The sequence below is a fragment of the Micromonospora sp. NPDC049257 genome, from assembly GCF_040678915.1.
GTDB classification, from domain to species: domain Bacteria; phylum Actinomycetota; class Actinomycetes; order Mycobacteriales; family Micromonosporaceae; genus Micromonospora; species Micromonospora antibiotica.
Genome location: NZ_JBFAQU010000002.1, coordinates 180,010 through 237,290, shown reverse-complemented (window position 1 = coordinate 237,290; position 57,281 = coordinate 180,010). Strand labels below are relative to the sequence as shown.

Sequence of the window (57,281 nt, the reverse complement as noted above, 5' to 3'; positions counted from 1 at the left end):
TCGGGGGTGAACTGGATGCGCCGCACCGAGCAGTCGATGGACCGGGCGAGCGCCTTGGCCAGTTTGGTCTTGCCGACTCCTGGGACGTCCTCGATCAGCAGGTGACCCTCGGCGAGTAGGACGGCCAGGGCGAGCCGCACGGTGGCTGTCTTGCCCTCGATGACCTGCTCGATGTTGGCCACCACGGCCTCGCTGGCGGCGCGGAACTCGTCGTGCGGCAGTACGCCGCCCACCTCGTCCCAGGTCTGTTGTGTCACGGGCCTTCTCCTCGTCGCGACGGCAGCTCGGTAAAGAGCACCTGGACCCGTCGTTCGGTTCGCAACGGGAAGCCTCGTCTGCCGCAGGAATCGCACTGGTCTCTCAGGCTAACCATGTTTACGGTGAACGCCGAACCCTGCCGGAAGTCGGCCGGTCACACAGCGGATATTCGTCAGGTCGGGGGACCCGACGCGGCCGGGTGCTCACGGAAGGTGACCGTCGGGGCGGGTGCGGTCCCCGGCCTGCGGCTGCCAGGGGGTAGACTGCGGGACATGAGCGCAGTCTCCCTGCTTCTTACCGGGCCGTGCTGATGCGCTGACGCGCGACAGCACGGCGGCCCCTCCTGTGCGAGGGGCTTTTTCGTGCCCGCGGCAGGGTCCTGCGGGCCCGACGCTCCCCAGATCCGACACGACCGCGCCGGTCCCGCCCGAGGGCACCGGTCCCCGATGATCGCGTCAGTGCGACACGACCGCGATGACCGCGCCAAGGAGTAGGTATGAGTGAGGCAGCCGCACCTGCGGGCGACATCCCCCCGTTCCGGTACACCGCGGCCATGGCCGACGAGATCGAGCGTCGGTGGCAGGACACCTGGGAGCGGGAGGGGACCTTCCACGCACCGAACCCGACCGGTCCGCTGGCCGACCCCGGGCACCCGCGGGCGGGCGCGGAGAAGCTGTACGTGCTGGACATGTTCCCGTACCCGTCCGGGGCGGGGCTGCACGTCGGCCACCCGCTGGGCTACATCGGCACCGACTGCTTCGCCCGCTACCAGCGGATGGCCGGGCGCAACGTGCTGCACGCGATGGGCTTCGACGCGTTCGGCCTGCCCGCCGAGCAGTACGCGGTGCAGACCGGCACCCACCCCCGCACGACCACCGTGGCCAACATCGAGCGGTACAAGGCGCAGCTGCGCCGGCTGGGGCTGGCCCACGACGACCGGCGCTCGGTGGCCACCATCGACACCGACTTCTACCGGTGGACCCAGTGGATCTTCCTGCAGGTCTTCAACTCCTGGTACGACGCCGACGCCCGCAGGGCCCGGCCGATCGCCGAGCTGACCGCCGCGTTCGCCGCCGGTGACCGGCCCACCCCCGACGGTCGGGCCTGGGCCGAGCTGAGCCCGGCCGAGCAGCGGCGGATCGTCGACGACCACCGGCTGGCGTACGTCTCGCAGGCGCCGGTGAACTGGTGCCCGGGGCTGGGCACCGTGCTGGCCAACGAGGAGGTCACCGCCGACGGCCGTTCCGACCGGGGCAACTTCCCCGTCTTCAAGCGCAACCTGAAGCAGTGGATGATGCGGATCACCGCGTACGGTGACCGGCTGCTGGACGACCTGGACACCCTGGACTGGCCCGAGTCGATCAAGCTGCAGCAGCGCAACTGGATCGGCCGTTCCACCGGCGCGCACATCGACTTCGCCACCGGGACCACCGATTCCGGCGAAGCCCGCATCAGAGTGTTCACCACCCGGCCGGACACCATCTTCGGGGCCACCTACCTGGTGCTGGCCCCCGAGCACGAGCTGGTCGACGCGCTGACGCCGGCCGCCTGGCCGGCCGGGACCCGGGACGCCTGGACCGGTGGGCACGCCGGCCCCCGGGAGGCCGTCGAGGCGTACCGGAAGGCGGCGGCGGCCAAGACCGACGTGGAGCGGCAGGCCGACACCAAGGAGAAGACCGGCGTCTTCGTCGGCGCGTACGCCACCCACCCGGTCACCGGTGGGCAGATCCCGATCTTCATCGCCGACTACGTGCTGGCCGGCTACGGCACCGGCGCGATCATGGCGGTACCCGCCCAGGACGAGCGGGACTGGGCCTTCGCCGAGGTGTTCGAGCTGCCGATCGTGCGGACCGTGCAGCCGGTCGACGGGTTCGACGGGAAGGCGTACACCGGGGACGGGCCGGCGATCAACAGCGCCGCGCCCGAGCGCGGCCTGGACCTGAACGGGCTGGGGGTGGCCGACGCCAAGGCGGCGACCATCGCCTGGCTGGAGGCCAACGGCCACGGTGTCGGCGCGGTCACCTGGCGGCTGCGGGACTGGCTGTTCTCCCGGCAGCGCTACTGGGGCGAGCCGTTCCCGATCGTCTACGACGCCACCGGCGCGGCGATCGCGCTGCCCGAGGAGATGCTGCCGGTCGAGCTGCCCGAGGTGGACGACTTCTCCCCGAAGACGTTCGACCCGGATGACGCCGACAGCAACCCGGAGACCCCGCTGTCGCGGCGGCGCGACTGGGTCGAGGTGGAGCTGGACCTGGGCGATGGGCCCCAGCGGTACACCCGGGAGACCAACGTGATGCCGCAGTGGGCCGGCTCCTGCTGGTACGAGCTGCGCTACCTGGACCCGACCAACTCCGGGCGGTTCGTCGACCCGGAGAACGAGGCGTACTGGATGGGCCCGCGCGCCGAGGGTGACTGCGGGGGCACCGACCTGTACGTCGGGGGTGCCGAGCACGCCGTGCTGCACCTGCTGTACGCCCGGTTCTGGCACAAGGTGCTGTACGACCTGGGGCACGTGTCGTCGTTCGAGCCGTTCCGCAAGCTGTTCAACCAGGGCATGATCCAGGCGTACGCCTTCCGCGACTCCCGGGGCACCCCGGTGCCGGCCGAGGAGGTCGTCGAGGTCGACGGCCGCTGGATGCACGGCGAGCAGGAGGTGACCCGCGAGTACGGCAAGATGGGCAAGTCGCTGCGCAACGTGGTCACCCCGGACGACATGTGCGCGGCCTACGGCGCGGACACCTTCCGGGTGTACGAGATGTCGATGGGCCCGCTGGAGGTGTCCCGCCCGTGGGAGACCCGGGCGGTGGTCGGGTCGTACCGGTTCCTGCAACGGGTGTGGCGGGCCGTGGTCGACGAGCAGACCGGCACGCTGCGGGTCACCGACGCGCCCGCCGACACCGAGACCCGCCGGCTGCTGCACCGGGTGATCGACGGGGTCCGGACCGACATGGAGGGCATCCGGTTCAACACCGCGATCGCCAAGCTGATCGAGCTGACCAACGCGGTGACCCGGCTGGAACAGACCCCCCGTGAGGTGGCCGAGCCGCTGGTGCTGATGCTGGCCCCGTTCGCCCCGCACGTCGCCGAGGAGCTGTGGCGGATGCTGGGCCACGACACCTCCCTGGCGTACGCGGACTTCCCGACCGCCGACCCGGCGCTGCTGGTCGCCGAGACGGTCACCTACCCGGTGCAGGTCAACGGCAAGGTCCGGGGCCGGGTCGAGGTGCCCGCCGACGCGCCGCAGGAGGTCGTCCGGGCGGCGGCCCTGGAGGCGGTCGCGTCCGCGCTGGCCGGCAAGGAACCCCGCAAGGTCATCGTGGTGCCGGGCCGGCTGGTCTCGGTCGTCGCCTGAGCTGTCGGGAAGGGCCCCTCGTCGACGCTTCACGCGGCGCGAGGGGCCCGTCCCACCGGCCCGCCCCCGTGCTGCTGCCGGACCGGGGCGGGTCAGGGTTCGCGGCGGTGGACGACCAGCGCGGCCACCAGGGTGGCGACGACCGGCCAGACGGCGAGGGCCACCCAGGAACCCGGGATCGTGGCGAGATGCTCGTTGAACTGGATGTAGGGGTTCGCGACGAGCCGTTCCCAGGCCGGCACCGGCAGGGCGTTGTGGATCGCGGCCGTCCACCGGTTCTCCAGGTCGAAGGCCAGCGGCAGCAGGAGCAGCAGCCCCGTGGTCGCGACGATCGCCGGGGCGGTGTGCCGCAGCAACGCGCCGAAGCCCAGGCCGATGAGCGCGCAGACCGGCAGCAGCAGCGCCGAGGCGACGACCGCCCGCAACGCCCCGGGGTCGCCGAGCGACGCGCCGGCCCCCCGGTCGGCGAGGATGGCCTGCGACAGCCCGAACGACACAGCTGCGGTCAGCACCCCGACGGCCAGCATGACCGTCGCCAACACCAGCACCTTGGCGGCGGCCACGGCGGATCGGGCCGGTACGGCGGCGAACGTCGTACGGATCTGGCCGCTGGCGTACTCACCGGCGATCGCCACCGCGCCGACCGCCCCGGCGGCGAGGATGACGAACAGCCAACCCTCCTCGGGGAAGGCGTCGTGGATCGGGTCGAACGCGGCCTGCCGCTCCGCCGAGTAGCCCGGCCAGTTGTGGTGGTCGGCCAGCGCCGCCCGCACGCTGAACAGCACGGCCGACACCGCGATCAGCGCCAGCGACCCGTAGGTGGACCGCAGCGAGAACAGCTTGAGCCACTCGGCGGCGAGCAGGTCACGGAAGCGGGCGGCGGGCTCGACGGCCCGGCGCCCGGCGCCCCGGGTGGCCTCGGTCGGGGCGGTCACCGGTGTTCTCCCGCCCGGTAGTCGACGCGGTCGGCGGTGAGGTTCATGAACGCTTCCTCCAACGAGGTGGACCGGGTGATCAACTCGTGCACCGGGATGCCCCGGCTGAAGGCCAGGTCGCCGAGCGCCGTCGGGCTCAGGCCGGTCACCGTGAGCGCCCCGTCCGGGGCCGTCCCGACGTCCGCGCCCGCCTCGCGCACCGCGACGGTCAGCGCCGTCGGGTCCGGCGTACGGACCACGACCTGCGCCCGGACGCTGCGGGCGGCGAACTCGGCCAGGCTCTCGTCGGCGATCAACTCGCCCCGGCCGATCACCACCAGGTGCTGGGCGGTCTGTTCCATCTCGCTCATCAGATGGCTGGAGACGAGGACGGTCCGGCCCTCGGCGGCGAGCCGCCGGAACAGTTCGCGCACCCAGCGCACCCCTGCCGGGTCGAGCCCGTTGAACGGCTCGTCGAACAGCAGCGTCGGCGGATCGCCGAGCAGCGCGGCGGCGATACCGAGTCGTTGCTTCATGCCGAGCGAGAAGCCACCGATCCGGCGTCCGGCGACGCCGCTCAGGCCCACCTCGCCCAGCACCTCGTCGACCCGCGACCGGCCGATGGCGTTGCTGGCGGCGAGCGCCCGCAGGTGCGACCGGGCACTCCGCCCGCCGTGCACGTCGCCCGCGTCGAGCAGCGCGCCGACGTGCCGTAACCCGCGCCGACGCGCGGCGAACGGCTGCCCGTCCACCAGGGCACTGCCGCTGGTCGGGCGGTGCAGGCCGAGCAGCAACCGGAGGGTGGTGGACTTGCCGGCGCCGTTGGGCCCGAGGAATCCGGTCACGTGTCCGGGTCGGACGGTGAGGGTGAGCCGGTCGACGGCCGTGGTCCGGCCGTACCGCTTGGTGAGGTCACGTATCTCGATCACGGCTTCGACGTTGCCGGACGGTGGCCGAGCGGGCGTCGTACCGCCGGCCACTTCGGGCACTGTGGGACGGGCCCGGGGGCGTACGCCCGCCGGCTGATGACCACCCGGCCGCCCGCTGGCTACGGTGTGCCCATGCGTGCCGTCGCCGCCCGTCCGTACCCTGTCGCCCACCGGGTGCGGACGGTCCTCATCTGGGCCGGGGTGGGCCTGTTCCCGGTCGTGGTGCTGTTCGCGTCGACCGTCGGCACGGGTGGTCCACTCCTGCCGGTCCCCACCCCCGACGGGAGCGTGCCGGGGATTCCGCTGCGCTACCTCGCGCCGGCGCTGGTGGTGCTGCTGCCCGCCGCGCTGCTGGGACGTCGTCCGCTGCTCGCGTTGGGGCTGGCCCTCGTCGGGGCCTGCACGGTGACCGTGGCGACGAACGCCTGGGAGAACGGCTACCTGTCCGCCGTCTGGTACCTGCAGTTCCTCGTCATCGATGCGATGGTGGGGCTGGTCGCGGCACGCTTCCCGGGCCGGATCGCGGTCCCCGCCGCCGCCGTGGTGCTCGTGCTGCAGGTCACGGCGGGTTTCGTCAACTCGGCCACCGGCCCGGTCGACCGGGCGGCCAGTTCGGTGCTGCTGGTGGTCGCCGCCGTGGTGGCCGGCGGCGCGGCGCGGGCCCGCCGCCGGCACGCCGAGGAGTCACGTGCGCACGCCGCCGTCGAGGCGGTCACCGCGGAGCGGCTGCGGATCGCCCGGGAAGTGCACGACATGGTGGCGCACAGCATCGGCGTCATCGCCATCCAGGCGGGTGTCGGAGCCCGGGTCATCGACACCCAGCCGGGGGAGGCCCGGGCCGCACTCGCCGCCATCGAGCAGACCAGCCGGGACACGCTGGCCGGGCTGCGGCGTACCGTCGGCGCGCTGCGTCACCCGCAGCAGGCGGCGGCGTCGCTGGACCCGCCGCCCGGTCTGGCGGACCTGGACCGGCTGGTCGACGTCGCCGCCGACGCGGGGGTCCGGGTGGCGGTACGCCGGGAGGGCCCGCCCCGACAGCTGCCCGGGGAGGTCGACCTCGCCGCCTACCGGATCGTGCAGGAGGCGCTGACGAACGTCGTCCGGCACGCCGACGTCGACCGGTGTCAGGTCACCCTCGGCTACCTGCCGGACGGGCTCCGCGTCGAGGTGGTCGACGCGGGCCGGGGCGCTCCGCCCGGCGGTGCGGGTGCGGGGCACGGGATCGTCGGCATGCGGGAACGGGTGACGCTGCTCGGGGGCCGGTTCGCCGCCGGGTCGCGCCCGGAGGGCGGCTTCCGGGTCGCCGCCCGCCTGCCGGCCGACGGCGGACGGGCCAGCGTCGAGATGCCCGCCGGGGCCGACGGGTGAGCATCCGGGTCCTGCTCGTCGACGACCAGCCGCTGGTCCGCGCCGGTCTGCGGGTGCTGATCGCCGACGCACCCGACATCGAGGTGGTCGGTGAGGCCGGCACCGGCACGGAGGCGGTCCGGCTGGCCCGGGACGTGGTGCCCGACGTGGTGCTGATGGACCTGCGGATGCCCGGGACCGACGGCATCACCGCCACCCGGGCGATCACCGCGGCCGGCGGCCCGCCCCGGGTGCTGGTGCTGACCACGTTCGACGACGACGCGCACGTGCACGGCGCACTGCGTGCCGGGGCGAGCGGATTCCTGGTCAAGGACATGGCCCTGGACGACATCCTCGGCGCGGTCCGGGTGGTCGCCGCCGGTGACGCCCTCATCGCACCGGCGGTGACCCGCCGGCTGATCGCCGAATTCGCCCGCCGCCCCGACCGGGCCGCCCACCCGCGCCCCCTGCCCGGGGTGACCGAGCGGGAACGCGAGGTGCTGACCCTGGTCGGTCGAGGGCTGTCCAACACGGAGATCGCCGCGCACCTGTTCATCAGCGCGGCCACCGCCAAGGCCCACGTGGCCCGGCTGTTCACCAAGCTCGGCGCACGGGACCGGGTGCACCTGGTCATCGCCGCCTACGAGGCCGGGCTGGTCAACCCCGCGCACCCGGACGACCGTGACGCGTAACGGGGTCCCTGACCCACCGGGGCGACGGCACGCCACCGGCCGGCCCGTTCGGCGTCAGCGCCGGTCCCCGACTCCGGTCGGGGGTCAGCCCGGGTCGAGCCGGCGGCGGCGCTCCGCCCGCCACCACTGGTACGCCAGCACCGCGCTGGCGATCAGCCCGAGGCTGGCCGGGGCGGCGGCGTACCAGTTGATGCTGCCGGGGGAGCTGGCCGCCGCGCCGATGGCGGCGTAGCCGAAGGCGGTCGGGGCGGAGGCCAGCACGCTGCCGACCAGGAACGGCAGCACCCGCGCCCCGGTGGTGCCGTAGCCGTAGCTGACCAGGCCGAACCCGGCGATCGGCAGCATCCGTACGGTGATCACGCCCAGCACGCTCTGCCGGGCGAACCAGCCGTCGAGCCGGGCCAGCCGGCCGCGTACCCGCTCGGCGACGAACTCCCGCCCCAGCACCCGGCCGACGGCGAAGCCGAGCGCGGCGGCCAGCAGCGCCGCGCCGAGCGCGTACGCCGCCCCCTCCACGGCACCGAAGACGGCCCCCGCCACGAGCGTGACGAAGGTCCGGGGGACGAGCGCCACCAGCAGCAACGCCCCGACGACGATCCCGACGACCGGGGCGTACCCGCCGAGGGTGTCGGCCAGCCGGGGCAGCTCGCCGACGTCCGGCCGGGGTGCCACCAGCAGCACCGCCGCGAACCCGACGAGCATGACCAGCAGCAGGGCGAACCGCCGGGCGGACGGCTGACCGAGCGACCGCCGGGCGGCGGCGACCGCGGCCGCCCGACGGTGGGTCATGTCCGGGCGGCGGAGGCCACCGCGGCGCGGCGTTCGGAGCGGAGCCGGTCGGCCCAGGTGTCGTCCAGCGGGGGGAGCTGGTGCGCGCCGGTGGCCCAGCGCAGCAGCAGGTCGGCCAGGGCCGGGTTACGGGCCAGTGCCGGCCCGTGCGAGTAGGTGCCCAGCAGGCTGCCCCGCCAGGCCCCCTCGGTGACGCCGTCGTTGCCGACCCCGGCGCTGACCCGGGCCAGTGGCGACACACCGGGGCCGAGGTGGGTCCGGCCGCCGTGGTTCTCGAACCCGGACAGCGCCGGCACCCCCAGCCTCGGGTCGATCTCGCCGGCCAGCTCGCCGACCGCCCGGGTGGGACCCCGGTCGGAGGAGAGGTCGAGCAGCTCCAGCCCGGCGCACTTGGTGCCCTTGGCGAAGAAGGAGGTGCCGAGCAGTTGGTAGCCGGCGCAGACGCCGAAGACCACCGACCCCTGGGCGACGGCCCGGTGCAGGCCACCGTCGGCGAGCAGGCGCTGCGCGCCGAGTGCCTGCGGGCCGTCCTCGCCGCCGCCGATCAGGTAGATGTCGGCGGTGGCGGGCAGCCGCTGGTCGGAGCGGACCTCCAGCACCTCGACCGGCATCCCGCGCTGCTGCGCCCGGCGGGCCAGGATCAGCAGGTTGCCCCGGTCGCCGTAGGTGGAGAGCAGGTCGGGGTAGATCCAGACGATACGCAGGCTCTCAGTTGACACGGTCCAACTCCGCTCGGATGTCCTGGAAGGCGGTGTAGTTCGCGATGACCTCCAGCCGGCCCGGCGGCACCGCCCGGACCGCCTCGCCGAACGCCCGGACGTGCTGGAACGGCACCCCGTTGACGTCGAGCCGGACCGCCAGGTCGTACGCCCGGTCGCCGGTGATGAGCACCTGCCGGCCGCGCAGCGGGGCGAAGTCGACGTCGAACAGCCAGGAGGTGTCCAGCCCGTCGGGGTCGCGGGCGTTGATGGACAGCAGGGTCGGCGCCTCGTCGGCCATGTCGAACGCCTCCAGCCAGCTGGCCGGGTTCTTCGCCAGCAGCAGCCGGATGTTGCGGCCGTCCCGGTCGACCTGGGCGTACCGGCCGGCGACCGAGCTGACCGTGTGCAGCCGGGAGACCGCGTCGACGGGGCGTACCCCGAACTCGGCGGCGACGGCGAGGGCGGTGGCCGCGTTGCCGAGGTTGACCTTGCCGGGGAGCTGGAGGGTCACCTTGTGCCAGGCCCCGGTGGGGTCGAGCACACCGTCGTCCTCCACCGTCCACTGGGCGTCCGGGCGGCGCAGCGGGCAGCCGGTGCACCACCACTGCTCGCCGGAGCGCTGGATGGTGGAGCCGCACTCCGGGCAGACCCAGGAGTCGTCGTGCCAGCGCTGGCCGGCGCTGAACCAGGTGACGTGCGGCGGGCGGACGCCCCGGGCGGGGTCGGCCGGCGGGGTCGCCGCCCAGACCACCATCGGGTCGTCGGCGTTGGCCACCACCCGCACGTCGGTGTGCCGGATCAGGGCGGCCCGCCAGAGCTGCGCCATCATGGCCACCTCCTTGGCCCGGTCGAGCTGGTCGCGGGAGAGGTTGAGCAGGGCCACCACGTGCGGTTCGGTGGCCTCCAGCACCTGCGCGAGGTAGTGCTCGTCGACCTCCAGCACCGCGTACGGGGTGCTGCCGGCCTTGGCCAGCGCCGAGGTGTGCCCGGTGGGCATGTTGGCGCCGAAGGAGTTGGTGGCGACCCGGCCGAGCACGCCGACGGCGGCGGCGCTGAGCCGGGTGGTGGTGGTCTTGCCGTTGGTGCCGGAGATCAGCGCGATGGCGCGACCGGCCGAGAGGTGGGCCAGCAGGTCCGGGTCGATCTTCAGCCCGATCCACCCGCCGATCACCGAGCCGTCGCCCCGGCCGGCGGCGCGCGACAGCGCCGCGGCGGTCCTCGACACGGAGCTGGCCACCTTCGCCCGCAGGGGCATCTTCGCGTCTGTCACGCGAGCGAGGTTACCGGACCTCCGCGCCCGCCAGATCGCCGCCGACGGCGAACCGTTCGGTCGGGGTGGGCCGGGCGTCCGGTCGGTGAGCGCTCCACCGGACGGAGTCGATCAATGTCGGGTAGCGGACGCGGCGCGGGGGCGGCTCGGCCCTCCACTTCGCTCCACCGGCTCTGACGTGCGGTTTTATCCCCGTCGGCGACGCGCCGGGCGGGCGATTCTGGTTGCAGGTGGAGGGAAGTGGAGTAGAGTGGGGCGCATTGGTGAGGCCGGGAGGGCCCACCGGCCCAGGGGGTCAGCGGCGCCGCGAACGCCGCTCAGGGCGAGGGGGTTGGGCCGATGTTCCTCGGCACCCACACTCCGCGCCTGGACGAAAAGGGTCGGTTGATCCTTCCGGCCAAGTTCCGGGACGAACTGGCGGGGGGTGTCGTGATCACCAAAGGACAGGATCGCTGTCTCTACGTCTTCCCCACGCCCGAGTTCCAGCGGATCGCCGAGCAGTTGCGCGCGCAGCCGATGACGAACAAGGCGGCCCGGGCCTACAGCCGGGTCTTCTTCGCCAGCGCGCACGACGAGGTCCCCGACAAGCAGGGCCGGGTCACCATCCCGGCCCACCTACGGTCCTATGCCGCGCTCGACCGGGATCTGGTGGTGATCGGGGCGTCCACCCGGGTGGAGATCTGGGACCGGGCGGCCTGGGAGAGCTACCTCGCCGACAGCGAAGACGACTTCGCCGACATCGAGGAGGGGGTGCTGCCCGGCGGTCTGTAGGGCGTGGCGACGCCCGACGTACTGCGAGATCTCCAGCCGCTTTCGAGTTCCTGGCGCCCCTTCCCCGGTGCCAGGGGCACGATCTCCACCCCGGGTCGGTGACCCGGAGCCGGAGCGGGAGCGGATGGGGATCTGGCGGTACGACGGTACGGCGTCGTCCGACGAGCAGAGCGCGACACGACGAGACTTATTCCACAGTGGGGGTCGACATGGGGGAGCTGCGCGGCACGCACGTGCCGGTGCTGCTCGAGCGGTGCCTCGAGCTGCTGGCCCCCGCGCTGGACCGGGGCGGCCGTACGGTCCACGTCGATGCCACGCTGGGTCTGGCCGGGCACGCCGAGGCGGTGCTGCAACGGCACCCGCACACGGTGCTGATCGGTCTGGACCGGGACACCGAGGCCCTGGCGCACGCCCGGGTCCGGCTGGCCCGGTTCGCCGACCGGATCCACCTGGAGCACGCCGTCTACGACGAGCTGCCCGAGGTGGTGGCGCGGTTGGGCTATCCGGGCATCGACTCGGTGCTGTTCGACCTGGGCGTCTCCTCACTGCAACTCGACGCGCCCGACCGCGGGTTCGCCTACGCCCAGGACGCGCCCCTGGACATGCGGATGGACCAGACCGGGGGGGTGACCGCCGAGGAGGTGGTCAACAGCTACTCCCACCCGGACTTGGCCCGGGTGTTGCGGGTCTACGGCGAGGAGAAGTTCGCCGGCCGGATCGCCTCGGCGATCCTGCGGGAGCGGGAGCGGGGCCGGATCACCTCGTCGGCCCGGTTGGCCGAGCTGGTCAGGGAGAGCATTCCGGCACCAGCGCGACGAACCGGGGGACACCCGGCCAAGAGAACGTTTCAGGCTTTACGGATCGAGGTAAACAGGGAACTGGTGGTGCTGGAGACGGCGCTGCCGGCTGCCCTCGACACGCTCAACGTGGGCGGTCGCATGGTGGTCCTGTCCTACCACTCGTTGGAGGACCGGCTCACCAAGCAGGCGCTCGCCGACCGGGTCCGCAGTAAGGGCCCGGTCGACCTCCCGGTGGAACTACCCGGGTCGGGTCCGACGTTCCGGCTGCTCAGCCGGGGTGCCGAACTCGCCGGGGAGGCCGAGGTCACCGCGAACCCGCGGGCCGCATCCGTGCGGTTGCGGGCGGCGGAGCGACTCGACCCGACCACCGGGCAGCAGGGGCGGACCGACCGCGAACGGTCCCGCCGACGGGTCAGGGCGATGCACCAACCGGGCACGGGGTCGACGCCGGGTTCCACAGTGGACGACGGGGCGACGTCGGGGGACGGCAGGACGGACGAACAGGGGGAGGGGACATGAACGTCAACAAGCGTGACGACCGCGACGCGGTCGTCGGGCAGCGCGCACCGCGGTCGGGGGGCCGGACCACGGCGCAGCGCACGACCCGTACCACGATGCCGGCGGACCTCGCCGGTCGAGCGGGGGAGGCTCGCCGGGGGGCGCGCGAGTTCCCCACCCAGGGCAGCGCCGCGCTGCGGCCGGCCGAGCAGCCGGCCACCCGGACCACCGGCACCGGTTCACCCCGGCTGCGGGTGGCGCCGCCGCCGCCGGTCCGGGTGCCCCGGGCGCCGTTCGCGGCACTGATCGTGGTGCTGGTGGTCGGTGGGGTGCTGGGCATCCTCGCCGTCAACACCAAGATCAACGAGAACGCGTTCCGGCTCCAGCAGCTCCAGCAGCAGCAGGCCCGCCTCGACGTCGACCAGCAGCAGCTGGAGAAGCAGATCGAGGAGGCCAAGGAGCCGGGCAACCTGACCGCCGAGGCCCGCAAGCTGGGCCTGGTGGAGGCCGGCGAACCGGCGTACATCCGGCTGCCGGACGGTCGGCTGATCGGCGTGCCGCAGCCGGCCGACGGACAGCCGGCGATCACCAGCCAGCAGGGCAACGGGGGGTAACACCCGTGCCACCCAGATCCGACGAACCGCGCCGGGACGCCACGGGCTCCCGGCGCGGATCGGTTCGTGGTGGGACCGCCCGGGGCGGCGAGCCACGCCCGCCGGAGCCCCGCACACCAGAACCACGGACCCCGCAGTCGCGCACCGGCGAACCCCCGGCCGCCGGACCCCGGGCCGGTGAGTCCCGGGGACAGGGCCGGGCCGGGGACGCCCGCACCGGGCAGCCCCGCGCCGGGGACGGCGGGGGGATCTCCGACGCGCGGGCGTACACCCCCCGGGGGCGGACCATCCGGGAGAGCAGCGACGAACGGGGCGGGCAACGGCGTACCCCCCGGGCCGGACGCTCCGGCGACCCGTTCCGGCCCGCCCTCCAGGTGCTCGACGGCGGCCGGGCCGCCGCCAACCGGGCCGGCCGCCGGGAGGCCGCCCCGACCGGGCGCACCGGCGTCATCCGGACCGTGCCGGCCACGGCCGCCCCCGACGACGACGAGTTCGCCGATCCGCCCGCGCCGCGCCGCCGCCCCGGCCGCACCACCCCGCGCCGCACCGACGCACCCGGCCGGGGTGCCCCCCGCCGGACCGAGGCACCCCGGCGCACCGACCGGCCCGCCGGCCGGCGACCGGTCCGCAAGCCGCGTCGCCCGCCGAAGCTGGCCGAACCGCGACGCCGGCTGCGGCTGGGCACCGCGCTCGTGCTGGCGGTCTTCGCCGTGATCGGTATCCGGCTGGTCGTCCTGCAGGCCGTGGACACCCCGGCGTACGCCGGCGGTGGCGTCGGCAACCGGCTCAGCCGGGTCGAACTGCCGGCCCCGCGCGGGTCGATCGAGGACCGCAACGGCGCCCCGCTGGCCCGCAGCGTCGAGGCGCGGTACGTCTTCGTCGACCCCACCCTGGTCAAGGACCGGACGGAGACCGCGAAGCTGCTCTCCCCGCTGCTCGGCATTCCCGTCTCCGAGCTGGCCGAGAAGATGAAGCGCCAGGGCGGGCTCCAGTTCCGTTATCTGGCCCGGGGCGTCGACATCGCCCAGGCCAAGCAGATCGAGGCGCTCGAACTGGCCGGCATCGGCACCCACCGTGACGAGCGTCGCGAGGTGCCCGGCGGTGACCTGGCCGCCAACCTGGTCGGCTTCACCAGCCCGGACATGGACGGCCTGGAGGGGCTGGAGGCCCGCTACGACGACGTGCTGCGCGGGCAGGACGGCCGGTGGGTCTACGAGGCCGGCGCGGGCGACCTGGACGCGCCCATCCCCGGCGGCTACAGCCAGACCACCGCCCCCAGGCCGGGCAGCTCGCTGGTGCTCACCACCGACCGGGACCTCCAGTTCCAGGTGCAGCAGATCCTCAGCCGGCAGATGGCGCAGACCCGGGGCGCGATCGGCGCGGCCGTGGTGCTCGACGTCAAGACCGGTGAGGTGCTGGCCCAGGCGAGCAACCCGACCTACAACGCGGCGTCACCGGATCAGAGCCGGCCCACCGACCGGGAGGACGCGGCCACCAGTTTCGTGGTCGACCCGGGTTCGGTGCACAAGGCGATCACCTACGGCGCGGCGTTGCAGGAGGGCGTCATCACCCCCGACAGCGCCTGGCCGGTCGCCAACACCATCACCCGGGGCGGGGTGACCTTCCGCGACACCCACCCGGCCGAGGGCAAGAAGTTGAGCGTGGCCGGGATGCTCGCCTACTCGTCCAACGTCGGCACCATCGAGATCGGCGACCGGCTCGGCCCGGACCGGCTGATCGACTACCAGAAGCGGTTCGGGTTGGGGCAGCCCACCGGCGAGGGGATGCCCGGCGAGGCGTCCGGGCGGCTGCTCCCGGCCGACCAGTGGAGCGGCTCGTCCTACGGCTCGGTGCCGATCGGGCACAGCGTCGACGCGACCCCGCTGCAGATGGCCGCCGCGTACGCCACGATCGCCAACGACGGCACCTACGTCCAGCCGCACCTGATCAAGGAGGTGGTCGGGGCGGACGGCAAACGCACCCCGGCCGCCGCCCCGGTCACCCGTTCGGTGCTGAGCCCGAGCAACGCCGCCGCGCTGCGTACCCTGCTGGAGGCGGTCACCACCGTCGACGGCGCGACCGGCCTGGCCGCCGCGGTGCCCGGCTACCGGATCGCCGGCAAGACCGGCACCGGGCTGCGCTACATCAACGGCAAGCAGCAACCCGGCGAGGTCGGCTCGTTCATCGGGATGGCCCCCGCCGAAGCACCCCGGTACGTGGTGGCGGTCTTCGTGTGGAACCCCGAGGGCGGTGGCGGCGCGGTCGTCGCCCCGGCGTTCCGCGAGATGATGGGCTTCACGCTGCGTCACTACCGGGTCCCGCCGTCGCGCGGGAAGTCTCCCAACTTCGAGGTCTTTCCGCGCTGACCGGGAACGGCGGGACATCATCGGTGAGTGCCGACGAACCACCGGGGCGGCTGTGCGGCCGGAACCGGACGACCGGGTAGGGTCTGACGCCGTGCCCGGCAATCCACGCCCCCGTACCGTGCCCGGAGTCCGGCTCGGCGACCTCGCCGACCGGCTCGCCGTGACGCCGCCGGCCGACGCCGCCGCGCTGGTCGTGACCGGGGTGACCCACGCCAGCCAGGAGGTCCGCCCCGGCGACCTGTACGCCGCGCTGCCCGGTGCCCGTCGGCACGGCGCGGAGTTCGCCGCCGCCGCCGCCACGGCCGGCGCGGTGGCCGTGCTGACCGACCCGTCCGGTGCGGCGGCGGCCGGCGCGACCGGGCTGCCCGTGCTGGTGACGCCCGACCCCCGGGCGGTGCTGGGTGAGCTGGCCGCCGCGGTCTACGGCGACCCGACCGACGGGCTGACCGTGATCGGGGTGACCGGCACCGCCGGCAAGACCTCCACCGCCTACCTGATCGAGTCGGGGCTGCGCGCCGCCGGTCACGTCACCGGCCTGATCGGCACGGTGGAGACCCGGTTGGGTGACCTGGTGATCGACAGCGTCCGGACCACCCCGGAAGCCACCGACCTGCACGCGCTGCTCGCCGCCGCGCGGGAGCGCGGGGTGACCGCGGTGGTCATGGAGGTGTCCAGTCACGCGCTGGCGATGGGCCGGGTCGGCGGGGTCCGGTTCACCGTCGGCGGCTACACCAACTTCGGCTCCGACCACCTCGACTTCCACGCCGACTCGGCCGACTACTTCGCCGCCAAGGCGAAACTGTTCGACGGGCGCTGCCGGGTCGAGGTGCTCAACCACGACGACCCGGCCCTGCGTCCGCTGTTCCGCCCGGCCACGGTCAGCTACTCGGCGGCCGGCGACCCGACCGCCACCTGGTGGGCCGACCGGGTCGGCGGCGAGGGCTACGCCCAGCGGTTCACCGCCCACGGCCCGGACGACCTGGCCCTGCCCGCCGGGGTGGCGCTGCCCGGCCGGCACAACGTGGCCAACGCGCTGCTCGCCGTCGCCTGCCTGGTCGCCGCCGGGGTCGACCCGGCGACCGCCGTCGCCGGGGTGGCCGCCTGCGGCGGGGTGCCCGGCCGGCTGGAACTGGTCAGCGGGGACGCGCCGGTGCGCGGCGTGGTCGACTACGCGCACAAGACCGACGCCGTGGTGGCGGCCCTGGCCGCGTTGCGCGACACCGGCACCGGCCGGTTGATCTGCGTCATCGGCGCCGGTGGTGACCGGGACCGGGGCAAGCGGCCGGTGATGGGTGCCGCCGCCGCCCGGGGTGCCGACGTGGTGCTGGTGACCGACGACAACCCGCGCACCGAGGACCCGGCGACGATCCGGGCCGAGGTGCTGGCCGGGGCGTACGCCGCCGACGCCGCCGCCCGGATCGTCGAGGTGCCGGGCCGACGGGAGGCGATCGCCGAGGCGGTGCGGCTGGCCGCACCGGGCGACGTGGTGGCGCTGCTCGGCAAGGGACACGAACGCGGTCAGGAGATCGCCGGCGAGGTGCACCCGTTCGACGACCGCACCGAGCTGGCGCAGGCGCTGCGCGTCCGCTTCGGCGACCTGGCGGGTCGCCGGTGATCCCGCTGAGCCTGGCCGAGGTCGCCACGGCGGTCGGTGGCCGGCTGCACGCCGCCGACCCGGCCACCGTGGTCACCGGTCCGGTCGAGTTCGACTCCCGCAAGGTCGCCGCCGGGGCGCTCTTCGTCGCCTTCCCCGGCGAGCGGGTCGACGGGCACGACTACGCCGCCGGTGCGGTCGCCGCCGGTGCGGTGGCGGTGCTCGGCACCCGGGAGCTGCCCGGGGTGCCGATGGTGCTGGTGGACGACGCGCTGGCCGCGCTGGGCCGGCTGGCCCGCACGGTGGTGGACCGGCTGCCCGGGCTCACCGTGATCGGGCTGACCGGTTCCTCGGGCAAGACCACCACCAAGGACCTGATCGCGCAGCTCGCCGTGCGGCTCGGCCCGACGGTCGCCCCGCCCGGGTCGTTCAACAACGAGCTGGGGCACCCGTACACCGCGTTGCAGGCCACCGCGCAGACCCGGTACCTGGTGATGGAGAAGGGCGCCCGGGGCGTCGGACACGTCCGCTACCTCTGTGACGTGGTGCCGCCGCAGGTCTCGGTGGTGCTCAACGTCGGGGTGGCGCACCTGGGCGAGTTCGGTTCGGTGGAGAACATCGCCCTGGCCAAGGGGGAGCTGGTGGAGGCGCTGCCGGCCGACGGGCTGGCCGTGCTCAACGCCGACGACCCGCTGGTCGCCGCGATGGCGTCCCGCACCGCCGCCCGGGTGGTCCGCTACGGCGAGTCCGCCGACGCCGACGTCCGCGCGGTCGACGTCACCCTGGACGAGCGGGGCCGGCCGGCGTACACCCTGGTCACCCCGGAGGGGACGGCCCCGGTGCGGCTCGGCCTGACCGGCCGGCACCAGGTCTCCAACTCGCTCGCCGCGGCGGCGGTGGCCCGCGAGCTGGGCATGCCGCTGGCCGAGCTGGCGGCGGCCCTGGGCGACCTGGGGCTGGTCTCCAGCCGCCGGATGGACGTCTTCACCCGTCCCGACGGGGTGACCGTGATCGACGACTCGTACAACGCCAACCCGGCCTCGATGGCGGTGGCGCTGCGGGCGCTGGCCGGGATGCACCGGGGTGGGCGGACGTTCGCCGCGCTGGGCTACATGGCCGAGCTGGGCGCGTACGAGGACGAGGGGCACCGGGAGGTCGGCCGGCTCGCGGCCGAACTCGGTGTCGACCGGCTGCTCGTGGTGGGTGAGCCGGCCGCGCCGATCCACGAGGGCGCGACAGCGGTAAGTGACTGGGGAGGAGAGTCGGTGCTGCTCACCGATCAGGCGGCGGCCGTCGAGGTGCTGCGCAGCGAGCTACGACCGGGCGACGTCGTCCTGGTGAAGGGCTCCCGGTACCGCACCTGGGAGGTCGTCGACGCCCTGCGGGCCGACGCCCAGGCTGACGGGGCCGGCGCGGGGGGTGCCGCGTGAGGGCGGTCATCGTCGCCATCGGCGTGGCGTTCCTGGTGTCGCTGCTGGCCACCCCGCTGGCGATCAAGGTGTTCGCCCGGCTCAAGGCCGGCCAGCCGATCCGATCGAACCTCGGGCTGGCCAGCAACGAGGGCAAGAAGGGCACGCCGACGATGGGCGGCGTGGTGTTCATCCTGGCCACGGTCATCGCCTACGTCGCCGGCCACCTCGCCCTGACCACCCTGCCGGACGCGCAGATCGCCCAGGTCGAGCCGACCATCACCGCCCTGGTGCTGCTGGGGCTGATGGTCTTCTCCGGCGCGGTCGGCTTCATCGACGACTTCCTCAAGGTGCGCAAGCGGCACAGCGGCGGGCTCAACAAGCGCGGCAAGCTGTTCGGGCAGATCCTGGTCGGCGCGGTCTTCGGGGTGGTCGCGCTGTACTTCCCGAGCAGCATGACCGACGCCAGTGGCGCGACGACCAACACCGAGACCGTGGGCAGCACCACGCTGAGCTTCATCCGGGACATCCCGGCCCTGGAGATCGGCAAGGTCGCCTCGGTGATCGTGATCATCATGGTGGTGATGGCGGCGACCAACGGGGTCAACCTCACCGACGGGCTGGACGGGCTGGCCACCGGCGCCTCGGTGATGGTGCTGGCCGCGTACGCGCTGATCGCGTTCTGGCAGTACCGGCACTGGTGCGCCGACCCGACGTACACCGCCAACCCGGACAACTACTGCTACGCCGTCCGGGACCCGTTGGAGATCGCGCTGATCGCCGGGGCGGCGGCCGGGGCGTGCGTGGGCTTCCTGTGGTGGAACACCTCGCCGGCCCGGATCTTCATGGGCGACACCGGCGCGCTGGGCCTGGGCGGGCTGATCGCCGGGATGGCGATGTCCACCCGTACCGTGCTGCTGCTGCCGATCCTCGGCGGGCTGTTCGTGATCATCACGATGTCCGTGGTGATCCAGATCATCTCGTTCCGGACCACCGGCAAGCGGGTGTTCCGGATGTCCCCGCTGCAGCACCACTTCGAGTTGGCCGGCTGGAGCGAGGTCAACATCGTGGTCCGGTTCTGGATCATCGCGGGCATCGGGGTGGCCATCGCGCTGGGCCTGTTCTACAGCGACTTCCTCGCCAGCATGGGCTGATCGCGTTCCGGGCCGGTACCTGCCCCGCGCGCCGGTTCCGTCCGCGCCGGGACGCCACCGGACCACCGGCGGACGGGGGTTCCTCCTACCGGAGGGGCCCCCTTCGCGCATTTCGACACGCCGACCGGGGGGAACGGCCGGAACCGGCCGCCCGCAGCGGCGATGATGGGCGGGTGGGGGAGGACCGAGGCACCAGCACCGGCACGACGGCGCAGACCCAGCCACGGCGGGTCGCGGGCGCGGGGCGTACCGCCGATCCGCCCCCGGTGCTGTCCGGGCTGGGGCCGGCCGGCGGCCTGGCGGCGCTGCGCGGCCTGCTGGCCCGCCCGCTGGCCTCCTACTACCTGCTGCTGTCCAGCGCCGGCCTGCTGCTGCTGATCGGCCTGACCATGGTCTTCTCGGCGACCAGCGTGCGCGACTACGCCGAGGCCGGCGACGCCGCCGCCTCGGTGACCAAACAGGCCATCTTCGCGGTGATCGGCATCGTCGCGTTCTGGGCCTGCCAGCGGCTGCCGGCCAGCACCTTCCGCTCGCTGGGCCGGCCGCTGCTCGGCGGGGCCGTGGTGCTGCTGCTGGTGCTCAACCTGCTGGTGGCGCTCAACGCGCTGTTCGGGCTGAAGTCGCTGGGGCCGCTGCAGGCCAACCTGCTCTGGCTCTATCTCGGGCCGATCCAGGTGCAGCCCGCCGAGCTGGCCAAGCTCGCGCTGGTGCTGTGGGGCGCGCACGTGGTGGCCCGCAAGGGCGCCGCGCTGGGCTGGTGGAAGGAGTTGGCCACCCCGCTGTTCCCGGTGGTCGGCCTGCTCTTCGTGCTGGTCGGCTACAACGACCTGGGCAGCATGCTCTGCCTGCTGGCCATCGTGGTCGGGCTGCTCTGGGCGGCCGGGGTGCGGCTGCGGGTCTTCGCCGCCCTCTCCGCCGTCGGCCTGGCCGGCGTCGGCCTGCTCGTCGCGGTGGCCTCCCTCGGCGCCGGCTCCGGGGCACGCGGCCAGGAGAACTACCGGCTGGCCCGGCTCACCTCGTTCCTCGACACGCCCGACCCGGCCAAGTGCGTCGAGGACGCCTGCTGGCAGATGGTCCAGGCCCGCAACGCCATCGAACACGGCGGCTGGTTCGGCGTCGGGCTGGGCAAGAGCAGCCTCAAGTTCGGTTGGCTGCCGGCCGCCCACAACGACTTCATCTTCGCCGTCATCGCCGAGGAGCTGGGCGTGGTCGGCTGCACCGTCATCCTGGTGCTCTTCGCCGTGCTGGCCTACACCGGGCTGCGGATCGCCCGCCGGGTCGCCGACCCGTTCCGCCGGCTCGCCGCCACCGCCGTCACCGCCTGGCTGACCGGCCAGGCCGTGATCAACATCGGTGGGGTGACCAAGCTGCTGCCGCTGACCGGGGTGCCGCTGCCGTTCATCTCCGACGGCGGCAGCGCCCTGGTCGTCACCCTGGCCGCGGTCGGCATGCTCGCCTCCTTCGCCCGCGCCGAACCCGACGCCGCCCGAGCCCTGCACGCCCGTCCGCCCGCCCGATGGGTCCGACTAGTCTGGGCCCCGTTGCCGCCGCTTCCCGGTGCGCGGAGCCGACCGGCGTCGCCACCGGCTGCCCCGGGGTCCGTACCCCGGGCGCGCGGGCGGCGACCCGACGATCAGGCCGTACCGCGCGGCGTCCGGCAGGACCGGACCCGGGGCGGGCCGGCGAGCGAGAGGAGACGCTGATGGGTCCGCTGCGTTCGGTGGTGCTCTGTGGAGGGGGCACCGGTGGGCACATCTACCCGCTGCTCGCCTTCGCCGACTGCCTGCGCCGACACGACCCGGGCGTCCGGATCACCTGCCTCGGCACCCCCAAGGGCCTGGAGAACGAGCTGATCCCGCCGGCCGGCTACGACCTGCGGCAGATCCCCGCCTACCAGCTGCCCCGCTCGGTCAACATGGGGCTGGTGCGCACCCCGGACCGGATGTGGAAGGCGGCCCGCGCCGCCGGCAAGGTGATCGACGAGGTCGCCGCCGACGTGGTCGTCGGCTTCGGCGGGTACGTCTCCGTCCCCGGCTACCTGGCCGCGTGGCGGCGCGAGATGCCGATCGTCATCCACGAGGTGAACGTCCCGCCGGGGGTGGCCAACCGGCTCGGCATGAAGTTCACCAAGAACATCGCCGTCGGATTCCCGCACCAGCCGGCCCAGGCGGAGGCGCTGCGCGACGCCCGGGTGGTCGGGGTGCCGCTGCGCCGGGGCATCGCCGGGCTGGACCGCTTCGCCATGCGGGCCGCCGCCCGCGCCCACTTCGGACTCCGCCCCGACCTGCCGGTGCTCTTCGTCGCCGGTGGCTCCCAGGGTGCCCGGTCGATCAACCTGGCGGTCTCCGGCGCGGCCAAGGAACTGTCCCGCAACGGGGTGCAGGTGCTGCACGTGATGGGTGCCCGCAACGAACCGGTGCCGGTCCCCACCGACCTGCCGGTGCCGTACGTGGCGCTGCCCTACCTGTCCGAGATGGAGCTGGGTTACGCCGCCGCCGACCTGATGCTGGCCCGGGGCGGGGCGATGACCTGCGCCGAGGTGGCCGCCATCGGGCTGCCCACCATCTACGTGCCGTACCCGCACTCCAACCAGGAGCAGAAGCGCAACGCGCTGCCCGTGGTGGAGGCCGGCGGCGGGCTGCTCGTCGACGACGCCGAGCTGACCCCGGACTGGCTGGAGCGCACCGTGCTGCCCCTGCTGCGCGACCCGCAGCGGCTGTCCGCGATGAGCCACGCCGCCGCCGCGTACGGCCGCCGCGACGGCGACGTGGCCCTGCTCAACTTCGTCTACGAGGCGGTGGCCCGGTGAGCCGGTCCAGCGCGACGGAAAGGTACCTGGCATGAACACCGCGCAGTTCACCCCGGCCGGCACGCTCACCGCGGAGGACCTGGGCCGGATCCACCTGATCGGGGTGGGTGGGGTCGGCATGAGCGGCCTGGCCCGGCTCTTCCTCACCCGGGGCCTGCCGGTCTCCGGCAGCGAACTGCGCGAGTGGCCGTCGCTGGCCGGGATGCGGGCGCTGGGCGGCACCATCCACATGAGCCACGAGGCGGCCAACCTCGACGGGGTGGACACCGTGGTCTACTCCTCGGCGATTCCGCAGGACCACCTGGAGATGGTCGAGGCGCGGCGGCGCGGGCTGCGGGTGCTGCACCGCTCCGAGGCGCTGGCGGCGGCGATGACCGGCCGGCGTACCGTCGCGGTGGCCGGCACCCACGGCAAGACCACCACCACCTCGATGGTGACCATGGTGCTCCAGCAGGCCGGCGTCGACCCGTCCTTCGTGATCGGCGGGGAGATCTCCGAGGTCGGCTCGGGCGCGCACCACGGCACCGGCGAGCACTTCGTGGTCGAGGCGGACGAGAGCGACAGGTCGTTCCTGATCTACCGCCCGTACGTGTCGATCATCACCAACGTCGAGGCCGACCACCTGAACACCTACGGCGACCTGGCCACCCTGGAGGCGGCGTTCGCCGAGTTCGCCCGGCTCACCGACCCGGCCGGGTTCGTCATCACCTGCGCCGACGACCCGGGCGGCCGGCGGTTGGCCGAGACGCTGCGCGCCGAGGGGCGGCGGGTCTGGACGTACGGCGAGGCGGCCGACGCCGACCTGCGGTTGTCCGAGATGGCCTCGTCCGCCCAGGGGGTGCGGTACCTGGCCGCGCTCGACGGCCGGTCGTTGGGCGAGATCCGGCTGCCGGTGCCGGGGCGGCACATGGGGCTCAACAGCGCCGCGGCGGTGCTCGCCGCCCACCTGCTCGGCCTGCCGGTGGCGGCGGCGGAGGCGGCGCTGGCCGCGTTCCCGGGGGTACGCCGCCGTTTCGAACGCAAGGGCGTCGCCGACGGTGTGCTGGTCTACGACGAGTACGCCTACCACCCGACCTCGATGACCCTGGCCCTGCAGACGCTGCGCGAGGTCGCCGGTGACGGCCGGCTGATCGTGGTGTTCCAGCCGTACCGGCTCTACCGCACCCGGGACCTCCAGGCGGAGATCGCCGCCGCCCTGGGCATCGCCGACGAGCTGGTGCTGCTGGAGGTCTTCGGCCCCGGTGAGCTGCGGCAACCGGGCGAGGGGTCGGCGGCGTTGCTGGCGGCGGTGCCGTTGGACGCCGCGCACAAGGTCTTCGTGGACTCGTTCGACGACGCGCCGGTGGAGGTGGCCCGGCGGGCCCGTCCCGGTGACGTGGTGGTGACGATGGGTGCCCCGCCGATCTCCCTGCTGGGCGACCAGCTGCTCGACGCGTTGACCGTCCGGGCCGGCGGGGTCGCCGAACCGGTCGCCCCGGGCCCGGTCGTCGGCCCGGACGGCACGGTCTCCACCACCGGATGAGTCCGGGGCCGGCGCGGGGCCGTCCCGCGGGCGCGGACGGTGGTGGTTCCCGGCGTGGTCCGGCACGGCGTTGGCAGCTCGTGCGGGCCGGTAGCGATGCGGTCCCGCCGTCCACCCGGCGGTTCATGGCGCGGGCCCGGCAGCGGCGGATGCGGGCCGCCCTGCCCTGGGCGGTGGTCGCCGGGGTGCTGGTGCTGGCCGGCCTGGTGGCCTGGGCGATGCTCGGCTCCGGCCTGTTCGGGGTGCGCGAGGTCCGGGTGGAGGGGGCCCGGCTGGTCACCCCGGTCGAGGTGCGCGACGCGGCGGCGGTGCCGGACGGGGCGCCGCTGGCCCGGGTGGACCTGGCCGCGACGGCCCGGCGGATCGGCGGGTTGGCCCCCGTCGAGCGGGCCACCGTACGCCGGGACTGGCCGGACACCCTGGTGGTGACGGTGGTGGAGCGGACCGGGGTGGCGGTGGTGCCCCGGGACGACCAATTCGTGGTGCTGGACCGCAGCGGGGTGGTGTTCCGGACGGTGCCCCGGCCCCCGGCGGGGTTGCCGCTGGTGCGGCTGGCCGACCCGGGCCCGGACGATCCGGGCACCCGGGCGGCGTTGCAGGTGCTGACCGTGCTCACCCCGGCGTTGCGGGCCGCTCTGGTCGAGGTGACCGTCGAGGGGCTGGCCCGGATCGGGCTGACCCTGCGTGACGAGCGGACGGTGGTCTGGGGCGACGCGACCCGGGGCGAGGAGAAGGCGCGGGTGGCGACGGCGTTGCTGGGTCGTAAGGCCGACACGATCGACGTGAGCGCTCCTGACGTGGTGACCTTCCGGTGAGGCCCGTGTCGAACGTGAGTCGTTACTCTCGCGACGGCGACACGCCGGTGGGGTCCTTGGCTCTCGGCGTGGGGGCGCTTACGTTGCCCCGAAGAGGATCAGTGGTTGACATAACTCTAACCCTCTAGTAGAGGGTTAGGGTTCGCCTCTGATCCTCGCTGGTGACAGCTCGCCGACCACCGGTCTGAGCCACGCCGTACCGGGGCGGTGCGAGCCAATCTCGAACGGAAAGGACCGGAGATGACACCTCCGCACAACTACCTGGCGGTCATCAAGGTCGTCGGCATCGGCGGCGGCGGCGTCAACGCCGTCAACCGGATGATCGAGGTTGGGCTCAAGGGCGTCGAGTTCATCGCGATCAACACCGACGCGCAGGCGCTGCTGATGAGTGACGCCGACGTCAAGCTCGACGTCGGCCGGGAGCTGACCCGGGGACTCGGCGCGGGCGCCAACCCGGACGTCGGCAAGAACGCCGCCGAGGATCACCGCGACGAGATCGAGGAGGTGCTCAAGGGCGCCGACATGGTCTTCGTCACCTGCGGCGAGGGCGGCGGCACCGGCACCGGCGGGGCGCCGGTGGTGGCCAACATCGCCCGCAAGCTCGGCGCGTTGACGATCGGCGTGGTGACCCGGCCGTTCTCCTTCGAGGGCAAGCGGCGCCAGGTGCAGGCCGAGGCGGGAATAGACGAACTGCGCAACCAGTGCGACACGCTGATCGTCATCCCCAACGACCGGCTGCTGGCCCTGGGTGACCGGGGCATCAGCATGATGGACGCCTTCCGCACCGCCGACCAGGTGCTGCTCTCCGGTGTCCAGGGCATCACCGACCTGATCACCACCCCGGGTCTGATCAACCTGGACTTCGCCGACGTCAAGAGTGTGATGAGCGGGGCGGGCAGCGCGCTGATGGGCATCGGCAGCGCCCGGGGGGAGAACCGGGCGGTGGAGGCGGCCGAGGCGGCCATCTCCAGCCCGCTGCTGGAGCAGAGCATGGACGGTGCGCGGGGCGTGCTGCTGTCCATCGCCGGTGGCTCCGACCTGGGCCTGTTCGAGATCAACGACGCCGCGCAGCTGGTCACCGACGCGGCCCACCCGGACGCCAACATCATCTTCGGTGCGGTCATCGACGACGCGCTCGGCGACGAGGTGCGGGTCACCGTGATCGCCGCCGGTTTCGACGGTGGCACGCCCGCGTACAAGGCGTCCGAGTCGCCGCGCAAGAGCAACCAGAACCAGCCGACGCCGCAGGCTCCGGCGGTCACCGCGCCGGCCACCATGCCGCCGCAGCAGTCGCCGCGCCGGGTGCTCTTCGACGACGTCGACGTGCCCGACTTCCTCAAGAACGGTTCCTGAGCCCGTTGATGACGGGCAGTCCCGCAGACGGGCACGCCACCCCGACGACGCCGGACGGGTCCCGGGGCGGCCGGGTCACCCCGCCGGTGACCGGGCGGTCCGGCAGATGACCGCCGCGCCCGATCCGGTGGGTGCGGACCGCCGGGCCGCGCTCGCGGCCGGCCTGGCCGTGGTGCGGGCCCGGATCGCCGACGCCTGCGCCGCCGCCGGCCGGGATCCGGCCGGGGTGACCATGATCGCCGTGACCAAGACGTACCCGGCCGGCGACGCGGTCGCGCTGGCCGGGCTCGGGGTCACCGACCTGGGGGAGAACCGGGACCAGGAGGCGGCACCGAAGGCGGCCGAGGTGGCGGCGGCGGGGGTGGCCGCCCGGTGGCACTTCATCGGCCAACTGCAACGCAACAAGGCCCGTTCGGTGGTCCGGTACGCCGATGTGGTCCACTCCGTGGACAGTGTCCGGTTGGCCCGCGCGCTGGCCACCGCCGCGGAGTCCGGCCGGGACCGTCCGTTGGAGACGTTGGTCCAGGTCAGCATCGACGGCGACCCGGCCCGAGGGGGTGCCCTGCCGGGTGCCGCGGACGCCGACCGGGGGCTCGGTGCGGTGGCCGGGGCGTTGGCCGGGGCGGGGGCGCTGCGACTGGCCGGGCTGATGGCGGTGGCGCCGCTGGGCTGGGAACCGGAGCGGGCGTTCGCCCGGTTGGCCGAGGTGGCGGCGGGGTTCCGGGCCGACCATCCGGGGGCGACGGTGCTCTCCGCCGGGATGAGCGGTGACCTGGAGGTGGCCATCGGACACGGCGCGACACATGTCCGCGTCGGCAGCGCGTTGCTCGGAATGCGTTCCACGCTGCGGTAGCCTGACCGCGATAGAAGCAAATTACATCAGTGTTGTTCAGGAGCGGCGTCCCCAGGTCGGGGGCCACGACGGGCGAGCCGCGAATCGCGCGTCGAGGGATTGCCACTTCGATCCGGTGGGCATGGAAGTCCATTCGCGATCATGGCGACACGGCACGGGGGTGCGTGCCGCACGGCGGACGGAAGGGCGCGGGATGGGTGCACTGCGCAAGGCGGGGGTCTGGCTCGGTCTCGTCGAGGAGGATGACGAGCGGGGCTACGACGAGGGCTACGACAAGCCCGGCTACCGCGAGTCGCGGTACCGGTCGAGCCGGTACGCCGAGGAGTTCGCCGACGACGACGAGGACGACGCGGAGGAGCCGCCGGCACCGCGTCCGCGCCTCGGTGACCGGGGTCGGCTGACGGACCGGTCCAGCCGGCTGGCCGAGGCCGACCGCGCCGACGACGAGCGGGCCGAACGGTCGGAGCGGGCCGAGCGCTCGGAGCGGGCCGAACGGTCGGAGCGGGCGAGCGTCCGGTCGATCACCAGGTCCGGTGGGTCGGAGTCCTCGGGCGCGCTGAGCTATCACACCCGGGACAATCTCGCCCTGGCGCCGCAGGCGTCGCCGCGGGAGCGGCCGGTGGTGGCCGAGGAGGAGCAGCGTTACCAGATCACCACCCTGCATCCGACGACCTACCGCGAGGCGCGGACCATCGGCGAGCACTTCCGCGACGGCGTTCCGGTGATCATCAACCTCACCGAGATGGACGAGGCCGACGCCCGCCGGCTGGTGGACTTCGCCGCCGGGCTGGCGTTCGGGCTGCGCGGTACGATCGAGCGCGTGACCAACCGGGTGTTCCTGCTCTCACCGGCCAACGTCCAGGTCACCGCGGAGGACAAGGCCAAGATCGCTGAGGGTGGCTTCTTCTCCCTGAGCTAAGTCCACCCGACCGAGGGACGTCGTCTGCTGTGTTGTCGATCATGTTCCAACTCTTGTACCTGATTGTGTACCTCTTTCTTATTGTGCTGTTGGCCCGATTCGTTCTCGGTGCAGTCCTCCAGTACGGTCGTCGGTGGCAACCGGGGCGTGGCGCGTCCGCCGGACTTGAGTCCGTGTGGAGCGTCACTGATCCGCCTCTCAAGGCGTTGAGGCGGGTGATCCCCCCACTGCGAATTGGTACCGTGAGCATCGACCTGGCCTCCCTTGTGCTCCTGGTTATCCTGTTCGTGCTGATGAGGTTTGTGTTAGATCCGCTGATCAGGAACTTCTCCTGACCAGCGCGCGCTTTCGCGGCCGCAACTGACCCGAGGAGTTTCGATGCCGCTGACACCGGCCGACGTGCACAACGTCGCCTTCAAAAAGCCGCCGATCGGCAAGCGGGGGTACGACGAGGAGGAGGTCGACGCCTTCCTGGACGAGGTCGAGCGTGAGCTGGCCCGTCTGATCGAGGAGAACAACGAGCTGCGCGCGCAGGTGGAGCGCGGCGGTCGGGGCGGGGCCCCTGCCGGCCCCGGTGGCGACGCCCGGCTCGCGGCGGAGCTCAACGACGTCAAGGCCCAGCTCGACCGGGTGCAGCGCGACAAGGCCGCCGCCGAGCAGGCCGCCCGCGCGATGCAGGCGGAGCTGGAGCAGGTCCGCACGACCGGCGGTCCGGCCGTCGGCGGCGACGGCGAGCAGCAGGCGCTGCGGGTGCTGATGATGGCCCAGCGCACCGCCGACGACCACGTCTCCGACGCCCGTCGGGAGGCCGACCAGCTGCTCTCCGAGGCCCGCTCCAAGGCCGAGGAGGTCACCCGCGAGGCGCGGGCCAAGGCCGACGCGCTGGAGCGCGACGCCCGTCAGCGGCACCAGGAGGCCATGGGGGGCCTGGACGCCAAGCGGACCGCGTTGCAGAAGCACATCGAGGAGCTCAAGCAGTTCGAGCGCGAGTACCGCACCCGGCTCAAGGCCTACCTGGAGAGCCAGCTGCGGGACCTCGACGGTCGGGGCCAGGGCCTCGAAGCCGAGATGACCCGCGCCGAGGGCACCCGTGCCGTCGGTGGCAACGGTCTGGCCGCAGCGGGCCTCGCCGGCTCGTACGGTGGCGGTCGCTCCGGCGCCCTCGAAGCGGGCCGCTGATCCACGGTCGGCGACCGTCCCCCGACGGTCGCCGACCCACCACGACCCACGACGCTGCGGGGGTGAGCCCGTGCTAGTCGCCAGTCTCCTGCTCATCCTCGTCGCCGTGGTCCTGCTGGTGTTCGGTCTCGTCGGCGGCTCCAGCACCCTGTTGACCAGCTCCATCGCGGCCAGTCTGCTGGCCGCCGTCGCCCTGGTGGCCGGTGCCCGCCAGGCAGCCGTGACCAGGGCGAGGGCGGCGGAACGGGCCGAGGCACGCGGTCGGAGCGCGACGGAGTCCCGTCCGACCGCCCCGCCGCCCACGACCGCGCCGTCGGACGAACCGACGACGTACCCCCCGACGACGTTCGGCACCGGTGGCGCCGGGTGGCGGCAACCACCCGGCCAGCCGGTGGCCGGCGACCCCGTCGGCGCGGCCACCCGCCCCGACGCCGGTGCCTGGGAGCCCGACGCGGAGGCCCCGTGGGACCCCGTCGTCGTGCCCTCCGCGTCGGGGCCGGACCACGCCGCCCCGCCGGCCGACCGTGCCCCGACCGACCCCGCCCGACCCGACCCGGACGACCCCCGCTGGGACCCGGCGGACGACCCGGCCTGGGCGGCCGGGGACGACCCCGGGCCACCCTGGGATCCGCCGGAGGACGACGCGTCGCCGTGGGATCCACCGGCCCAGCGGGTCCCACCCGCCGACGCCGCCCGGGTGGCCCGACTCGACGCCGAGGTGCTGGTGGTCGACGGGCATCCCCGCTACCACCTGCCCTCCTGCGCCCACCTGATCGAACGGGAACACGAGCCGCTGCCGGTGGACGAGGCGATCTCCCTCGGGTTCACCCCGTGCGGTCTCTGCAACCCGGACACCGCCCTGCTCGCCGACACCTACCCCCGCTGAGGCCGGCGTCGATGCCTACGGACGACACGCTGACCGTCGCGGTGCGGGTGAAGCCCGGCGCGTCCCGGGCCCGCGTCGGCGGCTGCTTCGCCGGCCCGCACGGACCCGCCCTGGTGATCGCCGTGACCGCCCCGGCGGTGGACGGCCGGGCCACCGAGGCGGCCCGGCGGGCGCTGGCCGGTGCCCTGGGCGTCCGCCCGTCGGCGGTGGCGCTGCGCACCGGTGCGGCCAGCCGGGACAAGCTCTTCCTGGTCGACCGACCGGTGCCCGGTCTGAGCGGGCTGCTGCGGCGGCTGCGCGACGGATCGGCCGGGTGACGGCGCCCCGGGTGGGGCGCCCGTGACGCCGGGACTGGATCTGGCCCTGCTCCTCGGCGCGGCCGTGTTGCTGGTGGCGATCGGTGCGGTGCGGTTCTCCACCCGGTTGGGCGTGCCGAGTCTGCTCGTCTATCTGGCGCTCGGGGTGGCGATCGGTGAGGCCGGGCTGGGCATCCGGTTCGACGACGCCGAGCTGACCCGGATGCTGGGTTTCTGCGCGCTGATCGTGATCATCGCGGAGGGCGGGCTCACCGCCCGGTGGAGCACCCTGCGCCCGGTGCTCGGGCTGGCCGGCGCGTTGTCCACCGTCGGGGTGCTGATCAGCATCGTCGTCGTGGGCCTGGTGGTGCACCTGCTGCTCGGGCTGGACTGGCGGTTGGCCCTGCTCTACGGCGCGGTGCTCTCCTCCACCGACGCGGCGGCGGTCTTCGCCACGCTACGCCGGTTGCGGCTGCCGCCCCGGCTGGTGGCCGCGCTGGAGGCCGAGTCGGGCATGAACGACGCCCCGGTGGTGATCCTGGTGGTGCTGCTGTCGCGCACCGGGCCGGTGGAGCACCCGTGGTGGTTCGAGGTCCTCCTGGTCGGCTACGAGCTGGGGGTGGGCGCGGCGGTCGGGTTGGCCGCCGGGCTGGCCGGCCGGTTCGCGTTGCGGCGGGCGGCGCTGCCCTCCTCCGGGTTGTACCCCATCGCCGCCGTCGGTTTCACCGTGCTGGCGTACGCCGCCGGGGCGGTGCTGCACGCCTCCGGCTTCCTCGCCGTCTACGTCGCCGGGGTGCTGCTCGGCAACGCCCGGCTGCCGCACCGGCAGGCCATCCTGGGATTCGCCGACGGGCTGGCCTGGCTGGCCCAGATCGGGTTGTTCGTGCTGCTCGGGCTGCTGGCCACGCCGCAGCGGCTGCACACCGCGCTGCTGCCGGCGGTGGTCACCGGGCTGGCTCTGCTGCTGCTGGCCCGGCCGCTGTCGGTGCTGGTGTCGGCGCTGCCGTTCCGGGTGAGCCTGCGTGAGCAGCTCTTCCTGTCCTGGGCGGGGCTGCGGGGTGCGGTGCCGATCGTGCTGGCCACCATTCCGCTGTCGGCCCGGGTGCCCGGGGCGGACCGGTTGTTCGACGCGGTCTTCGTGCTGGTGGTGATCTTCACGGTGCTCCAGGCGGGCACGCTCGCGCCGGCGGCCCGCCGGCTGCGGGTGACCGCCCCGGCCGAGCCGGCGGAGATCCGGGTGGAGACCGCGCCGTTGGAGCGGATGCGGGCGGACCTGCTCCAGTTGGAGGTGCCGGCGGGGTCCCGGCTGGCCGGGGTGCACGTCGACGAGTTGCGGCTGCCGGTGGGCGCGTCGGTGACCCTGGTGCTGCGCGACGGGGTGGGCTTCGTGCCGGGGGCGGACACCCGGCTCAAGACCGGGGACAGCCTGTTGATCGTGGCGACCGCCGGGGTGCGGGACGAGGCGGAGCGCCGGCTGCGGGCGGTCAGCCGGCGGGGTCGCCTGGCGAGGTGGTTCGGCGAGTACGGCGAGGATCGGGACGGATGATCTGCTAGTCTTCTTTTTGCCCCAATTAGGGGTTATTAGTGGCTGAATAGCGGCGCAACGGTCCGGCACGTTGTCGGAAACCTGTACGTTCCGTATTCTTGCCAACCTCCGGAGTGCGCGGCCACCGTTGCCGTGCGCCCGTTTTGTTACCTGGGGACGCCATGTCGGCGCACCCTGTCCGGGCACCGCCGACCGCCGCGTCCCGCGGCTGAGGGAGCTGACGATGGCGAAGCCAGCCGACACCAGGACGGCCGGTCGCAAACCGGCGGCGAAGGCCACCGCGCAGGCCACCCGCAGCGCGGCGGAGACCGAGAAGATCCGGGCGGCCCTGGCGGCCCGACGGGACGAGCTGCGCGCCGAGTACGATCAGACCCTGAGCGAGATCACCGAGCTGCAGCGCGACCGGTTGACCGATTCGGCCGGGGACGACCAGGCCGACACCGGCACCAAGACGTTCGAGCGCGAGCAGGAGATCTCCCTCGCCAACAGCATCCGGGAACGGATCACCCAGGTCGAGCGCGCGCTGGAGCGGCTCGACGAGGGTGGCTACGGATGGTGCGAGCGGTGCGGGAACCCGATCCCGGTGGAGCGGCTCGCCGCCTTCCCGTCGGCGACCCTCTGCGTGACCTGCAAGCAGCTGGAGGAGCGGCGCTGACGTCCACTCCCCGGTGACCTCGAGAGACGGCGGACCCGCGTCGTCGGGACAGTCGATGGGGAGTCGATGACCACAGCACCGACCGCCGGACCCGGCACCACCGGGCCGGCCGGCCGCACCCCCCGACGCAGGGCGGTCGTGGTCCTCGTCGGCATCGCGACGCTCGCGTTGCTGACGGATCTGCTCACCAAGCATCTCGCCCTGCAACTGCTCGACGACCGGGCGCCGGTGCGCCTGCTCGGCGGGGCCGTCTATCTCACCCTGACCCGCAACAGCGGTGCGGCGTGGAGCATCGGCGCCGACCACACCTGGGTGTTCCCGCTGATCACCATCGGGGTGGTCGGCTGGATCAGCTGGATGGCGGTCCGGCTGCGGTCGTTGCCGTGGGCGGTCTCCCTGGGGCTGGTGCTGGGCGGGGCGCTGGGCAACCTCGCCGACCGGATCTTCCGGGCCCCCGGTCACTTCGTCGGTCACGTGGTCGACATGGTCAGCCTCTTCGACCCGTACGGCCAGGTGTGGCCGGTGTTCAACCTGGCCGACAGCTGCCTGGTCTCCGGGGTGCTGCTGGCCGTGCTGCTGGAGTTGACCGGCCGCCAGCGCGACGGGCGACGGGTCGGTGCCAAGGGCGACACCGACACCGCCCCCACCGACGCGACCCGGACCGCCGCCGCCCCCACCGGACCGGCCGCCGCCGCGCCGACGGCGACCGACGCCGAGCCGCGGGAGCGGGCGTGACCGCCGCCGGTGGCGACCACCGTTCCCTGCCCGTGCCGGACGGCCTCGACGGCATGCGGCTGGACCAGGCGGTGGCACGCCTCTTCGGGCTCTCCCGCACCGCCGCCGCCGCGCTCGTCGACGCCGGGGACGCGCTTGTCGACGGCGTGATCCGGCAGAACTCGCACAAGGTCAAGGCCGGTTCCTGGCTGGAGGTGACGCTGCCCGCGCCGGTCGCGCCGCCGACCGTGGTGCCGCAGGCGGTCCCCGGGTTGACCGTGGTCTACGCCGACGACGACATCGTGGTGGTGGACAAGCCGGTCGGGGTGGCCGCGCACCCCAGCCCCGGCTGGACCGGCCCGACCGTCATCGGTGGCCTCGCCGCGATCGGCCACCGGATCTCCACCAGCGGGGCCGCCGAACGGCAGGGTGTGGTGCACCGCCTCGACGTGGGCACCACCGGGATCATGGCGGTGGCCAAGAGCGAGCAGGCGTACACCGCGCTCAAGCGGGCGTTCAAGTACCGCGAGGTGGAGAAGCGCTACCACGCGGTCGTCCAGGGTCACCCCGACCCGTCGCGCGGCACCATCGACGCCCCGATCGACAGGCACCCGCACCACGACTACCGCTGGGCGGTGGTCTCCGACGGCAAGCCGAGCATCACCCACTACGACACCATCGAGGCGTTCCCGGCGGCGAGCCTGCTCGACGTCCGGCTGGAGACGGGGCGTACCCACCAGATCCGGGTGCACTTCTCGTCCCTGCGGCACCCGTGCGTCGGCGACCTCACCTACGGGGCCGACCCGACCCTGTCGGCGCGGCTCGAACTGCGCCGGCAGTGGCTGCACGCCCGGTCGTTGACCTTCGCCCATCCGCGTACCGGTGACGACGTCACCTTCGTCAGCGAGTACCCGGACGATCTGGCCCGCGCGCTGACGATCCTGCGCGACTGACCGGTGCCGGGTAGTCGCCCGGGCGTCGGGCCGCCCGCCGTCGCGTCCCGGCCGCGCCGGGGGCTGGTCACCGCAGCGGTGCTGGCCGTCGGCGCGGTGCTGCTCACCGTCGGCTGGGTGGCCCGCCGACCCGCGCCGGTGGGTGACCGTACGGTCGGGCAGGTGACCCGGGTCGGGGTGCTGCCGGGTGACTCGCTGCCCGGGTACGCCGCCGCGGCCCGGGCCGAACTCGCCGGGCTGACCGCCGGGGCGTACGCGCTGGTCAGCTTCGACCGCTACCTCGTACCGGACCGGTTGCCGGCGCTGCTCGCCGACGTCGAGGTCGCCGCGGTGGTGGTGCGGGTGCCGCTGCCCGGTCGGCAGACCGAGGTGGTCCGGCTGCCGGCGCAACTGCTGCCGCAGGACGTCACCGCCGGCATGGCCGGCCTCGCGGACCGCAAGGACCGGGAGGCCGCCGACCAGCGGCGGCGGGCCGCCGACACCACCGACCCCACGGCCCGTCAGGGGTACGAGACCGGGGCGCAGGTCGCCGGGCGGGAGGCGGCCTGCTACCGGGCGGCCTGCGCCTGCGTCTACGCGGCGGTGATCCGGGCCGACCCGACCGCGCTGCGTGCCGTGGCCGGACGCGACGGGGTCCGGGCGCTCGATCCCGCCCCCGAAGTGGCCCGGCTGGACCGGACGGTGTTCCTGCCGCCGCTGCCGGAACAGCGGGACGTGGCCCGGCCACCCGCCGACACCGCCGCAACACCGGCGCACCCGGCGTCCACCGGCCCGGTCCCGACGCCGGGTGGGGCGATGGGCGATTCGTCGGAAGGGGCACCCGCTGTGATCGCCCCGGCACCGTCGTCGAGCGGGGTCGGGCCGGGGTCCGCCCCGACCCCCGCCCCCACCTCCCCGGACTCCCGTAGCGGTGGGTCGTCCGACCGGTCGCCGTAAGTATTGTTCCCGGGGGATGTGTGCAGACCGGTGTGGTCCGAATAGGGTTTCGTTCGTAGCCTGTCAGGCGGAGATCGACGGCGCGGGAGGGCGAGCCTTGGACGGCAGCGAGACCGGCTGGGGTCGGTCGGCCGAACCGGCACCGCGATGGCGGGCGCTCTTCGAGCGTGCCCGCCTCGGCGGACGCGCCGCCGACCAGGCGGAGCCGGACCGCCGCGACGAGCAGCCGGTCCGGGACCCGTTGCCCGGCCGGGGGCCCGCCGGCGGCTGGTCCGGGCGGGGATCGGCTTCCGTGCCACCACCCGCCGACCCGGGCTACGGTGCGCAGCCCGGCTACGAACCGGACCCGGGCTACCGCGCCGGGGCCGGCTACCGGGTCGACCCGCCGCGCCGCGCCGCGCCGGACTATCCGGTCGAGCCCGCTCCCGGCTACCGCGCCGACCCGGGCTACCGCGCCGACCCGGCCTACCCGGCCGATCCCGGTTATCCGGCCGGCTCCGCCCCCGGTTACCCGGCCGACCCCGGCTACGCAGCCGCTCCCGGCTACCCGGCCGACCCCGGCTACCCACCGGAGCCGGCCCGGCCGCCGGAGCCGCCTGTCGTCCCGTCCCGCTACGCCCTGCTGGACAACGGCTACCGGTCCGAACCGCCACCCCCCGAGTCCCGGTACGCCCTGTTGGACAACGGATACCGCGCGCCCGGCTACGCGCCGCCGGAGCCGACGTACCAGCCGCCGCAACCCGCCTACCCGGAGCCGGCCTACCCGGAGCCCGGCTACCCGGCCGCGCCCACCTACCAGCCGGAGCCGCCGACCTACCCGCCGGCGGTGACCGCCGACCGGAGCTACCCGGCCCGGATCGAGCCGGCCCGCATCGAGTGGCGTCAGCAGGGCCCCCAGGACGAGCAGGAACGCGCCGCCGGCATCCTCCGCCGTGACCTGGGCACCCCCCGGGTGCTCGCGTTCGCCAACCCCAAGGGCGGGGTGCACAAGACCACCGCCACGGTGCTCGCCGCCGCCACCGTCGGCAGCGTCCGGGGCCGGGGCGTGCTCGCCTGGGACGACAACGAGCTGCGCGGCACCCTCGGCCTGCGCGCCGGCAGCGCCCGGCACGCCCGCACGATCCGGCACCTGATCAGCGACCTGGCGCACATCGAGATCCGCGACGGCGCCGAGCTGCTGGAGTCCCTCGACGACTACCTGCGGCACGCCTCCGACGGCTCGTACGACGTGCTGGCCGGGGAGGAGAGCCCCCGGTTCGCCCAGCGCCTCGACCAGTTCACCGTCAAACGGGTGCTGGAACTGCTGCGGCGCACCCACGACGTGGTCTGCGTGGACACCGGCAACAACGTGGAGAGCCCCAACTGGCGCACCGTCATGCACGCCGCCGACCAGCTCGTGGTGACCACCGTGCCCCGGGAGGACGCCGCGTTCAGCGCCGACTGGATGCTCGACCTGCTGCACGAGGAGGGCATGGGTGAGCTGGCCGACAACGCGGTCACCCTGATCTCCTGCCCCACCCCGGGCCGGTCGACGCTCCAGGACGACCTGGAGCGGCACTTCGCCACCCGGACCCGGGCCGTCGCGGTGGTGCCGTACGACCCGGTGCTGGAGACCGGGTCGTCGATCGAGTACCACCAGCTCCAGGCCGAGACCCGGGCCGCGTGGCTGCGGGCCGCCTCGGTGATGGTGGAGCCGTTCGCCCGCTGAGGGGCGGTACGGGCTCCGCCGCCCCGCCGTACCGCCCCGCCTGAGAGGATCATCGGGTGAGCCCGGACACCCCCGATCCGTACCGCCCCGCCGACGCCCCGGCGGGTGTCGCGCCCACCCCGCACACCGTCCCCACCGGGGCACCGGCCGACGGGCCACCGACCGTGTCCGGATACGACCCGGGCGGGTCGTATCTGCCGTGGCCGCCGCCGTCGGGCGGGCCGACGCAGCCGGGGGAGCAACGCCCCCGGCACACCCGCGCGGTGGCGGCCAGCCTCGTGCTGGGCCTGACCCTGCTCGGGGGGCCGCTGGGGCTGCTCTGGGCGGCGCTGGCCCCGGACACCCCGGTGCTCAAGACCGCCGAGGGTGCCGTCTACGCCCAACCCCAACCGGAGCAGCCGATCGCCGCCGACGGCTGGTTCAGCCTGCTCGGCCTCGGGTTCGGGGTGCTCGCCGCGATCGCGGTGTGGACGCTGCTGCGCCGCCGACGCGGGCCGGTGAACCTGGTCGCGCTGACCGTGGGGGCGCTCGGCACCGCCCTGGTCGCCTGGCAGCTGGGCCGCCGGATCGGGCTGGACGGCTACCAGCGGCTGCTCGCCACCGCCCCCGCCGGTACGCCGTTCGACAAGCCGGCCGACCTGCGGGCCGGGGGCATCGAACGGGTCCTCGGTGTGCTGCCGCTGCCGTACGGCAACCTGCTGCTGCCGGCGTTCGCCGCCGCCGTCACGTACACCCTGCTGGCCGGCTGGTCCCGCTGGCCCTCGCTGCGCCCGGAGCCGGAGCCCGGCGGGCCCGGATGGCCGGTCGACCCCGGTGCCACCGGGTGGTCGGGCGCCGGCGTCACCGGCCCGCCGCCCGGACCCGGGATGCTCGCCGCCCCCGACCAGCCGGGGGACGACGGGGTGGCCGGGGTCAGTTGGGGGCCGGCGGGGACGCCAGCTCCGACAGCGGCACCGGAACCGCCCGCACCTGACGCAGCAGGGCCGACTCGCGATTGAGCAGCCGCAGCTCGGCGCGGAGCCGGGCGGTGGTGTCGTCGATGGCGAGCAGCCGCTGCCGGTCGGCCACGGTCAGCACGGCGGTGGCCGCCACCAGGTGCGACAGCACCGTCGGGTCCTCCGGGAGCTGCTCGGACAGCTCCTGCGGGTCGGCCCGGATCAGGCCCAGGTACTGCCGGAAGACCGCGATCACCCGGGCCGCCAGCACCTCGGCGGCCTCGTCCGGGCCGGTCGGCTCGGGCAGCCACTCGACGTCGGCGGTCAGGTAGGGGGCGGACTCCCGGTCGATCCCGGTGACCCGGAACCGTCGCCGGCCCACCGTGACGATGTCGAAGCCGCCGTCGTCCAGCTCGTTGACCTGGCGTAGCTCGGCGGTGCAGCCCACCTCGTGCAGGGTCACGTCGCCGCCGCCCGGGGTGGCCCGACCCGCGCCCGGGGCGACCTCCCAGCCGGAGCGGATCGCCAGCACACCGAACTCGCGGGGCGCCCCCTCGGGCTGCCCGACCAGGTCCCGCACCAGGTGGCGGTAACGCTCCTCGAAGATGTGCAACGGCAGCACCAGACCTGGAAAGAGCACCGTGGCGAGGGGGAACACCGGCAGCCGTGCGGTCACGCGTCCGAGCGTAGCCCGATCCCGCGACGTCGGCGTGTCCCGGCTCACCGTCTCGCGGTACGGGCGGCGCGGGTCGCCCTCCGGGCCGCCGCCTAGACTCGGGAGCGTGTTGAATCGGATCGACCTGCGCGGCGGGGTCCGTGACCCGCGCCGACTGCTGCCCCGTGCCCAGCTCGACGTGTCCGTGGCCGTCGAGCGGATCCGCCCGCTCGTCGAGGCCGTCCGTGACCATGGGTACCCGGCGATCCGGGAGGCCAGCGAGCGGTTCGACGGTGTCTGCCCGCCGGTGCTGCGGGTCCCGGCCGAGGCGATCACCGAGGCGGAGGGGACGCTCGACCCCGACGTACGGGCCGCGCTGCTGGAGTCGATCAGCCGGGCCCGTCGGGTGCACGCCGACCAGCGGCGCACCGACCACACCACCCAGGTGGTGCCGGGCGGCACGGTCACCGAGCGCTGGGTGCCGGTCGACCGGGTCGGCCTCTACGTCCCCGGCGGGCTGGCGATGTACCCGTCGACCGTGGTGATGAACGTGGTGCCGGCCCAGGTGGCCGGGGTCCGCTCGCTGGTGGTGGTCAGCCCGCCGCAGCTGGACAACGGGGGGCTCCCGGACGCCCGGGTCCTCGCCGCCTGCGCGCTGCTCGGCGTCGACGAGGTGTACGCCGTCGGCGGTGCCCAGGCGGTCGCCATGCTGGCGTACGGGTCGGCGGTCGACGCGGGGGGCACCCTGCACTGCGCGCCGGTCGACATGATCACCGGGCCGGGCAACATCTGGGTCACCGCCGCCAAGCGGTTGCTGCGCGGGGTGGTCGGCATCGACGCCGAGGCCGGCCCGACCGAGATCGCCGTGCTGGCCGACGACACGGCCGACCCGGCGCACGTCGCCGCCGACCTGATCAGCCAGGCCGAGCACGACCCGTTGGCGGCCAGCGTGCTGGTCACCCCGTCGGTCGAGCTGGCCGACGCGGTCGACCGGGAGCTGGCCCGGCAGGTGCCGGCCACCAAGCACGCCGAGCGGGTCGGCACCGCGCTGGGCGGGCAGCAGAGCGGCATCGTGCTGGTCGACGACCTGGCCGACGGGTTGCGGGTGGTCGACGCGTACGCCGCCGAGCACCTGGAGATCCAGACCCGCGACGCCCGCGACTGGGCGCTGCGGGTACGCAACGCCGGGGCGATCTTCGTGGGCCCCTGGGCGCCGGTGTCGCTCGGCGACTACTGCGCCGGCTCCAACCACGTGCTGCCCACCGGCGGCTGCGCCCGGCACTCGTCCGGGCTGTCCGTGCAGTCCTTCCTGCGCGGGGTGCACCTGGTGGAATACACCCGGGAGGCGCTGCGTGACGTCGCACCGCACGTGGTGACCCTGGCCACCGTGGAGGACCTGCCGGCGCACGGGCAGGCGGTAGCGGTGCGGTTCGCCGGGGAGGCGTCGTGACCACCCTCGACGACCTGCCGATCCGCGACGACCTGCGGGGCCGCTCGCCGTACGGGGCGCCGCAGCTCGACGTGGCGGTCCGGCTGAACACCAACGAGAACTCCTACGCGGTGCCCGAGCCGGTGGTGGAGGCGATCGGCAAGGCCCTCGCCGCCGAGCTGCGTGACCTCAACCGCTACCCGGACCGCGAGGCGGTGGCGCTGCGCGCCGACCTGGCCGGCTACCTCGGGCACGGGATCACCGCGGAGCAGGTCTGGGCGGCCAACGGCTCCAACGAGATCCAGCAGCAGCTGCTGCAGGCGTTCGGCGGGCCGGGGCGCAGCGCGTTGGGCTTCGTGCCGGCGTACTCGATGCACCCGTTGCTGGCCCTGGGCACCGGCACCCGGTGGGTCCCGGCCCAGCGGGGGGTCGACTTCGGGCTGACCGCCGACGAGGCGGTCGCCGAGGTCCGGGAACACCGCCCCGACGTGGTCTTCCTCTGCTCGCCGAACAACCCGACCGGCACCGCGCTCGACCCGGCGGTGGTCACCGCCGTGCTCGACGCCGCGCCCGGCATGGTGGTCGTCGACGAGGCGTACGCCGAGTTCGCCCGACCGGGCACGAGCGACGCCCTGGCGCTGCTGCCCGGCCACCCGAGGCTGGTGGTGACCCGGACCATGAGCAAGGCGTTCGGCTTCGCCGGTGGCCGGTTGGGCTACCTGGTCGCCGACCCGGCGGTGGTGTCGGCGGTGCAGCTGGTCCGGCTGCCGTACCACCTCTCGTCGCTCACCCAGGCCGCCGCCCGCGCGGCGCTGGCCCACCGTGACGCCCTGCTCGGCACCGTCGACGCGATCAAGGTGCAACGGGACCGGATCGTCGACACGCTGCGGGGCCGGGGTTTCCGGGTGGCCGACAGCGACGCCAACTTCGTGCTCTTCGCCGTCGGCGGCGACCAGGCCACCGCGTGGCGGACCCTGCTCGACGCCGGGGTGCTCGTCCGGGACGTGGGCCTGCCCGGCTGGTTGCGGGTCACCGCCGGCACCCCCGCCGAGACCGACGCCTTCCTCACCGCGATGGAGAAACTGTCATGAGTCGCACCGCCCGGGTGGAGCGGATCACCAAGGAGACCAAGGTCCTCGTCGAGATCGATCTCGACGGCACCGGCCAGGCCGAGATCAGCACCGGGGTCGGCTTCTACGACCACATGCTCCACCAGATCGCCCGGCACGGCGGCTTCGACCTGACCGTCCGCACCGTCGGTGACCTGGAGATCGACGCCCACCACACGATGGAGGACACCGCGCTGGCCCTGGGCGCCGCGTTCGACCAGGCGCTGGGCGACAAGGCCGGCATCCGGCGGTACGGCTCGGCGACCGTCCCGATGGACGAGGTGCTCGTCCGGGCCGCCGTCGACCTGTCCGGCCGCCCGTACGTGGTGCACGACGAGCCGGCGCTGTCGCCGTACATCGGGCCGGTCTATCCGACCAGCATGACCCGGCACATCTGGGAGTCCTTCGGCCAGTCGGCCCGGGTCACCCTGCACGTCGACGTGCTGCGGGCGGCCCGGCCGGGCGGCCACCCGGACGCCCACCACGTGGTGGAGGCCCAGTTCAAGGCGGTTTCCCGGGCGCTGCGGGAGGCCACCGCGCTCGACCCGCGCAACGCCGGTGTGGTGCCCAGCACCAAGGGCGCGCTGTGACCGGCGCGGTCGCCTCCGGTTCCGCCCGGCACTGCCCGTCGCGGGTCGGCCGACCAGGGGGGTGGCGCTGATGGGCCCGGTGCTGCCGACCCTGCTGCTGATCCTCGCCGGCATCCTCGTCGGTGGGGCCTGGTCGTTGTACCGGCAGGACGCGCCACGCGGTGCGATCGTGGTCACCGGGCTGCTCGCCGTGCTGGCCACCGTCGGCGGGGTGCTCTGGCTGCTACCCGGGGAGGGCTGATGGGCGCGCACGGCACCGGCAAGCGGATCGTGGTGCTCGACTACGGCTCGGGCAACCTGCGGTCGGCCGAGCGGGCGCTGGCCCACGCCGGGGCGGACGTGACCGTCACCGCCGACCTGACCGCCGCCGCCGATGCCGACGGCCTGGTCGTGCCGGGTGTCGGCGCGTACGCGGCCTGCATGGCCGGGATCGAGGCGTCGGGTGCCGGCCCGGTGATCGCCGAACGGGTCACCGCCGGCCGCCCGGTGCTCGGCATCTGCGTCGGCATGCAGGTGCTCTTCGCGCACGGTGACGAGCACGGGGTGGTGACCAAGGGGCTGGGGCTGCTGCCCGGTGGGGTGACCCGGCTGCCCGCCGACCGGTTGCCCCACATGGGCTGGAACACGGTGACCCCGCCGGACGGGTCGGTGCTCTTCGCCGGGTTGCCCGCCGACAGCCGGTTCTATTTCGTGCACTCCTACGGGGTGCTCGACCAGGCGTCGTTGCGCGAGGCGGGCGCCCGGGTCACCACCGCCCATCACGGCACGGAGTTCGTCGCCGCGGTGGAGTGGGGCCCGCTGTCGGCGGCCCAGTTCCACCCGGAGAAGTCGGCCGAGACGGGTGCCGTGCTGCTGCGCAACTGGCTGGCCACGGTTGACTGAGACGCGCGGCGGCACCGGGTCGGGTGTGCGGTGAGTAAGGAGCGGGCCCGTCGGCGGGCCGTCCGGGAGGCGGAGGCGGCCCGCGACCGTGTCGTACGCCAGCGCAAGTTGGCCCGTCGGCAGCGTCGCCGCGCCCTGGTCCGTCGGGTCACCCCGCAGTGGCGGCGGGGCCGGACGGGCCGGTTGGCCCGGCGCAGCCGGGGGGAACGGGCCGCCATCGTCGGGTTGACCGGCGCGGCGCTGGTGCTGATCTGGGTGTTCGTCGACGATCTCGCGCTGCGGGTGGCGCTGGTCGTGCTGTTGCTGCTGGTCCTGCCGGCGATCGTGGTGATCGCCCTGGACCGTCGGATCTGACCGAGGAGTAGGAAACGTGAGCCTGACCCTGTTGCCCGCTGTGGACGTCGCCGACGGCCAAGCCGTCCGGCTCGTGCAGGGCGCCGCCGGCAGCGAGACCGCCTACGGCGACCCGCTCGACGCGGCGCTGGCCTGGCAGAACGACGGGGCGGAGTGGATCCACCTGGTCGATCTGGACGCGGCCTTCGGCCGGGGCTCCAACGCCGCCCTGCTGGCCGAGGTGGTCGGCAAGCTGGACGTGCGGGTGGAGTTGTCCGGGGGCATCCGCGACGACGCGTCGCTGCGCGCGGCGCTCGGCACCGGGGCGGCCCGGGTGAACATCGGCACCGCCGCGCTGGAGGACCCGCAGTGGTGTGACCGGATCTGCGCCGAGTACGGCGACCGGGTGGCGATCGGTCTGGACGTGCGGGGTCGTACCCTCTCGGCGCGGGGCTGGACCCGCGACGGCGGTGACCTGTGGGAGGTGCTGGCCCGGCTGGACGCGGCCGGTGCGTCCCGGTACGTGGTGACCGACATCACCAAGGACGGCACGATGCGCGGGCCGAACCTGGACCTGCTGCGTGAGGTCTGCGCCCGTACCGACGCCCCGGTGATCGCCTCGGGCGGCGTGTCGACCCTGGACGACCTGCGTGCCCTGGCGACCCTGGAGCCGGCGGGTGTGGAGGGCGTGATCGCCGGCAAGGCGCTCTACGCCGGTGCGTTCACGGTGGCCGAGGCGCTTGCCACGTTGCGGGTGGCCGGGTGACCGACGTGGCCGGGCCGGACGACGCGACCGTCACCCGGCTCGGCTCGGGCGGCCCGTGGGAGACGGTGTACGGCTACTCCCGGGTGGTCCGGGCCGGTCGGTCGGCTTGGACGGCCGGCTGCACGTCGACCGTCGACGGGGTGGTGACGCACGTCGGCGACGCCGCCGCGCAGACCGCCCAGGCGCTGCGGATCGCCCTGGCCGCCCTGGCCGAGGTGGGTGCGGGTGCCGCCGACGTGGTGCGGACCCGGCTGTACGTGACCGACCGGCTCTTCCTCGACGAGGTCGGCCGGGCCCACAATGCCGTTTTCGGCCCGGTCCGGCCGGCTGCGACGCTTGTCGTCGTCGCCGGGCTGGTCGATCCGGACCATCTGGTGGAGGTCGAGCTGGAGGCCTACCTGCCGCCGTCCTGACCCGCCGTCCCGGCCTGTCGCCCTGACCCGCCGTCCCGGGCCGTGGCGCTGACCCGTCCCGGCCCGTGGCGCTCCCCGTGCCGGCCCGCCGCCGGGGGGAGACCCGGGTCACTTCCGGCCAGATAAGTTGTGCGCAATTGAATTGCGAGCTACGTTTTCCCGGTGAGTGACCATCTGGTGTTGCGTGATCAGGTCTGCTTCGCGCTCTATGCGGCCTCCCGCGCGCTCACCGACGTCTACCGCCCCATCCTCGACGAGTTCGGGCTCACCTACCCGCAGTACCTGGTGCTGCTGGTGCTGTGGGAGCGCGACGACCCGCCCACGGTCTCCGAGCTGGGGACCGCGCTGCGGCTCGACTCCGGCACCCTCTCCCCGCTGCTCAAACGGCTGGCGGCGGCGGGCCTGGTGGTCCGCACCCGCTCCGCGCTCGACGAGCGACGGGTTGAGGTGGGGCTGACCGCCGACGGCATGGCCCTGCGCCAACGGATGACCGACGTGCCGTTGCGGGTGGCCTGTTCCACCGGGCTCGACGAGGCCGAGCTGGTCGCGTTGCGCGACACCCTCACCCGGGTCACCGAGACGATCCACCGACAGAAGGAGCAGTGATTCCCATGCAGGTTCTCTACACCGCGTCCGCGACCGCCACCGGCGACGGCCGGGACGGCCACGTCCGGACCTCCGACTCCACCCTCGACCTGGACCTGGCGATTCCGAAGGAGATGGGCGGCGCAGGTGGCGCGGCCAACCCTGAGCAGCTCTTCGCCGCCGGCTACGCGGCCTGCTTCCACTCCGCGCTGCGCGTGGTGGCCCGCCGGGCCAAGGCCGACGTGACCGGCTCGGTCGTCGAGGCCGAGGTCGGCATCGGAGCGAACGGCAGCGGCGGCTTCGGTCTTGCCGTCACCCTGGTGGTGGACCTGCCGGCCGTCGAGCGCGCCGCCGCCCAGCAGCTGGTCGAGGCCGCCCACCAGGTCTGCCCCTACTCGAACGCCACCCGGGGCAACATCGAGGTGGCGCTCACCGTGCGCGAGGCCGCTGCGGCCTGAGCGCCGCAGCAGACCACCACCATCGCGTACGAGAGGACGAACCGGATGACCAGCAACCGTGAGATCCACCTGGCCTCCCGCCCCCAGGGGTGGCCGACGGCCGACAACTTCCGCCTCGTCGAGACCGAGGTGCCCACCCCGGGCCCGGGGCAGATCGTGGTCCGCAACCAGTTCATGTCGGTCGACCCGTACATGCGTGGCCGGATGAACGACGTCAAGTCCTACGTGCCGCCGTACGCCCTGGACGCGCCCCTCGACGGTGGGGCGGTCGGCGAGGTGGTGGCCGGCGGGGCCGACGGGATCAGCGTCGGCGACACCGTGCTGCACGGGCTGGGCTGGCGGGAGTACGCCGTGCTCGACGGCCGGTCCGCCCGCCGGGTCGATCCGGACGTCGGCCCGGTCAGCGCCTACCTGAGCGTGCTCGGGATGACCGGGCTGACCGCGTACGCCGGGCTGCTCGACGTGGCGGCGATGCGGCCCGGGGAGACCGTGTTCGTCTCCGGCGCGGCCGGCGCGGTGGGCAGCATGGTCGGCCAGATCGCCAAGCTGCGGGGCGCCGGCCGGGTGGTCGGCAGCGCCGGCTCGCCGGCCAAGGTGGCCCGGTTGACGGAGCTCGGCTTCGACGCCGCGTTCGACTACCACGACGGTCCGGTCCGCGACGCGCTGAAGGCCGCCGCTCCGGACGGGGTCGACGTCTACTTCGACAACGTCGGCGGCGAGCACCTGGAGGCCGCCATCGGGGCGATGAACCTGCACGGTCGGGCCGCGATCTGCGGCATGATCGCGCAGTACAACTCGGCCGAGCCACCGGCCGCGCCCCGCAACCTGGCGCTGGTCATCGGCAAGCGGCTCACCCTGCGCGGCTTCCTGGTCGGCGACCACGGCGACCTGCGCGAGCAGTTCGTCACCGAGGTCGCCGGCTGGCTGCGCGAGGGCCGCCTCTCCTACGACGAGACGATCGTCGACGGCCTCGACAACGCCCCCGAAGCGTTCCTCGGCCTCCTCCGCGGCGAAAACCTCGGCAAAATGCTCGTCCGCCTCTAACCCTCCCTCCCCCTCCTCTCCGCCCCCTCCTCCCCGCCCCCGCCCCCGCCCCGGCATCGGTGATCAAGAGGTTTGCGTCACCTTTGGAGATCGAACTGACGTAAACCTCTTGATCACCGGGGAGGTGGCGGGGTTGGTGGGGAGGTGGGGTTGGGTGGGCGGGGCAGAGGGGTGGGGCGGGGGCGTTGGATAGGCTCGGCGCATGACGGTGGCGGTACGGGTGATTCCGTGTCTGGACGTGGACGCCGGTCGGGTGGTCAAGGGGGTCAACTTCCTCGACCTGCGCGACGCCGGTGACCCGGTGGAGCTGGCGGCGGCGTACGACCGGGCCGGTGCGGACGAGTTGACCTTCCTGGACGTCACCGCGTCCTCGAGCGACCGGGGCACCATGCTCGACGTGGTGCGCCGGACCGCCGAGTCGGTCTTCATCCCGCTCACCGTCGGCGGTGGGGTCCGGCAGGTCGCCGACGTGGACACCCTGCTGCGCGCCGGGGCCGACAAGGTCGGGGTGAACACCGCCGCCATCGCCCGACCCGAGCTGATCGCCGAGATCGCCGACCGCTTCGGCCGGCAGGTGCTGGTGCTCTCGTTGGACGTCCGGCGGGCACCAGCCGGCACCACCCCCAGCGGTTTCGAGGTGACCACCCACGGTGGCCGCCGCGGCACCGGGCTCGACGCGGTCGAGTGGGCGGCGCGCGGGGCCGAGCTGGGCGCGGGGGAGATCCTGCTCAACTCGATGGATGCCGACGGCACCAAGGCCGGCTTCGACCTCACCCTGATCGAGGCGGTCCGCGCGGTGGTCGACGTGCCGGTGATCGCCAGCGGCGGCGCCGGCCGGGTGGCGCACTTCCCGCCCGCGATCGGCGCGGGGGCCGACGCGGTGCTCGCCGCCAGCGTCTTCCACTTCGGCGAGCTGACCGTCGGCGAGGTCAAGGACGCCCTGCGCACCGCCGGGCACCCCGTCCGCTGAACGCAGCGCCGGGCACTGTGTCGGCTGAGCGCACCGCCGCCGGGCACCCCGTGCGCTGAGCGCACCGCCGCCGGGCACCCTGTCCGCTGAGCGCACCGCCGCCGGGTCGCCCCGTGCATCCGGTCGGCGCACTGCTCCTGCGGGTCGGGTGGCTCAGCGGCCGGTCTGGCCCTCCGGGGAGCGGCGCGGGGCCGGGATCGACCGGACCACGTACTCCTGCACGGCGGCGGCGTGGTCCTCCTCGGGCAGGTGCCACTGCGCGCTGCCCGGGGCGTGTCGCCGGGTGAGCACCCCCTGCATGCTGTCGACCGTGCCGCCCACTCCGGCCCGGGGCCGGGTACGCCAGAGCTGCTCGCCGTCGGGGGTGATCCGGAACCAGCCGTCGGAGACGGTGACCAGCCCCGCGCCGACCAGCCGCTGGACCGCTGTCTCCACGTCGTGCCGTTCGGGTATCGCCTGGTTGAGGTGGTCGGCGGTGGACAGCACGTCAGTGAGCCGGACCCCTTCCGGGCGGCGCGAATCAGCCGCGCGGCGGTGCCGTCCGGCGCCGCTGGCGATCACCAGTGACACGAAGATCCAGGCGTCCGTCCAGCGCCACGCATTCTCCCCCATGCACGAATGATGCCTGTAGGTGTCCGTTGAGGAAACACCTACTTCCCCCCTGTTCTGTCAGCGCAGCTCAGCGTGGTCACCCCCGGACCCTCGGCAGGCGGTTTCGCCGGGAACCGTTGTCCGGGGCCGGAAAACCGGTGCCCCCGGGGACGCCGGAACGGCGGACACCGGTGACCCGGTGGCTGGGCTCGGGGGCGGCGGGGAAGCCGACACGGGTGGCCCGGCGACGGGTGGCCCGAGGGTCGGTTCCGGATGGTCCCGTCGGCCGGGCTCCGCAGGCGGCGGCCCGGAGACCTGCGGCCTGGGGACCTGCGGTCCGGGGACCTGCGGCCCGGAGAGCTGCGGTCCGGGGACCTGCGGCCCGGGGTCCGGTTCCGGGTGGACCGGTTCCGGGTGGACCGGTTCCGGGTGGACCGGTTCCGGGTGGACCGGTTCGGCGGGGACGGCGAAGCGGGGGATGAAGAACTGGGCCAACGGGCCGATGCCCAGCGCGTACGCGACGGTGCCGACGCCGACCGTGCCGCCGAGCAGCCAGCCCAGGGCCAGCACGGTGATCTCGATGACGGTGCGGACCAGCCGGACCGAGCGGCCCGGCCGGCGGGCGACGTACCCGGTCATCAGGCCGTCGCGGGGGCCGGGGCCGAGCCGCGCGCCGAGGTAGAGGCCGGTGGCGGCGCCGTTGGCGACGATGCCGCCGAGCAGCAGGCCGATCCGGGCGGGCAGCGGCCACCCGGCCGGCAGCAGGGCCACCGTGGCGTCCACCACCAGTCCGATCACCAGTACGTTGCTGATCGTGCCGAGGCCCGGCCGTTGCCGCAGCGGGATCCAGAGCAGCAGCACCACCGCGCCGACGGCGATGGTCACGGTGCCGAACGACAGGCCGGTCTGCCGGGCCAGCCCCTGGTGGAAGACGTCCCACGGGTCCAGCCCGAGCCCGGAGCGGATCATCATGGCCATGCTGACCCCGTAGAGGACCAGCCCGGCATAGAGCTGGGTGAGCCGCCGGGCGGGGCGGTGCCGGAGATTGCCAATCAGAGCCATGCATGCCACTCTAGAGTCCAATATCACCCACAGAAGAGCCAATTCCGAAGGGGTGGCCGTGACCAGCCAGGTGCGAGGGGTCCAATTGGCCCGGTTGCTCGGACAGTGGCACGCGCTGCCGGGCCGTCGCCGCAGCCCCGACTACGCCGCGCTCGCCGCCGCCGTCCGGGGCCTGCTCGCCGACGGCCGGCTCCCCCTGGGGGTACGCCTGCCGGCCGAGCGGGAGCTGGCCGAGGCGCTGCGGATCAGCCGTACCACGGTCACCGCCGCGTACCGGCAGTTGCGGGATAGCGGCCACCTGGCCAGCCGGCGCGGCGCGGGGAGCTGGACCATGCTGCCCGGCACCCACCGGGTCGCCAGCACCGGCCTGTGGACCCCGCTGGACGACCGCGACATGATCGATCTCGGGGTGGCCGCGTTGGCCGCCCCATCCGAGCTGGTGCCGGCCGCCCGAGCCGCCGTGGAGGACCTGCCGCGTTACCTGTCCGGCGCGGGCTACCACCCGACCGGCATCATCGAGCTGCGCGAGGCGGTCGCCCGGGCGTACACCGAGCGGGGGTTGCCGACCAGCGCCGAGCAGATCATGGTGACCAGCGGCACCCAGCACGCGCTGGATCTGGTGCTGCGGCTGGCCCTCGCGCCCGGCGGGAACGTGCTGGTCGAATCGCCCACCTACCCGAACGCGCTCGCCGCGTTGGCGGCCCGGCGGGCCCGGATCAGCACCCACGGGCTCGCCGTCGATGCCGGCTGGGACGCCGACCTGCTGCTGGGCAGCGTGCGGCAGACCCGGCCCAAACTGGCCTACCTGATCCCCGAGTTCCAGAACCCCACCGGCCACCTGATGCCCGCCGAGCTGCGGGAGCGGCTGGTCGCCACCGCCCACGCCGCCGGCACCGACCTGGTCGTCGACGAGTCGTTCGTGGACCTGCCGTTGGACGGCACCCCGCTGCCCCCGCCGGTCGCCGTCTTCGACCGGCACTCCCGGGTGATCTCCATCGGGGGGATGAGCAAGCCCTACTGGGGCGGTCTGCGGATCGGCTGGGTACGCGCCTCCGCGCCGCAGGTGCAGCGGCTGGCCGCCGCCCGGGTCGGGGTGGACATGGCCAGCCCGGTGCTCGACCAGTTGGTGGCGGTGCACCTGCTCGCCCAGGCACCGGCGATCGTCGCGGCCCGCCGTGCGCAGCTCGTCACCCAGCGGGACGCCCTGCTCGACGTGCTCGCCGAGCGGCTTCCGGACTGGCGGGTCGGGGTGCCCCGTGGGGGCGTCACGCTCTGGGTGGAGCTGGACGGCCCGATCTCCAGCGCCCTGGCCCGGGCAGCCGAGGAGGTCGGCGTACGGCTGGCCCCCGGTCCCCGGTTCGGCCTCGACGGCACCCTGGAGCGCTTCCTGCGACTGCCCTTCACCCTGCCCGCCGCCGACCTGGTGGAGGCGGTCGGGCGGCTGGCCGCGATCCGCTACGACCTCGACCGGGGTGCCGGCCGGGCGCGCTGGCGGGAACCGGCAGTGATCGCCTGACGGCCCGCCCCGGGGACTGACGGCGGTCCCGGTCGGGACGAACCGGCCTGATCGGCGGGCGTCGGCTGGGAGACTGCCGGAGTGGGCAGCCCGCAGTGGTCGCGCGGGGTCCGGCTCGGTGCGCCCGGCTCCCGGACCACCCGGCTGGAACTCTTCTACGACCTGGTCTTCGTCTTCGCCTTCTTCAACGTCACCGCGCTGACCTCCCAGCAGCCCACCGGCACCAACCTGCTGCGCTGCCTGCTGGTGCTGGGGCTGCTCTGGTGGTGCTGGACCGGGTTCGCGGGCGTCGGCAACGTGGTCCGCGCCGACCAGGGGCTGTTGCCGGTGGTCGGCTTCGTCACCATCGCCGCCACCTTCCTGCTGGCGTTGAGCATGCCGGGGGCGTTCAACGACCGGCCCGGTGGGCTGAACGGCCCGTTGGTCTTCGTCGGCTGCTACCTCCTGGTCCGGGCCTGCCAGTTGGCCGTCTTCGGGCTGCTCGCCCGGGGCGAGGCGGCCCGGTGGCGGCAGTGGCGGCGGCTCGCGGTGCTGCCGGTGGTCGCCGCCGCCCTGCTGGTCGCCTCCGCGCTGCTGCCGCGCCGGATCTCCGGGGACGGGGCCGCCACCGCCCTGCAACTCACCCTGTGGACGGCCGCGCTGCTGCTGGAGTACGCGGCCGGGGTGCGGCTGGGCGGGACGTACTGGGTGGTGGTCTCCGCCGGGCACTGGGCGGAACGGCACGCCCTGATGGTGCTGATCGCGCTCGGCGAGTCGATCATCGCGCTGGGGGTCGGCCCGAAGTTCGTCACCGGCCTGCCGCTGACCTGGCCGGTGGTGATCGCCGCGGTGCTCGGCATCGCCGTGGCGTCGGTGCTCTGGTGGGCCTACTTCGACACCCTGGCGCTCGCCCTGGAACAGGCCCTGCACCGCAGCCGGGACCCGGCACACCGGGCCCGGTTGGCCCGGGACGCCTACACCTACCTGCACCTGCCGATCGTCGCCGGGGTCATCTTCTTCGCCCTCGGGCTCAAGGACCTGCTGACCGAGGTGGCCGACCCGGACAACCCGGACTGGGGGGTGCCGCTGGGTGGTTACTGGGTGCTGGTGCTCTACGGCGGGGTGAGTCTCTACCTGCTCAGCCTCGTCGCCTGCGGGCTGCGGGCGCTGCGGGTGCTGCGCTGGCCGCCGGTGCTGGCGGTGCTGGCGCTGGCCGCGCTCGCCCCGGTGGGGGCCCGGGTGTCCGAGGTGGGCGCGTTGGCCCTGCTGGCGCTGGTCTGCGTCGCCCTGGTGGTGGTGGAGACCCGGGGGCAGGGCCGGCGTCGGCACCGGGTACGCCAGCTGGCCCTGGCGGAACAGGAAGCCGCCGAGGCCGAGCAGAGCCGGTGGCGTCGCGAGCACCTGTGACCGGTCGACGGCCGTGTCCCGGGACGGGGGGACACGGACGTCGACCGGCCCGGACCGCTCAGATCTCGGCCAGGCTGCCCGCGTACATCCGGTCGATCTCGGCGGCGAAGTTGCTCTCCACCCCGCGTCGTTTGATCTTCAACGACGGGGTCATCTCGCCGTCCTCGATGGTCAGGTCGCGGGGCAGGACGGTCACCTTCTTGATCGTCTCCCAGCGGTTGAGCTTGGTGTTGAGCTGGGCGACGTGCTCCTCGACCATCGCCCGGGCCTCGGGCGAGGCGACGATCTCGGCGTAGTCGCGCCCGTCGAGCGGGCCGCCCGCCGCCCAACCCCGGATCGCATCCGGGTCCAGGCTGACCAGCATGGTGCAGTAGTTGCGGGCCTGACCGATCACGATCGCCTGCGAGGTGTAGGGGCAGATCGCCTTGAACATCCCCTCGATGTGCGACGGCGCGACGTACTTGCCGCCGGAGGTCTTGACCAGGTCCTTCTTGCGGTCGGTGATGCGCAGGTAACCGTCGTCGTCGAGGCTGCCGATGTCCCCGGTACGGAAGAAGCCGTCCTCGGTGAACGCGGCGGCCGTCTCCTCGGGCAGGTTGTGGTAGCCGCGCATCACCGGCCGGCCCCGGACCAGGATCTCCCCGTCGGTGTCGATCCGGCACTCCAGGTCGCCCATCGCCCGGCCGACCGTGCCGATCCGCAACCCGTCGGGCGGGTTGACGAAGTTGCCGGCGCTGGTCTCGGTCAGGCCGTACCCCTCGGAGATGGGCAGGTTCGCCGCGGCGAAGAAGGTGGCGATCTCCGCGCTCAGCGGGGCCGCCCCGGAGACGAGCACCCGGATCCGGCCGCCGAGCCGGGCCTGGAGCTTACTGAACACCAGCTTCTCGGCCACCGCGTACCTGAGCTTCAGGCCACCCGGCACCGGCCGGCCGGCCTGCTCCAGGGCGATCTTCTCCTTGCCGACCGCGACGGCCCAGGCGAAGATCTTCGCCTTCGCGCCGCCGGCGTCCTGCGCGGTGGTGACCGCCTTGTTGTAGACCTTCTCGTAGACCCGGGGCGCCCCGCACATCAGCGTCGGCCGGATCACCGACAGCAACTCGACCAGCTTGTCCACCCGCCCGTCGACGTAGGTCGGCAGTCCGACGTGTGTCGAGCCGCAGAGCAGCGTCTTGCCGAACGAGTGCGACAGCGGCAGCCAGAGGTACTGCACGTCGTCGTCGCGCAGCAGACCCGTCTCGGCCTGCACCACCCCCTCCCAGCACCAGCCGCCGTGCAGCAGCTCGACGCCCTTGGGCCGGCCGGTGGTGCCCGAGGTGTAGATCAGCGTCGCCAGGTGATCGGGGCCGACCGGGGCGATCAGCCGGTCGACCAGGCCCGGGTCGGCGGCGAGCGCCTGCGCGCCCTGCTCCTCCAGCTCGGCCAGGGTCAACTGGGGCACGGCGGCGGCCGGGTCGGGGGTGCCGTCGAAGAGCACCACGTGGGTCAGCGCGGGCAGTTGCGTGCCCGCGACCTTCGCCGCCTGGGCCGGGTTCTCCGCGAACAGCACCCGGGAACCGGAGTCGGCGATGATGTACGCCGCGTCCTGCGGCTCGGTGGTGGGGTAGACGGTGGTGGTCGCCCCGCCCGCGCACATGATGCCGAAATCGGCGATGATCCACTCCAGTCGGGTGTTCGCCAGGATCGCCACCGGATCCTCCAGCCCGACCCCGAGCCCGTGCAGGCCCGCAGCGACCGCGTCGGCCCGCCGGCCTACCTGGGCCCAGGTCAACCAGACCGGGCCGGAGTCGTCGGGTGCCGGATGGGCGAAGGCGTGCTGGTCGGGGGTCGCGGCCACCCGCTTACGGAACATGTCGGGAATGGAGCGGTACGGGATATCGAGAGCCATCGTGGAAGCCGCCTTCAGGGGTGGGTGACGTGACGGGGGTCACGTCGCGCTGCGGTTACCGAAGGGTATTGCCTGCGCCGGGGCATCGGCTAGCCCCCGTACCTGTGAGGCGGCTGAATCCCCGCAGAGGTGGCCGGTGACCGCTCCCCGGGCCCCGCAGGTGCGGCGGCCGGGTCAGGCGTACCGGTCCGCCCGTGCCGACCAGTCGTAGGTGGCGCGCAGCCACGAGCGGCGGGCCGCCAGGTAGGGCGTCAACGCGGGCCCGCCGTGCGCGACCAGCGCCGCCTCGCGAACCAGGTAGTCGGCCAGCCCGTCGTTGAACCACCCGGCGGCCAGGCGGAAGGCGGCCGCCTCACCCCGCCCGGTCTGCGCGGCGAGGACGGTCACCAGGTTGTGCGGGTCGGCCACCGGACCCTGCTCCTTGCGGTAGGAGAACAGGTCGTTGCACCAGCAGACCAGGTCGACGGCGAGGTCGTCCAGCGCGACCACCGCGGGGTCGACCCGCCTCCGGGCGCCGGGCAGTCGACCGTACGCCAGATCGGTGAGGGCCAGGCTGGGGCGTACCCCACCGGTGTGCCGGCGCATCTGGCGGTACTCCGCCACCCCCGGCACCCGCCGGTGCTCCCGGTTCGCCGCCTCCCACAGCAGCGCGAGCAGGTACGCCCGCAACTGGCTGACCAGCCGCAGCAGCAGCGCGGGGCGGCGCTGGTGGCCGACCCGGCGGCACAGGTCGGCCAGGGCGGCACCGAGCGCCCCGCCCGGTGCGCCCCGGCCGGTCGGGGCCCCGTGCCGGTCGAGGACGTCCAGCAGCGCGGCGACGGTCGGCGCGAGGGTGGCCGGCGTGCTGCCCAGCCCGTCGTCGTCGCAGACGTCGTCCACCACGAACAGCCAGGAGAACAGGTCGGTGAGCAGCCGCAGGTGCGCCACCGACGCCTGCGGGCAGGCGCGGCCGGCCAGCTCGGCGGCCCCGGCCCGGTGCAGCCGGCCCGCCGAACGACCCGCCCCGACCAGGCCCTGCCGGTGGGCCCACTCCAGGCTCGCCGCCGCCACCGCGTCGGTGGCGGCGTGCCGTCGGCTGACGAAGGGTGGTTCGAGCAGCGCCGAGACGTCGAAGCTTCGCATGGTTTCCCCAGTCGGCCACCCCACCGGTGGCGTTGCCGGAGAGTACGCCTGGGGAATCGACACAGATCATTGCCGATGGCGGTCGGGGCGGTCGAGTCGACCGCCACGGCAGAAGGTGACGGGAACGGCACAACGGGTGACCTGCCGGCGCGCGGGTGCTCGCCGGCCGTGCGGTCCGGTGCCCGGACGGCACGCGGGTGCGGGCCGGGGCGCCTACATCCCCAGCTGGGCGGTACGCAGCCGTTCGGTCAACGCGGGCGGGCCGTCGAGCTGGACCCGGGCCACCCGTTGCCGGCCGGAGAGGAACAGCACCAGCTCACCGGGGGAGCCGACCAGGCGTACCCGGTCACCACCCCGGCCGGTGGCCACCTCGCCGTGCCCCGGCGCCTGCACCAGCAGACTGGCCGGGAACCGGCGGGCCCGGGTCCGGGCGAGCAGGGCGACCGGCTTCCACAACCGGGCGGCCAGCCCCGCCGGGAGGTCCCGGGGGTGCCACCCCGACCGGGCCCGCCGGACGTCCTCGTGGTGGATGAAGAACTCCATCGTGTTGGCCAACTCGTCGGTGAGCGGGTTGCTGACCGGGCTCCACACCGGCGGCCGGCGCACCTGGTCGACCAGCCCCGGCCAGGGCCGGGCGGCCGTGCGCAGCCGCACCCGCTCGGCGTACCCGTGCAGAGGTGGCAGCAGGATGCCACCGGCGGCGTCGGGGCGGCGCTCCCGCACCACCAGGTGGGCGGCGAGGTCCCGGGCGGTCCACCCCTCGTTGATCGTCGGGGCGTCCGGGCCCACTTCCAGCATCAGGTCGGCGAGCGCCTCGCGCTCCGCTCGGGCGTACCGCGGCATGCAGCGATCGTAGGACGGTCGGCCGCAGTCGGCGCGGCGAGCGACCCTTCCCACCTGCCCCGCGCGGTCCGGCAGCGCCGTCCGGCGGGCCGGCGGCCCGGGTGCGGTGTGGTGGCGCGGTCTTCGACGTGATGGTGGACATACCGCGCCGGGCGGCGTAGGTGGCGGCGAGCGGTAAGGATAAGGGAGATAATTGCGGCTTACGGCGGGGGAGAGCGTGGCGAGCGGGACGAGTCGGGACGTGATCCACCGGGGGTTGTGGGTCCTCGGCCGGGCGATCCGGGAACAACCGCGGATCTTCGCGGTGGCGGTCGCCGGTAGCGTGCTCTTCGGCGGGCTGGTGATCGTCAGCGCGTACGTGGTCGGCGCGGTCGTCGGCGACGTGGTGGTGCCGGCGATCGAGTCCGGCGAGGTCGGCACGAGCACGCTGGCCCTGGCCGCCGTGGCGTTGTTCGGGATCAGCGTGCTGCGGGTGGTGGGCATCTTCGGCCGTCGGCTCGGCGCCGGTTACATGCAGTTCCGCCTCCAGGCCGCCTACCGCCGCCGGGTGACGCGCCGTTACCTGGAGCTGCCGCTGTCCTGGCACCACCGCAACTCCACCGGCACGTTGCTGTCCAACGCCAACTCCGACGTCGAGGCCGCCTGGTATCCGATCGCGCCGCTGCCGTTCGCGGTGGGCACGCTGGTGATGCTGGTCGGCGCGGTCGGCTCACTCTTCGTCACCGACTGGGCGCTCGCCCTGGTCGGGCTGGCCGTGTTCCCCGCCCTGTTCGCGCTCAACGTGGTCTACTCCCGCCGGATGGCCCCCCGCCAGGCCCGGGCGCAACGGCTGCGGGCCGAGGTCAGCGGGATCGCCCACGAGAGCTTCGACGGCGCGCTGGTGGTCAAGACCATGGGCCGGGAGGCCCAGGAGACCGCCCGGTTCGCCGGCCGGGCCCACGAGCTACGCGACTCGCTGATCTCCGTCGGCCGGCTGCGGGGGGTCTTCGATCCGCTGCTGGAGACGCTGCCCAGCCTCGGCACCCTGGCCGTGCTCGTGGTCGGCACGATCCGGCTGCGGCAGGGTGCGATCACCGTCACCGAACTGGTCAGCGTCGCCTTCCTCTTCACCGTGCTGGCCTTCCCGGTGCGGGCCATCGGCTGGGTGCTGGCCGAGCTGCCCCGCAGCGTGGCCGGGTGGGACCGGGTCAGCCGGGTACTCGACGCCACCGGCGAGATGCCCTACGGGGACGTCACCCTCGCCGACGACGCCACGCCCGCCACCCTCGCCTTCGACGGCGTCCACTTCGGCTACGAGCCCGCCGAGGCGCACCTGCCCGGGACGTCTGTGCTCGGCGAGGTCGCCTTCACCGTGCCCGCCGGGCGGACGGTGGCGCTGGTCGGGCCGACCGGCGCCGGCAAGTCCACCATCGCCTCGCTGGCGGTCCGACTGGTCGACCCGGATGCCGGCACGGTCACCCTCGACGGGGTGGACGTGCGCCGGCTCACCGCCGCGTCACTCGCCTCGACCGTCGCCCTGGTCGCCCAGGTGCCGTTCGTCTTCGACGACACCGTCCGGGCCAACATCAGCCTGGACCGGCCGGGCATCGACGACGAGGACGTCTGGGCGGCGCTGCGGCTGGCCGAGGCCGACGGTTTCGTCGCCGCCCTCCCCGACGGGCTGGACACCATGGTCGGGGAGCGGGGCACCTCGCTCTCCGGCGGCCAACGACAACGTCTCACCCTGGCCCGCGCGCTGGCCGGCCGGCCCCGGCTGCTGGTGCTCGACGACGCCACCAGTGCGGTCGACCCGCGGGTCGAGGCGGCCATCCTGGCCGGGCTGCGCGCCCCGGCACCCGGCCAGCCGGCAGCCGCGTCGATCCTGGTGGTGGCCTACCGGCGGGCGACCATCGCGCTCGCCGACGAGGTGATCTACCTGGAGCAGGGCCGGGTGCTGGCCCGGGGCACCCACACCGAGCTGCTGGCCAGCGTGCCCGGCTACGTCGACCTGGTCACCGCCTACGAGCAGGCCGAGCTGGAACGCGAACAGAACCGGACGTACGACGAGGTCGCCCCGCTGCCGTCGGGCCTGGAAATCGAGGTGGACCGGTGAGCGCGAGGAGTGG

Annotated in this window: 53 protein-coding genes and 2 pseudogenes (1 of these 55 running past the window's edge); 43 read left to right on the top strand and 12 right to left on the bottom strand. The window is 74.0% G+C overall.

Annotated features, from left to right (window positions below):
- On the bottom strand, positions 1–257 hold the 5' portion of the coding sequence (locus AB0K25_RS05010; protein ID WP_091237553.1) for a MoxR family ATPase. Its footprint begins 802 nt before the window's first position; only the first 257 of its 1,059 coding nucleotides appear in the window; the start codon lies at positions 255–257; its stop codon lies off the left edge, out of view.
- Positions 258–754: 497 nt separating this feature from the next.
- Between AB0K25_RS05010 and leuS the strand changes: the two genes are divergently transcribed.
- Complete coding sequence (gene leuS, locus AB0K25_RS05005; protein WP_363818505.1) at positions 755–3,610, top strand: leucine--tRNA ligase; 2,856 nt, start codon at positions 755–757, stop codon at positions 3,608–3,610.
- 92 nt (positions 3,611–3,702) lie between these two features.
- Here leuS and AB0K25_RS05000 read toward each other — a convergent pair whose 3' ends face one another.
- Together AB0K25_RS05000 and AB0K25_RS04995 are read right to left on the bottom strand one after the other, a co-directional pair.
- The gene (locus tag AB0K25_RS05000; protein ID WP_363818501.1) at positions 3,703–4,545 is read right to left on the bottom strand and encodes a hypothetical protein; all 843 of its coding nucleotides are present in this window, start codon (positions 4,543–4,545) and stop codon (positions 3,703–3,705) included.
- On the bottom strand, positions 4,542–5,453 hold the full coding sequence (locus tag AB0K25_RS04995) for an ATP-binding cassette domain-containing protein (RefSeq protein ID WP_219463955.1): 912 nt from the start codon (positions 5,451–5,453) through the stop codon (positions 4,542–4,544). Before AB0K25_RS04995 ends, AB0K25_RS05000 begins: the two co-directional genes overlap by 4 nt.
- 132 nt (positions 5,454–5,585) lie before the next feature.
- Here AB0K25_RS04995 and AB0K25_RS04990 point away from each other — a divergent pair, with 132 nt between their 5' ends.
- Both AB0K25_RS04990 and AB0K25_RS04985 read left to right on the top strand, forming a co-directional pair.
- Positions 5,586–6,821, top strand: a complete 1,236-nt coding sequence (locus AB0K25_RS04990; protein ID WP_363818498.1) for a histidine kinase — start codon at positions 5,586–5,588, stop codon at positions 6,819–6,821.
- Positions 6,818–7,492 carry a response regulator transcription factor gene (locus tag AB0K25_RS04985; protein WP_363818495.1) on the top strand — a complete coding sequence of 225 codons (675 nt, stop codon included), beginning with the start codon at positions 6,818–6,820 and terminating at the stop codon, positions 7,490–7,492. The genes AB0K25_RS04990 and AB0K25_RS04985 overlap by 4 nt, the downstream gene beginning before the upstream one ends.
- Positions 7,493–7,576: 84 nt before the next feature.
- Here the strand turns inward: AB0K25_RS04985 and AB0K25_RS04980 are convergent, their stop codons facing one another.
- From AB0K25_RS04980 to AB0K25_RS04970, 3 genes are read right to left on the bottom strand one after another with little or no spacing between them, the layout of a single operon-like run.
- Positions 7,577–8,281, bottom strand: a complete 705-nt coding sequence (locus AB0K25_RS04980) for a VTT domain-containing protein (RefSeq protein WP_363818492.1) — start codon at positions 8,279–8,281, stop codon at positions 7,577–7,579.
- On the bottom strand, positions 8,278–9,000 hold the full coding sequence (locus tag AB0K25_RS04975) for a glutamine amidotransferase (RefSeq protein WP_208569737.1): 723 nt from the start codon (positions 8,998–9,000) through the stop codon (positions 8,278–8,280). Before AB0K25_RS04975 ends, AB0K25_RS04980 begins: the two co-directional genes overlap by 4 nt.
- The gene (locus AB0K25_RS04970) at positions 8,990–10,237 is read right to left on the bottom strand and encodes a MurT ligase domain-containing protein (protein ID WP_208569768.1); all 1,248 of its coding nucleotides are present in this window, start codon (positions 10,235–10,237) and stop codon (positions 8,990–8,992) included. The genes AB0K25_RS04975 and AB0K25_RS04970 overlap by 11 nt, the downstream gene beginning before the upstream one ends.
- A 354-nt stretch (positions 10,238–10,591) precedes the next feature.
- Between AB0K25_RS04970 and mraZ the strand changes: the two genes are divergently transcribed.
- The 25 genes and pseudogenes from mraZ to AB0K25_RS04845 all read left to right on the top strand — a co-directional run bounded on the left by mraZ (position 10,592) and on the right by AB0K25_RS04845 (position 37,600).
- Complete coding sequence (gene mraZ, locus AB0K25_RS04965) at positions 10,592–11,023, top strand: division/cell wall cluster transcriptional repressor MraZ (RefSeq protein ID WP_208569736.1); 432 nt, start codon at positions 10,592–10,594, stop codon at positions 11,021–11,023.
- Between the two features lie 209 nt (positions 11,024–11,232).
- Positions 11,233–12,342, top strand: a complete 1,110-nt coding sequence (rsmH, locus tag AB0K25_RS04960; RefSeq protein ID WP_219470227.1) for a 16S rRNA (cytosine(1402)-N(4))-methyltransferase RsmH — start codon at positions 11,233–11,235, stop codon at positions 12,340–12,342.
- Complete coding sequence (locus AB0K25_RS04955; protein ID WP_219463939.1) at positions 12,339–12,935, top strand: hypothetical protein; 597 nt, start codon at positions 12,339–12,341, stop codon at positions 12,933–12,935. Before rsmH ends, AB0K25_RS04955 begins: the two co-directional genes overlap by 4 nt.
- Before the next feature lie 5 nt (positions 12,936–12,940).
- Entirely contained in the window at positions 12,941–15,301 is a 2,361-nt protein-coding gene (locus tag AB0K25_RS04950) for a penicillin-binding transpeptidase domain-containing protein (protein ID WP_363818487.1), read from the top strand.
- 52 nt (positions 15,302–15,353) lie between these two features.
- Positions 15,354–16,916 (top strand): UDP-N-acetylmuramoyl-L-alanyl-D-glutamate--2,6-diaminopimelate ligase, encoded by a 1,563-nt coding sequence (locus AB0K25_RS04945; RefSeq protein ID WP_219463937.1) that lies wholly within the window; start codon positions 15,354–15,356, stop codon positions 16,914–16,916.
- Entirely contained in the window at positions 16,913–18,325 is a 1,413-nt protein-coding gene (murF, locus tag AB0K25_RS04940) for a UDP-N-acetylmuramoyl-tripeptide--D-alanyl-D-alanine ligase (protein ID WP_357536975.1), read from the top strand. The genes AB0K25_RS04945 and murF overlap by 4 nt, the downstream gene beginning before the upstream one ends.
- Entirely contained in the window at positions 18,322–19,458 is a 1,137-nt protein-coding gene (mraY, locus tag AB0K25_RS04935; protein WP_208569731.1) for a phospho-N-acetylmuramoyl-pentapeptide-transferase, read from the top strand. Before murF ends, mraY begins: the two co-directional genes overlap by 4 nt.
- Positions 19,459–19,754: 296 nt before the next feature.
- The gene (locus AB0K25_RS04930; protein WP_208569766.1) at positions 19,755–21,161 is read left to right on the top strand and encodes a putative peptidoglycan glycosyltransferase FtsW; all 1,407 of its coding nucleotides are present in this window, start codon (positions 19,755–19,757) and stop codon (positions 21,159–21,161) included.
- Entirely contained in the window at positions 21,161–22,267 is a 1,107-nt protein-coding gene (murG, locus tag AB0K25_RS04925) for an undecaprenyldiphospho-muramoylpentapeptide beta-N-acetylglucosaminyltransferase (RefSeq protein ID WP_208569730.1), read from the top strand. The genes AB0K25_RS04930 and murG overlap by 1 nt, the downstream gene beginning before the upstream one ends.
- 31 nt (positions 22,268–22,298) lie before the next feature.
- Positions 22,299–23,789: a UDP-N-acetylmuramate--L-alanine ligase gene (gene murC, locus AB0K25_RS04920; RefSeq protein ID WP_244253195.1), complete on the top strand. Its 1,491-nt coding sequence runs from the start codon at positions 22,299–22,301 to the stop codon at positions 23,787–23,789.
- A complete protein-coding gene (locus AB0K25_RS04915; protein ID WP_208569729.1) occupies positions 23,786–24,604 on the top strand; it encodes an FtsQ-type POTRA domain-containing protein in 819 nt (272 codons plus the stop codon). The genes murC and AB0K25_RS04915 overlap by 4 nt, the downstream gene beginning before the upstream one ends.
- Before the next feature lie 240 nt (positions 24,605–24,844).
- Entirely contained in the window at positions 24,845–25,957 is a 1,113-nt protein-coding gene (ftsZ, locus tag AB0K25_RS04910) for a cell division protein FtsZ (protein ID WP_219463928.1), read from the top strand.
- Positions 25,958–26,063: 106 nt separating this feature from the next.
- Positions 26,064–26,810 carry a YggS family pyridoxal phosphate-dependent enzyme gene (locus AB0K25_RS04905; RefSeq protein ID WP_363818480.1) on the top strand — a complete coding sequence of 249 codons (747 nt, stop codon included), beginning with the start codon at positions 26,064–26,066 and terminating at the stop codon, positions 26,808–26,810.
- 193 nt (positions 26,811–27,003) lie between these two features.
- The gene (locus tag AB0K25_RS04900) at positions 27,004–27,729 is read left to right on the top strand and encodes a cell division protein SepF (RefSeq protein ID WP_219463919.1); all 726 of its coding nucleotides are present in this window, start codon (positions 27,004–27,006) and stop codon (positions 27,727–27,729) included.
- 29 nt (positions 27,730–27,758) lie between these two features.
- A complete protein-coding gene (locus AB0K25_RS04895; protein WP_091237509.1) occupies positions 27,759–28,064 on the top strand; it encodes a YggT family protein in 306 nt (101 codons plus the stop codon).
- A gap of 43 nt (positions 28,065–28,107) precedes the next feature.
- Entirely contained in the window at positions 28,108–28,908 is an 801-nt protein-coding gene (locus AB0K25_RS04890; protein WP_088643047.1) for a DivIVA domain-containing protein, read from the top strand.
- A gap of 655 nt (positions 28,909–29,563) precedes the next feature.
- Positions 29,564–29,794: pseudogene (locus tag AB0K25_RS04885) on the top strand (hypothetical protein); the annotation flags it as partial.
- An 11-nt stretch (positions 29,795–29,805) separates the two neighbouring features.
- Positions 29,806–30,111 (top strand): DUF167 domain-containing protein, encoded by a 306-nt coding sequence (locus AB0K25_RS04880; protein ID WP_208569724.1) that lies wholly within the window; start codon positions 29,806–29,808, stop codon positions 30,109–30,111.
- 22 nt (positions 30,112–30,133) lie between these two features.
- Positions 30,134–31,636 carry a potassium/proton antiporter gene (locus AB0K25_RS04875; RefSeq protein ID WP_363818476.1) on the top strand — a complete coding sequence of 501 codons (1,503 nt, stop codon included), beginning with the start codon at positions 30,134–30,136 and terminating at the stop codon, positions 31,634–31,636.
- A gap of 223 nt (positions 31,637–31,859) precedes the next feature.
- The gene (locus AB0K25_RS04870; protein ID WP_204959263.1) at positions 31,860–32,291 is read left to right on the top strand and encodes a TraR/DksA C4-type zinc finger protein; all 432 of its coding nucleotides are present in this window, start codon (positions 31,860–31,862) and stop codon (positions 32,289–32,291) included.
- A gap of 66 nt (positions 32,292–32,357) precedes the next feature.
- Positions 32,358–33,026, top strand: coding sequence for a signal peptidase II (gene lspA / locus AB0K25_RS04865; RefSeq protein ID WP_219463913.1), 669 nt, complete (start codon positions 32,358–32,360; stop codon positions 33,024–33,026).
- 53 nt (positions 33,027–33,079) lie between these two features.
- Complete coding sequence (locus tag AB0K25_RS04860) at positions 33,080–33,958, top strand: RluA family pseudouridine synthase (RefSeq protein ID WP_255598443.1); 879 nt, start codon at positions 33,080–33,082, stop codon at positions 33,956–33,958.
- Positions 33,959–33,961: 3 nt separating this feature from the next.
- The gene (locus tag AB0K25_RS04855) at positions 33,962–34,894 is read left to right on the top strand and encodes a hypothetical protein (RefSeq protein ID WP_363818472.1); all 933 of its coding nucleotides are present in this window, start codon (positions 33,962–33,964) and stop codon (positions 34,892–34,894) included.
- Between the two features lie 97 nt (positions 34,895–34,991).
- The gene (locus AB0K25_RS04850; protein ID WP_219463909.1) at positions 34,992–36,602 is read left to right on the top strand and encodes an AAA family ATPase; all 1,611 of its coding nucleotides are present in this window, start codon (positions 34,992–34,994) and stop codon (positions 36,600–36,602) included.
- A 56-nt stretch (positions 36,603–36,658) separates the two neighbouring features.
- Complete coding sequence (locus AB0K25_RS04845) at positions 36,659–37,600, top strand: DUF2567 domain-containing protein (protein WP_363818469.1); 942 nt, start codon at positions 36,659–36,661, stop codon at positions 37,598–37,600.
- Here the strand turns inward: AB0K25_RS04845 and AB0K25_RS04840 are convergent.
- On the bottom strand, positions 37,515–38,213 hold the full coding sequence (locus tag AB0K25_RS04840; protein ID WP_219463906.1) for an LON peptidase substrate-binding domain-containing protein: 699 nt from the start codon (positions 38,211–38,213) through the stop codon (positions 37,515–37,517). The two genes, AB0K25_RS04845 and AB0K25_RS04840, sit on opposite strands and share 86 nt — an antisense overlap.
- Positions 38,214–38,319: 106 nt before the next feature.
- Between AB0K25_RS04840 and hisD the strand changes: the two genes are divergently transcribed.
- The 12 genes from hisD (at position 38,320) to hisF (ending at position 46,771) form a co-directional block, all read left to right on the top strand.
- Positions 38,320–39,642 (top strand): histidinol dehydrogenase, encoded by a 1,323-nt coding sequence (gene hisD, locus AB0K25_RS04835; protein ID WP_208569717.1) that lies wholly within the window; start codon positions 38,320–38,322, stop codon positions 39,640–39,642.
- A complete protein-coding gene (locus AB0K25_RS04830; protein WP_219463904.1) occupies positions 39,639–40,712 on the top strand; it encodes a histidinol-phosphate transaminase in 1,074 nt (357 codons plus the stop codon). Before hisD ends, AB0K25_RS04830 begins: the two co-directional genes overlap by 4 nt.
- Positions 40,709–41,320, top strand: coding sequence for an imidazoleglycerol-phosphate dehydratase HisB (gene hisB / locus AB0K25_RS04825; protein WP_219463902.1), 612 nt, complete (start codon positions 40,709–40,711; stop codon positions 41,318–41,320). The genes AB0K25_RS04830 and hisB overlap by 4 nt, the downstream gene beginning before the upstream one ends.
- Positions 41,321–41,390: 70 nt before the next feature.
- Positions 41,391–41,561 (top strand): hypothetical protein, encoded by a 171-nt coding sequence (locus AB0K25_RS04820; RefSeq protein ID WP_168222542.1) that lies wholly within the window; start codon positions 41,391–41,393, stop codon positions 41,559–41,561.
- Complete coding sequence (gene hisH, locus AB0K25_RS04815; RefSeq protein ID WP_219463899.1) at positions 41,561–42,202, top strand: imidazole glycerol phosphate synthase subunit HisH; 642 nt, start codon at positions 41,561–41,563, stop codon at positions 42,200–42,202. Before AB0K25_RS04820 ends, hisH begins: the two co-directional genes overlap by 1 nt.
- Positions 42,203–42,232: 30 nt before the next feature.
- The gene (locus tag AB0K25_RS04810; protein WP_091237477.1) at positions 42,233–42,556 is read left to right on the top strand and encodes a hypothetical protein; all 324 of its coding nucleotides are present in this window, start codon (positions 42,233–42,235) and stop codon (positions 42,554–42,556) included.
- Positions 42,557–42,572: 16 nt separating this feature from the next.
- A complete protein-coding gene (priA, locus tag AB0K25_RS04805; protein WP_219463896.1) occupies positions 42,573–43,301 on the top strand; it encodes a bifunctional 1-(5-phosphoribosyl)-5-((5-phosphoribosylamino)methylideneamino)imidazole-4-carboxamide isomerase/phosphoribosylanthranilate isomerase PriA in 729 nt (242 codons plus the stop codon).
- On the top strand, positions 43,298–43,714 hold the full coding sequence (locus tag AB0K25_RS04800) for a Rid family hydrolase (protein WP_208569712.1): 417 nt from the start codon (positions 43,298–43,300) through the stop codon (positions 43,712–43,714). The genes priA and AB0K25_RS04800 overlap by 4 nt, the downstream gene beginning before the upstream one ends.
- A gap of 162 nt (positions 43,715–43,876) precedes the next feature.
- Positions 43,877–44,320: a MarR family transcriptional regulator gene (locus tag AB0K25_RS04795; RefSeq protein WP_363818464.1), complete on the top strand. Its 444-nt coding sequence runs from the start codon at positions 43,877–43,879 to the stop codon at positions 44,318–44,320.
- A gap of 5 nt (positions 44,321–44,325) precedes the next feature.
- Positions 44,326–44,757: an organic hydroperoxide resistance protein gene (locus tag AB0K25_RS04790; RefSeq protein WP_244253193.1), complete on the top strand. Its 432-nt coding sequence runs from the start codon at positions 44,326–44,328 to the stop codon at positions 44,755–44,757.
- Between the two features lie 45 nt (positions 44,758–44,802).
- Positions 44,803–45,801 carry an NADP-dependent oxidoreductase gene (locus AB0K25_RS04785; protein ID WP_219463891.1) on the top strand — a complete coding sequence of 333 codons (999 nt, stop codon included), beginning with the start codon at positions 44,803–44,805 and terminating at the stop codon, positions 45,799–45,801.
- Between the two features lie 202 nt (positions 45,802–46,003).
- Positions 46,004–46,771, top strand: coding sequence for an imidazole glycerol phosphate synthase subunit HisF (gene hisF, locus AB0K25_RS04780; RefSeq protein WP_208569708.1), 768 nt, complete (start codon positions 46,004–46,006; stop codon positions 46,769–46,771).
- 153 nt (positions 46,772–46,924) lie between these two features.
- On the opposite strand, the gene AB0K25_RS04775 is transcribed toward hisF, so the two are convergent.
- Together AB0K25_RS04775 and AB0K25_RS04770 are read right to left on the bottom strand one after the other, a co-directional pair.
- Positions 46,925–47,383: a hypothetical protein gene (locus tag AB0K25_RS04775; protein WP_208569707.1), complete on the bottom strand. Its 459-nt coding sequence runs from the start codon at positions 47,381–47,383 to the stop codon at positions 46,925–46,927.
- A 435-nt stretch (positions 47,384–47,818) separates the two neighbouring features.
- Positions 47,819–48,424, bottom strand: a pseudogene (locus tag AB0K25_RS04770) (hypothetical protein); the annotation flags it as partial.
- Positions 48,425–48,482: 58 nt separating this feature from the next.
- On the opposite strand from AB0K25_RS04770, the gene AB0K25_RS04765 reads away from it, so the two are divergent.
- Positions 48,483–49,940, top strand: a complete 1,458-nt coding sequence (locus tag AB0K25_RS04765; protein ID WP_363818460.1) for a PLP-dependent aminotransferase family protein — start codon at positions 48,483–48,485, stop codon at positions 49,938–49,940.
- Between the two features lie 81 nt (positions 49,941–50,021).
- Complete coding sequence (locus AB0K25_RS04760; RefSeq protein ID WP_219463887.1) at positions 50,022–51,326, top strand: low temperature requirement protein A; 1,305 nt, start codon at positions 50,022–50,024, stop codon at positions 51,324–51,326.
- A 58-nt stretch (positions 51,327–51,384) separates the two neighbouring features.
- On the opposite strand, the gene AB0K25_RS04755 is transcribed toward AB0K25_RS04760, so the two are convergent.
- The 3 genes from AB0K25_RS04755 to AB0K25_RS04745 all read right to left on the bottom strand — a co-directional run bounded on the left by AB0K25_RS04755 (position 51,385) and on the right by AB0K25_RS04745 (position 55,176).
- On the bottom strand, positions 51,385–53,211 hold the full coding sequence (locus AB0K25_RS04755; protein WP_208569704.1) for a long-chain fatty acid--CoA ligase: 1,827 nt from the start codon (positions 53,209–53,211) through the stop codon (positions 51,385–51,387).
- 174 nt (positions 53,212–53,385) lie between these two features.
- Positions 53,386–54,333, bottom strand: coding sequence for a terpene synthase (locus AB0K25_RS04750; RefSeq protein WP_219463886.1), 948 nt, complete (start codon positions 54,331–54,333; stop codon positions 53,386–53,388).
- 213 nt (positions 54,334–54,546) lie between these two features.
- Positions 54,547–55,176: a TIGR03085 family metal-binding protein gene (locus AB0K25_RS04745; protein ID WP_219463884.1), complete on the bottom strand. Its 630-nt coding sequence runs from the start codon at positions 55,174–55,176 to the stop codon at positions 54,547–54,549.
- Between the two features lie 217 nt (positions 55,177–55,393).
- Between AB0K25_RS04745 and AB0K25_RS04740 the strand changes: the two genes are divergently transcribed.
- Entirely contained in the window at positions 55,394–57,268 is a 1,875-nt protein-coding gene (locus tag AB0K25_RS04740) for an ABC transporter ATP-binding protein (protein ID WP_363818457.1), read from the top strand.
- The last annotated feature ends 13 nt before the right edge of the window (positions 57,269–57,281 follow it).

Bases quoted from the DNA above. Each gene is read 5' to 3' on its own strand.
- murG (WP_208569730.1), top strand. From the start codon at position 21,161: ATGGGTCCGCTGCGTTCGGTGGTGCTCTGTGGAGGGGGCACCGGTGGG.
- AB0K25_RS04880 (WP_208569724.1), top strand. From the start codon at position 29,806: ATGCCTACGGACGACACGCTGACCGTCGCGGTGCGGGTGAAGCCCGGC.
- AB0K25_RS04775 (WP_208569707.1), bottom strand. From the start codon at position 47,383: ATGGGGGAGAATGCGTGGCGCTGGACGGACGCCTGGATCTTCGTGTCA.
- AB0K25_RS04790 (WP_244253193.1), top strand. From the start codon at position 44,326: ATGCAGGTTCTCTACACCGCGTCCGCGACCGCCACCGGCGACGGCCGG.
- AB0K25_RS04860 (WP_255598443.1), top strand. From the start codon at position 33,080: ATGCGGCTGGACCAGGCGGTGGCACGCCTCTTCGGGCTCTCCCGCACC.
- AB0K25_RS04745 (WP_219463884.1), bottom strand. From the start codon at position 55,176: ATGCCGCGGTACGCCCGAGCGGAGCGCGAGGCGCTCGCCGACCTGATG.
- AB0K25_RS04755 (WP_208569704.1), bottom strand. From the start codon at position 53,211: ATGGCTCTCGATATCCCGTACCGCTCCATTCCCGACATGTTCCGTAAG.
- AB0K25_RS04900 (WP_219463919.1), top strand. From the start codon at position 27,004: ATGGGTGCACTGCGCAAGGCGGGGGTCTGGCTCGGTCTCGTCGAGGAG.
- leuS (WP_363818505.1), top strand. From the start codon at position 755: ATGAGTGAGGCAGCCGCACCTGCGGGCGACATCCCCCCGTTCCGGTAC.
- AB0K25_RS04905 (WP_363818480.1), top strand. From the start codon at position 26,064: ATGACCGCCGCGCCCGATCCGGTGGGTGCGGACCGCCGGGCCGCGCTC.
- AB0K25_RS04970 (WP_208569768.1), bottom strand. From the start codon at position 10,237: ATGCCCCTGCGGGCGAAGGTGGCCAGCTCCGTGTCGAGGACCGCCGCG.
- hisF (WP_208569708.1), top strand. From the start codon at position 46,004: ATGACGGTGGCGGTACGGGTGATTCCGTGTCTGGACGTGGACGCCGGT.
- AB0K25_RS04915 (WP_208569729.1), top strand. From the start codon at position 23,786: ATGAGTCCGGGGCCGGCGCGGGGCCGTCCCGCGGGCGCGGACGGTGGT.
- AB0K25_RS04890 (WP_088643047.1), top strand. From the start codon at position 28,108: ATGCCGCTGACACCGGCCGACGTGCACAACGTCGCCTTCAAAAAGCCG.
- AB0K25_RS04955 (WP_219463939.1), top strand. From the start codon at position 12,339: ATGAACGTCAACAAGCGTGACGACCGCGACGCGGTCGTCGGGCAGCGC.
- AB0K25_RS04870 (WP_204959263.1), top strand. From the start codon at position 31,860: ATGGCGAAGCCAGCCGACACCAGGACGGCCGGTCGCAAACCGGCGGCG.
- AB0K25_RS04820 (WP_168222542.1), top strand. From the start codon at position 41,391: ATGGGCCCGGTGCTGCCGACCCTGCTGCTGATCCTCGCCGGCATCCTC.
- AB0K25_RS04980 (WP_363818492.1), bottom strand. From the start codon at position 8,281: ATGACCCACCGTCGGGCGGCCGCGGTCGCCGCCGCCCGGCGGTCGCTC.
- rsmH (WP_219470227.1), top strand. From the start codon at position 11,233: ATGGGGGAGCTGCGCGGCACGCACGTGCCGGTGCTGCTCGAGCGGTGC.
- hisB (WP_219463902.1), top strand. From the start codon at position 40,709: ATGAGTCGCACCGCCCGGGTGGAGCGGATCACCAAGGAGACCAAGGTC.
- lspA (WP_219463913.1), top strand. From the start codon at position 32,358: ATGACCACAGCACCGACCGCCGGACCCGGCACCACCGGGCCGGCCGGC.
- AB0K25_RS04750 (WP_219463886.1), bottom strand. From the start codon at position 54,333: ATGCGAAGCTTCGACGTCTCGGCGCTGCTCGAACCACCCTTCGTCAGC.
- hisH (WP_219463899.1), top strand. From the start codon at position 41,561: ATGGGCGCGCACGGCACCGGCAAGCGGATCGTGGTGCTCGACTACGGC.
- murC (WP_244253195.1), top strand. From the start codon at position 22,299: ATGAACACCGCGCAGTTCACCCCGGCCGGCACGCTCACCGCGGAGGAC.
- mraZ (WP_208569736.1), top strand. From the start codon at position 10,592: ATGTTCCTCGGCACCCACACTCCGCGCCTGGACGAAAAGGGTCGGTTG.
- ftsZ (WP_219463928.1), top strand. From the start codon at position 24,845: ATGACACCTCCGCACAACTACCTGGCGGTCATCAAGGTCGTCGGCATC.
- AB0K25_RS04785 (WP_219463891.1), top strand. From the start codon at position 44,803: ATGACCAGCAACCGTGAGATCCACCTGGCCTCCCGCCCCCAGGGGTGG.
- AB0K25_RS04990 (WP_363818498.1), top strand. From the start codon at position 5,586: ATGCGTGCCGTCGCCGCCCGTCCGTACCCTGTCGCCCACCGGGTGCGG.